Here is a 57,671-nt window from a genome sequence, read left to right as displayed (position 1 = left end):
GACCTTGAATCTCCTTTTTGATATGTTCGTCAATGAGCTCCTGATAACGGCGCAACTTAGCAGCATGGTATCCACCGATACTCTTCAGGTAGAAACTTGTCTCGTTTTCGTTGAAGGTGTCGCCTGCCAGATTGAGCACACGGAAGTCGAGTGTCTTGTCCTGTAGGATATGGTCAATGGCAGCCGACTTCTGTACAGGTTCTTCACGTACCGTCTTTGAAACAAACATTTCATCGTTGAGGTATCGTTTGTTCACTTGCCACATATCCACCAGACAGAGCACAACCAATGCTCCCACGAGCCATTCCTTGCGTATTTTCTTCATGCTGAAAAGAAGCAGTAGTGCAGTACCGATAGCAATGATGACAAATGATCGAATGCAGTCGGCAGTGAATACGGCTTTGTGCATGGCGGCCAGACTTGGCAAGATGCGCGGATATATATTCTGCTGATAGTTGGCAAGCATATCGGGATAGTTGCCCAACACATTTGTCAATTGAACGTTGAGTCCATTGATGGCATCTGCATCGTGTATGGAATTGAAGTCAAAGAATACGTCTGGCAGTATCGCAAACAATAGTGCCAGTCCACCGGTAAGTCCGAATGAAAGATAGAACCACTTCTTCTGTGTTTTCAGTATTTCGGGTTCATCCACTATTTTTTTCAGTGCCAACATGGCAAGCAGTGGAATGGTAAATTCAGCAATGACAAGAATAGATGCCACCGTTCGGAACTTAGCATACATCGGCACATAATCGAGGAAGAAATCGGTAAACGGCATGAAGTTTCTACCCCATGATAGGAGGATAGAAAGAATAGTGACTGCCAGTAATGCCCACTTCATGGGGCCTTTGACGATAAACAGTCCGAGGATAAACAGCATCAATACAAAGGCACCGACATATACAGGTCCTGCAGTCATAGGCTGTGTACCCCAGTATTCCGAGAAACTGCCGTAGATATTCATGTTGAATGTATTCTGGAAGAAGTCGCTCACCTCTGCATCTGCTTTTTTCATGGCAGTGGGATCAGAGGCAATGCTCACGCTGGCACCACCTTTAGTGTTGGGCACCAACAGGGTCCAAGTCTCGTCTATTCCGTAGCTCCATTGTGTGATATAGTCACGATCCAGTCCGCTTGATGTTTGGTTAGCGGTATTCTTCTTCACCAGTTCGCTTTGTCCACGCATCGTCTCCTTGCCATACTGCCATGTATGGTAGAGGTTCGACATGTTGATGCAAATACCGATTGTAGCACCCGCTATACATACACCAGTAGCTTTAGCCAGATGTTTCCAGTCTTTCTTCATCGCACCTTCTATGATGAAGGCAATAGCCATTGCTACTACAACAAACAGGTAATAGTAGGTCATCTGCACATGATTTGCCAATACCTCCAGTGCAGAGAAGAGTGCAGTGACCAGGAGTCCCAGCATATATTTTCGCCTATAAGCCAATACTACACCGGCAATCATCGGTGGTAGATAAGCCAGTGCAATGACTTTCCAAATGTGTCCAGCGGCAATGATGATAAAGAAGTAGCTGGAGAATGCCCATACAACAGCGCCCAGTGTAGCAAGATACCATCTGAAATCGAATGCTCTCAACAGAATATAAAATCCCAATAGATAGGCAAACACATACCATACGTTTTCCGGCAGCCATAGATGGTAGGCATTGCCCACTTGTGCAATGGTGTCGGTACTATGATATGATGGCGACGTCTGATAGGTAGGCATACCTCCGAAGAGCGAATTAGTCCATCTTGTGCGTTCTCCTGTACGTTGATAATACTCTGATGCTTCCTGTCCGGCGCCGCGTCCTGCCGATGAGTCGTGCCGGTATAGGATACGTCCTTCAATATCTGCTGGGAAGAAATAGGCAAACGATATTGCCGCAAACAAAATCACTACCAAGATGTCTGGTAGCCACTGTTTCAAACTTTTCATAACCGTTTTGTTTTTGTTTCTGAGTGCAAAGATAACCATTTTACACAAATTTTCGTAACTTTGCATGCATAAATCAATAGAAACAAAACATGAAAATAGGAATTATCGTTGCAATGGACAAAGAATTGCAACAATTACAACACCTCTTCACCGATGGCAACGTGGTTGTTGAGAAGTGTGGCATTGGTAAGGTCAATGCAGCTTTAGGTGCTGCCGAAATGATTCGCAGGCACCATCCCGATGTCATTGTGTCGAGTGGATGTGCTGGTGGCAACGGCGATGATATCCATGTTCAGGATGTTGTGGTAGGTGCAGAAGTGAGTTACCATGATGTGTATTGCGGTACTTCAATCGATCAAACCACTGTTTATGGTCAGGTGCAGGGAATGCCTGCCCGTTATAAAGCCGATGGACAATTATTGGCGAAAGCCTGTCGAGTGAAGTGTGAAGGCTTTTCTGTCCATCCCGGATTGATTGTCACTGGCGATTGGTTTGTTGATTCCAAAGACAAGATGCGTGACATCATCAGCCATTTCCCCGAAGCCAAAGCCGTTGATATGGAGTCGGCAGCCATTGCCCAAACGTGCTATAAGTATGGAGTACCCTTCATCTCGTTTCGTGTGGTGAGTGATATTCCCCTTCGCGATACCGATGCTTCCATGTATCATGACTTTTGGAATACCATTGCCGAAAACTCTTTTCAAGTAACCAAGACATTTGTAGAATCGCTATATGAATAAGATACCCAGTTTTACGATAGACCATGAGCGTTTGCTCCGTGGCATCTATGTGAGTCGCAAAGACCAAGTAGGTGGTGAGACCGTTACCACTTTTGATATCCGTATGAAGGAGCCCAACCGTGAACCCGTGCTCCACAATGGTGCCATCCATACTATCGAACATCTTGCTGCTACCTATCTGCGCAACGATGCTGAATGGAAAGATCGCATCATCTATTGGGGACCGATGGGCTGTCTGACTGGTAATTACCTTTTGATTCGTGGTGATTACGAGAGTCGTGACATCCTCGATCTCATGCGCCGCACCTTCCGTTTCGTTGCAGATTATGAAGGCGAGATACCCGGTGCTGCACCTCGCGATTGCGGCAACTGGTTGCTCCACGACCTTCCCATGGCACGTCTTGAAGCCCGCCGCTATGTAGAAGAGGTTCTCGATCATGCTACTGATGAGAACCTCCACTATCCGGAATAACCCAGACTTATTATTTATCCTCCATCGGTCTGTTTGCCGATGTGGGATATATCCGATTCATATATCCTCGGTTACGACTTATTAGCCTTTTTGCGCTGGTCGTGGTCGAGGATAATTTTACGCATACGCATTGACTTAGGAGTAACCTCTACGAGTTCGTCTTCCTTGATATACTCCAAGCACTCTTCGAGCGACATCACTGTCTTCGGTATGATGCGAGCCTTATCGTCCGAACCTGAAGCACGTACGTTGGTCAGCTGTTTGGCTTTTGTCACATTCACCACAAGGTCGTTGTCGTGAACATGTTCGCCGACTACCTCACCGTAATATACATCTTCGCCTGGATCGATGAAGAACTTACCACGGTCTTGCAACTTGTCGATAGAGTAGGCGAAAGCAGTTCCAGTTTCCATGGCAATCATAGAACCGTTGGAACGGCGCTCTATATCGCCCTTGTAAGGTTGATATTCTTTGAAGCGGTGTGCCATGATAGCCTCACCTTGCGATGCTGTCAATACATTGGTACGCAGTCCGATAATGCCTCGTGAAGGGATATTAAATTCGATATCCACACGTTCTCCGAGATTGATCATCGAGGTCATGTCGCCTTTGCGTCGTGTCACCATGTCAATCATCTTAGAGGCAAATTCCTCAGGCACATTGATGGTGAGTTCTTCGATAGGTTCGCATTTCACTCCGTCAATCTCTTTATAGATTACTTGAGGCTGTCCCACCTGCAGTTCATAGCCCTCACGACGCATGGTCTCGATGAGTACCGAGAGGTGCAGCACACCACGTCCGCTTACTATCCAGCGGTCGTTAGCGTCTTCCACTTGCCTTACGCGCAGCGCAAGGTTCTTCTCCAGTTCCTTGTTCAGTCGCTCGCTGATATGTCTTGAAGTCACAAACTTACCCTCTTTACCGAAGAATGGTGAGTCGTTGATAGTGAAGAGCATCGACATGGTGGGTTCGTCGATAGCGATAGGAGGCAGTGCTTCGGGATTTTCTGCATCGCAGATGGTATCACCGATTTCAAATTTCTCCAATCCGATTACGGCACAGATGTCGCCGCAATCTACTCGTTCTGTGCGCTGGTGGCCCATTCCATTGAACACGTGCAACTCTTTTATCTTTGTTTTCTCCTGCGAACCATCGCGGTGGCAGATGGTCACTTGCTGTCCGTCTTTCAGATGTCCACGGTGTACACGTCCCACAGCGATACGTCCGGTATAGCTGCTGTAGTCCAAACTTGTAATAAGCATCTGTGGAGTGCCCTCAATCTGTTTTGGTGCTGGAATCACCTCAACAATCTTGTCGAGCAGATAAGTGATATCGGTGGTAGGCTTGTTATAGTCTTCGCCCATCCATCCGTTTTTAGCTGAACCATATACTACAGGGAAGTCGAGTTGGTCTTCTGTAGCATCGAGAGAGAACATCAAGTCGAACACCATTTCATATACTTCCTCTGGTCGGCAGTTGGGTTTATCTACTTTGTTCACCACCACGATAGGTTTCAGACCGATTTCCAATGCCTTTTGCAGCACGAAGCGAGTCTGTGGCATAGGTCCTTCAAACGCATCGACCAGTAGCAGACAACCGTCTGCCATGTTGAGTACGCGTTCCACTTCGCCTCCGAAGTCGGAGTGTCCTGGAGTGTCTATGATGTTGATTTTTGTACCTTTCCAGTTAATACTTACGTTTTTGGAAAGAATTGTGATGCCTCTTTCGCGTTCCAAGTCATTGGAGTCCAATACTTGGCTACTCAGGTCTTGTCCCTCACGGAATAAGTTTCCTGCCAGCATCATCTTGTCCACGAGCGTAGTTTTGCCGTGGTCCACGTGTGCGATAATCGCAATGTTACGGATATCCTGCATTCTCTTAATTTTAAAATCGACTGCAAAGGTACGAATAAGTGAGTGAAAAGCAAAAGAAAACGGAAATTTTCTTTCGCTTTTCCGAACGAGAGTACCTTCGACGTGCAGCGCCTACCTCCGTCTTATAGCGTTCAAAGTTCTATCAATATGTGGTTGTTTGACGTTAAAACTTCTCAATGCTGCCTATTCTTTTCTGTTTCTTTTATCGATATTCTCCTCTTATATATCTCGCGTGTGTATGCGCACGCACACGCGCACGCGACGTCATCATTTTGTTACCATCGACCACCTTTTGTTCTAATATGCAGAGATTCAAAAGCATATGGTGTGGTCGATGTTGGGCAATTGACCACCGATTGACCACCGTTCGACCATCGTTAGAACAATTAAGCAACCGGCAGTTGGGGCATGGAGAATAACAACAAAGGGAAAGGTTGTTGACCTTTCCCTTTGTCTGTATCTGGTATGACGATGCTGTTTACTGTTCTTTATTGCTATCGATGGCTTTGATCTTTTCGCGCACCAACTGCACTTGGTCTTTCAATTTCTGTACTTTTCTGTTCATTTCGTCAATGAGTGAATTTCCTTTCTTAGATGACGCATTGAGGAAACCGAGATTGTTTTCGTAGGTCTGCACCTCGTTTTTCAACTGCTCATACTGTCTCATCAATCGTGCCCGCTCGTTGTCGAGGGCGTTTTCACCACGTCCAGCCACCTGTTTGAGGTTGTCTTTGAAATTGTTGAGTCGGCGCTTGGCAGAACTGATGTTCAGTGTCTTGTAGAGTTTATCCAGTATGGCATGATATTCTTCATAGATTTTGTCCTTCTCTTTGTAGGGTACATGACCTACGGCTTGATATTCTGCCACGAGTTTCTGCACCTTAGCCTGAAGGTCATCGCCAGCTTGTTCGGTGAGCGCTTTGAGTTGCTCCACAATTTCGCGCTTCTTGTTGAGGTTCTGGTGCTCTGCGCTTCGTGTGCCCGCTCCAGCAGCATTAGCCGCTTCGAAGAACTTGTTGCAGATGCCGTTGAACTCCTGCCACATTTGGTCGCCCATTTTCTTGGGCACAGTACCGATAGTTTTCCACTCTTTTTGCAGATTGATAAACTTATCGCTTGTCGATTTCCAATCGGTAGAATCCTGCAAGGCTTTCGCTTTTTCTATCAGTGCACGTTTCTTATCGGCATTGTTCTTATATTCTTCCTTTCTGTTTCTGAAATATTCAGCTTTGTTTTTGAAGAATTCGTCGCAGGCCTTACGGAAGCGCTCGAAGATTTTGACGTTCATCTTCTGTGGCGCAAAGCCAATGGTTTTCCACTCGGCTTGCAACTCCATAATAGCCTTGGTATGTTTATCCCAATCGTTGCTGTTTTTATTGTCTTCCTTAACGACTGCCTCTATTTTTTCACAGAGTGCAGTCTTGCGGGTGAGGTTTTCTTCCTCTTGTGCCTTTCGTTCATCGAAATACTGCTGGTGCTTCTTGTTGATAACGGTAGATGCAGCTTTGAATCGTGCCCATATTTCTTCGCGTAGCTCTTTAGCCACAGGGCCAGTTTCGCGATACTCTTGATGAAGCTGTTGTAGTTGATGGAATGCACTGATAGCATCGGGTGTTTCAGCGAGTTTCTCCGCAGCTTCGCATAGACGTGTTTTCTTTTCAAGGTTCTTCTTGAAGTCGTATTCGCGTGCTTCACTGTTGAGTTTGAGCAGATCGTAGAACTGTTCCACATAGAGCTGGTAGTTTCGCCACAGTTCGTTGGCTTTTTCTACGGGCACATTTTTTATTTCTTTCCATTCCTCTTGCAGTGCTTTGAAGTCTTTATACGACTTGTTTGCCTCTTCAGGCGATGTAATCATCGCTTTGATTTTCTCTATGATATCGAGTTTCTTCTGCAGGTTGTCTTGTTTTTCCTGCTCCTGCTCGAGGAATAGTTTCTGTCTTCTTTCCTTGATGATGCTCATCTCTGCTTTGAAGGCCTCCTCTGTTTCGTCGGGTACGATTTGGTAGGTGTCGGGGTTTCCTCCATTGGCAATATAATCTTTGAGCTTAGCTTCGCGTTCGGCAGTGTGCAGTTTGTAGAATACCGTTTTGAGGTAATCCACTTCGTCTTTCTGTGGTGCTTCATCGCTTTGTGCTATTTCGCGCACGCGTTCGAGCACTTCCTGTTTGTTCTGATACTGCTTACGCTCGTGCTGTTGCAGTGCATTTTGCTCTGTTTCAGCCGTTGGCTGCTGGATGTTGCGCTCTTGTTCGAGCGTTTGTTCTTGAGAGTCCATCATCTTAATGTTTGAGTTCATGAAAATGGGTTAGAGTACACATAATAGGCTTCAAAAGTACGCAAAATATCTGAAACAGCCTAATTTTATGTCAGAAAATTGATATTTTTTCCCTTAAATGAGTCGTTTATGTCTGAAAACTGCCCATGATGCCACTGATATAATGAGTGACAGAATGATGGCGATGGCGAAGCCTATGGGACTTGTCTCCATGCCGTTGATGAGGTTCATACCGAAGAAACTTGATATGAGTGTGGGTAGCATGAGTATGATGGTTACCGATGTGAGCGTACGCATGATGGTGTTCATGTTGTTGTTGATAATGCTCTGATAGGTATCCATTGTTGATTCGAGAATGTTGGAATAGATATTGGTAGTTTCCCGTGCCTGTGTCATCTCGATGTTTACATCTTCGATGAGGTCGGCGTCGAGTTCGTCAATCTGCAGTTTAAATTTCAGTTTGGAGAGCAGCACCTCGTTGCCACGGATAGATGTGTTGAAGTAAGTGAGTGAGTCTTGCAGTCTTGACAGTCCGATAAGACTCTCGTTGTTTACTTCGCGGTCGAGGTTTCGTTTGGCTTTGTCGATGAGCATAGAGATTTGCTTGAGTCGTTTCAGATACCAAACAGCCGACGACAGGAAGAGTCGGAAAATCATATCGACATGGTCGGTGAATCCCTCAGCTCTTTTTTGCTGGAACGAAACGAAGTCGATCATCATATTGGTTTCGTAGTAGCATACGGTGATGGTGACATCGCGCTTATGGATGATACCCAGTGGCACGGTGGTATATGGCGTACGTGAGCGTACCTCTTTGACGTAGGGGATACGCAGGATGATGAGCATCCAACCATCGTCGTACTCATAACGTGCCCGCTCATCGGTATCGCTGATGTCGGATAGGAAATAATCGGGAATGTTATACTGTTCTTCGAGCAGTTGACTGTCTTCCTCTGTTGGGCATGTAACCTGTATCCAACAGTTGGGCTGCCACTCTTTGATTTGGGTCAGTCCGTTGTTAGTGTTCCAGAATGTCTTCATTGTGCTAATCCTTTTTTGGTGCAAATGACTTTGTGGCAAGAGGATTAGCTGTCTTGCCATGCTGCTCCTCACGCCTTACGAATTGTAATTATCCGCCGGGTAGTCGTCCATTTTATGTTGTTACTTTGGTTTTATTGCTTGCAAAATTACAATAATCAGTTGAAAATGCAAAGGTTTTTTCGTTTTTTCTTTCTCTTTAGGCAACAAAAAAGTCAATGGCAAACACATCAGGTGTCTGCCATTGACGGGTATGATACGGTCTTTCGGTGCTGTTTGTTTGCATCCACCGACCGTTGGTTGTTATTTCTCAGGAATATCAGCCAGTGTTTTCTTGAGCAGTTGCCAGAAGGGTTCCACGGTGCTGATGAGTGCGCGTTCGGTCGTGGTGTGAGGTGATTCGAGCGTCGGGCCGAGGCTCACCACATCGAGGTGTGGGTATTTGCCGAGTATGACGGAGCACTCCAGTCCGGCGTGTACTACCTGTACGACACCGTCTTTTCCAAACAGCTCCTTATACTCTTTGAGCAGCAGACCGAGGATTTCTGAGTCGGGGTTGGGGTCCCAACCGGCATAATCGCCAGTAGTTTCTACCTTCATGCCAGCCATGTTGAAGCAGCTTTCGAGGGTCTTCACGAGATTCTCTTTCATGTCTTCGCGGCTTGAGCGTACGAGAATCTTCATGGCAGTCTTACCCTCCGCAATGTCGATGATGGCAAGGTTGCTCGATGTCTCTACTACGTCGAGATAGTGGGGAATCATGCGGAATACACCATTGTGGCAAGCGTAGATGACGTTGATGAGATTGTCTTGCAGTTCTACGGGCACCTGTTTGGCTGGTGTTGCCACTTCTTCTACGGTCAACTGGATGTTCTTTTCAATGGGAGCATACTCCTCTTGGAAGTCGGTGAGCCAGTCGGCAACCAGTTCTTTGAGTGCCTCTACATTCTCTTTCGGAAGGGTGAGCACCACTTCAGCCTTGAATGGAATAGCATTGCGCATGTTTCCGCCGTGCCATGAAGCCAGCCGTGCTTCGGTCTCTTCGATGGCTTCGCGCACAAAGCGCACCATCATCTTGTTGGCGTTGCCGCGTCCTTCTTGGATTTCCAGGCCGCTGTGACCGCCGCGGAGTCCCTGCAGTGTCACCTTAACGGCAGCATCTGTGGGGTCGGTATCCACTTCCTTATAGTCGAGCGTGGCAGTAACATCCACTCCACCAGCCGAACCAATGACAAATTCGCCCCATAGTTCGGTATCGAGATTGAGCAGGATATCGCCATGGAGTTCGCCACTGGGCAGGTTGTTGACACCCACCATGTGGGTCTCCTCATCGGCAGTGATGAGTGCTTCCACAGGTCCGTGCACGAGCGATTTGTCTTCCATTACCGACATGATAGCTGCTACGCCGAGTCCGTTGTCAGCTCCGAGTGTGGTGTTTGTGGCTTTCACCCATTCTCCGTCAATCCATGGTTGGATGGCATCGGTCTCGAAATTGTGTGGTGAGTCTGGTGTTTTTTGTGGCACCATGTCCATGTGAGCCTGTAGGATGACGCCTTTTCTGTTTTCCATGCCCGGTGTGGCAGGTTTGCGGAAAACGATATTTTCTGCTGGGTCCTTGAATGCTTCGACCCCAACCTGTTTGCCGAAGTCGAGTAAAAACTGCTGAATTTTCTCCAGATGTCCGCTTGGGCGTGGTACTTGTGTCAGGGCGTAGAAGTTTTTCCAGATGCACTGTGGATCCAGTTTTGTGATTTCGTTCATAGTCTTTGAAATTTTATAATTTGTTGAACAATGTTGTTTCTGATGTTTTTTCCCCGATGCTGTTGTGGCGATGGGTAAAGGCAAGCGCGATGCAGGCATAGATGCCGAGTGCCACCACGAGTAGTGTCTGTATGGTGTGTACGATAAACACGAAGCAGAGTGCCTGCGTGTCTGCCACGCCGTAGAGTATCAGCATGGTCTTTACGGCAAAGTGCCAGGGCCCGGCTCCGTTGGGTGTCGGTACGATAACTGCAATGCTTCCTACGATGAAAGTGACCATGGCACATCCTATGCCGAGGTTTGCTGTGAAGTCGAAACAGAAGAATGTGAGGTAATAGTGTAGGAAGTAGCTCAGCCAAATGGCAGCGGTAAAGACGATGAACAGTGGCACATTGGCTACGTCTTTGAGCGAGATGACTCCTTGCCAAATGCCTTTCAGCGTGGCTTTCACCTTATCGTAGAACGAGAGTTTGCGCAGCAGAAAGTGGAGCAACACCATCAGTGCCAGCAGACAGATAGCCACCACGAAGTAGCCTGTCCATGAGAAATGGTGGAGAATGGTGCTGAGGTTGGTGCCTGTCTTATGGAAAAACATGCCGAAAGTGCTCATTTCGAAGAGCAAAACCACAGCGGTTATGCCCATGACGAGTAGTGAGTCGATGGCGCGCTCGGTGACCACCGTCCCCAATGCCTTAGGAAACGAGATGTTGTCGTAGCGCTTCAACACGCCGCAGCGAGTAAACTCGCCCACGCGCGGCACGATGAGTGAGGCGGCATAGGATAGGAAAACGGCATGAATGCTGACGGAGTGGCGAGGGTGCTCGCCCATTGGTTCGAGCGTTTGACGCCATCTCCACCCTCTGAACATCTGTGCGAGTATGCCGAAAGGAAAGGAGAGAAGCATCCACGTCCAGTCCATTTCGTCGGTCATAACGTGTTGCATCTCTTGCCAGTTTTCCCCACGATACATCCAATAGAGTATCGCTCCGCCCAGCACAAGAGGCATCAGTATCTTGATGATGATGTTTGTTGTCTTCATGTTTCCGTAGGCAAAGGTACGAATAAGCGAGCAGAATAAAAAAGAAAAAAGCAATTTTCTTTTTTATTCTTGAGCGTGAGTACCTTGGGCGCGTAGCGCCAAAGTCTGTTTCTCCTCCCTCCCTACACCTTATTATACAATATACTGCCGTATGAAGCACTATGAATCCGATATTCCCCAGCTATATAGTTACATTTCCGTGAAGATGTATTGATACATGTCAAATCTTTGATATGGGTCAAAGAATAGGGTATTTTTGTGTTGTTTGCGCACACAATGCTTGCAAGGTTGATATTTAGTGCGTACCTTTGCATCGCATTAAGAGAAATGCACAGGATAACAATTACAGGATAACACAAATTAAAAAGAAAGGAAGAACATGACTTTAGTATTGTTAATTGTGGCTGTTGTAGCCATTACGATTGCTGAGGCAGTCAGAGTGAACAACAAGGTTAATCTTGGTAAGTAACTCATTTAAGAGATGAAAAAAACGAGGCGAGCCTTCGGGCAGACCTCAAAGTAATAACAAAACACAAAGAAAGGATAACTATTATGGTAGTATTTGAAATTATGGCAATTGCCACTGTTCTCTGCGCTGCAGCTGTTGCAACAGGTGTAGTAATCGATATGAAGTTGCAGAACAAAATCTAAAAACGTACGCGCGACATCTTTGTCGCAGTACAAATCGAAAATCAACAAACATGATGATAATGGGGAAGTTGCCTAAGGGCGACCTCCCCTTTTTAGTGTGTTGTGGTATCATGACGATGATAAGTGATATTTGTCAATAGATCGTGAAACGCGTGTAACTTGCAGAAATATAGCATGTTGTTGCGCTTTAGACGGAGTATGGGTGAGCAAATCAAATTGATTTGCCGAGGAAAACAAATTGATTTGCTCAGCAAAATAAATTGATTTGCTGAGGAAAACAAATTGATTTGCTGCCCCAAACAATATTGATAGGGTAGTAATGGGGTATGAATAGATTTGCTTTCGCTATCGTTTTTTGCTAATTTTGCAGTCACAATTAACTCATATCATTTAAACACACGAAGATTATGGCAGTAAAATTTATGTTGGTAAAGGGAGAAATTAAGTCTCGCAATCATTATGGCATGTACTATGCCCACACCATACGTGGTGCAGAATTGACGCTCGAACAGATAGAAGAACGGATACAAGCCAACTGCTCGGCAAAGGTTTCCGATGTGCGGATGGTCATGGCAGAACTCTTTTCCACCATTCGATTGGCATTGAGTGAAGGACAAGTGGTCAACCTTGGCGACTTGGGAAAACTCTATCTCTCAGTGACCAGTAAACCCGTGGAACGCCCGCAAGACTTCCGCGTAGATAAGCACATCACCGGAATTAAGTGCAAATACATCCCCTGTGGACACCGCATGCAGCAGGAAGGCATGAAAGGCAACATCAAAAGACTGCTGACACAAGGGTGTAAGGCGGTACACGACCGGAAAGCTACACAACGGTCGTTGGACATCTGACCGATAATCCATCATCCACAATGACATCTGCTCAGAGGCGCCCAAGGCGATAGGGTGTATGGACATGAGGGTGGGATGATGAGGCAAAATAATAGACCTATATATAATAAGTGTTCGCAAAATTTGTGAATATTGAATAATTGTTTTACCTTTGCAAAGTACCTTTAAGGCGCAAGAATGAAACAAGTAAGACCCAAGAAAAACCTCGGTCAGCACTTTCTGACCGACCTCGGCATTGCCAAACGCATAGCCGATACTGTTGATGCATGCCCAGATTTGCCCGTCCTCGAAGTGGGACCCGGCATGGGAGTGATGACTCAATATCTCGTGGAAAAACCCCGCCCACTGAAAGTGGTAGAGATAGACCGCGAGAGTGTGGCGTATCTGAACGAACATTTTCCTAAACTCAGAGAGAATATACTCGGTGAGGATTTCCTCAGAATGGATCTCACCAAGGTGTTCGATGGCAAGCAGTTTGTATTGACGGGCAATTATCCCTACGATATTTCATCGCAGATATTCTTCAAAATGCTCGACAACCGCAACCTCATTCCTTGTTGCACGGGCATGATACAACGTGAAGTGGCACTCAGAATGGCGAGTGAACCGGGTAACAAGGCATACGGCATTCTCTCGGTACTGACACAGGCGTGGTATGACGTGGACTATCTCTTCACCGTGGATGAAACCGTGTTTAACCCACCGCCAAAGGTGAAAAGTGCGGTCATACGCATGACACGCAACTCCGTGGAACACCTCGGATGCGACGAACAGCTGTTTAAGCGCGTGGTGAAAACCGTTTTCAACCAGCGCCGCAAGATGTTGCGCGTGTCGCTACGCCAGTTGCTGCCTAACCTTTCGACTATCGACAGCCCACTCACACAGCATGAAATGATGACCAAACGACCTGAGCAACTCACCATTCCACAGTTTGTCGAATTGACTAATTTAGTGGGAAAAGAGTTGTGTGCGCGAACACAATAAATTGATTAAGGTCAATTATACACCCATTTTCAAAGTTTTGTAAGCAGATTCTGTGGCAGGTTCGCAGAATCTGCTTAACTTTGCACCGTGATCAAGAGAGAACACATTCAATAGGATAACATAAGATTGTTAGTAAGAAAGGTAAATAGGTAGAATAGGTAAGAAGATAGGATAACAAAGAAAGAGCTCAAAAGGAAAAGATTAGGATAACACATCAGGAAACAGGATAACACAATAGGTAAATAGGTGAAAGAATGAGGATAATAGAGAAGGCAGTAGTAGTTTGATAGTTAGGTTAATGTTTAATTTTAGGTATTAAAAAGGTAAAGAGATGATTAACATGACATGGATTACCCTGTGTGCAGCATTAGCTGCAACAGGTTTGTGGGTGAGAAACAACGACAATCCACAAATTTAAGAGAAAGTAGGTTTTTTAGTTATTAATAGGAAAAGAAAGAAACAGCCTCGACTTGTATGAAGTCGGGGCTGTATTCTTTATACCCAGTGGCGGGTCAGGGGCGCATGCGATTTGCCCAACCGCCATGCCACAGACGGGTAAGGAATATCAAACCGCGGAACGTCAGTTCGATGGCCATGGCGGTCCAAACGCCTGGCAGACCGTGGCTCACAGCGAGCAAGGCTGCCAACGTGAGACGCACACCCCACATGGATGCCAGACTCATCATGGCAGGGCGCAGTGTGTCGCCTGCACCGATAAATACTCCGTTACACACAATGGCTGCTGCAAACATGGGTTCGGCAAAGGCTTCGATGCGTAAACATACTGTGCCGACCTCCTGAATGAGCTCGACGGGAGTCATCAACACCATGAGTTGGGGGGCAAAGAGATACATCATACCACCCATAAACGTCATCACCAAAACTCCAAGTCCTACAGACAGATAGGCAAAAGAACGGGTCAGCAGGCGCTGTCCGGCGCCGATACCTTGACCAACAAGCGTTGTGGCTGCCTCGGCAATGCCGTAGCCCGGCATGTAACACAGGCTCTCTACCGTGATGGCCAACGAGTGGGCGGCAATGGCGATAGTGCCCAAAGGCGCTACAATCATCGTACTCACAATCTGTGCGCCACCCATCAATAGGTGTTGTAAACCCATGGGGGCGCCGATGCCAAAGGCGGCCTTCACTGTGGAGATGGTGGGACGGAACGAACCGCGACGTCCTTTCAGATGCAGAATGTCGGAACGGAAGATGAGAAAATATCCCATCAGCGATGTGATGACAAGGTAGGCACAACTGGTGCCCATGGCTGCACCGACTACGCCGAAGCCTAAGATGAAGATGAAAATGCTGTTGAAAATTACATCGAGAAAACACATCATGATGTTTAGCATACTGGGCACCTTCATATTACCTGAGCATTTGAGCATCGAACCAAAAAGGTGTTCGAGTTGGAACAAAGGGGCAGCGCAGGAAAATATCAGAAAGTAAAGCGATGAATCGGAGGCAATATCGGCTGTTCCACCCAACCAATAGGGGAGGGCGCGATGGATGATAATGCCCGTAGTGGCTAAACATGCGCTGAAAATGAGGCAGCAGGTGATGCCTTGACGAAGAATGTGGCGTGCACGATCGAAGTCGTTGGCACCGATGGCGTGTGCCACTTGGACGGAAAAACCCATGGAACAAGCGGAGGCAAGTCCGCCAAAGAGCCACGAAGTGCTCTCTATCAATCCGATAGATGCGGATGCCTTGGCACCCAGATGTGCCACCATCGAGGCGTCAATGAAAAACATAACGATGGTGGAGAGCTGTGCGAGTATGGAGGGAATACTCAACTGAATAATCAGATTGAGCTTTTCCCTCCGTGTCATCGTACGGCCCTCGCGGATGTAGGCGAGCAGGTCTGTCTTTTCTTTCTTTCTTGTTGTCATCTGTTACGATGTGTGTCTTTCATTATAAATAGGTGCGCACCATGTGCGCCTGCTGACGATTATTGGGCTTCAAGGAGCAATACGCGGCTCGACCAATCAGTGCGTGCGTTCCACTCCGTATTGTTGCGGTAAGGCACGTCGAGACCGTGGTTCATCAGGTATGCACCGCTGAACAGCTTGCCCTCAATGGCGAGTGGCTCTACGTCGATGCGGTTCAACTCCTTCACGCGATACATCTTAGTGGCGTCAAGACCTGCCATGTGGACACGTGGCAAGTGCTCGTTTTGGAACGATTCGGTCTTCCACCAGTAGAACACTGCCTTATCTTTGGCTTCGGTGACATACATCATCGAGGCAAGACCCTTCTTGTCGTAGGGCGAAACAAGGCGGTAGATGTCGCCAAACTGTACGATGGGACGTATCTGCTTGTATTCGGCAATGGCTTTGCGACACAGTTCTTTCTCGGCATCGGTCATGTTTTTCGGCTGAATCTCCATGCCCAAACGACCGCTCATGGCTACGTCGATACGGTATTTCAACGACGTGGTGCGGAACACAGTATGGTTGGGTGTTGCGGAAATATGGCTTGCCATGGCGATTGCGGGGAAGAAATAGCTGGTCCCCCACTGCATGTAGATGCGCTGGAGCGCATCGGTATTGTCGGAAACCCAGAACTCATCGAAGTAGGGGAGTATGCCCCAGTTGGCACGACCGCCTCCTGAAGCGCATGCCTGGATGGTGATATCGGGATATTTGGCGCGGATGCGCTTGCATACGGCATCGAACCCACGGTGGTAGGCTATATACAGATGGCTCTGGTCTGCCATGTTGAGATACTGTGAGCCGTGGTTCATAATCGCCATGTTAGCGTCCCATTTGATATAATCAATCTCTGGATATTTCGTCAGGAGATTATCTACAATGCTGAAAATGAAGTCTTGCACCTTGGGATTAGACAGGTCGAGCACCAACTGCGTGCCGCCGCGACCCAGCACGGCGTCGCGCTTAGGGGCCTTGATGATCCAGTCGGGATGCTTTTCATAGAGTTCGCTGACGGTATTGGTCATCTCTGGTTCCAACCAAATGCCGAATTTTACTCCGTTCTTCTTTGCGTCGCGCAACAGACCTTCGATGCCATCGGGCAACTTGTTTTTATCTACGGTCCAGTCGCCAAGTGATGAGTTGTCGGTCTTGCGGGGATATTTGTCGCCAAACCAGCCATCGTCCATTACAAACAATTCACCTCCCATTGAGGCGATATCAGCCATCATCTGATCCATGCCCTGCTGGTTGATGTCGAAATAGACACCTTCCCAAGAGTTCAAAAGGATTTTGCGCTCCACATTGCCGTGCATCAGTTTGTAATTGCGACCCCATTTGTGGAAATTGCGACTGGCGCCTGAAAGACCTTCGTTGCTGAAGGTTAGGGCAAGAGCTGGCGTCACAAAGGTTTCTCCTTTCTTAAGGTGATACTCTGAATTGTCTTCGTTGATGCCTGCAAAGAAATAATGGTATTCGGTGTCGTCGGTATTGACTTTCAGACGGTAGTTGCCACTGTAGCAAAGGGCTGCACCTATCACCTGACCGCTATTCTCGCGGGCTTTGCCATCCAAGGAGAACATCACTTCGGCGTGAGAGGTATGCGAATTGCGCGTGCCGTCCTTGTTGACAATCACACGCTGACCGGCATGGAGTGGTTCTTCCACCAGGCGCCCCTCGTTTGCCCACGATCCATAGAGGTGGCTCATCCATACATCGCCACGGCGAATGGGTAGCATGGCAGAGGCAAAAGTGGTGAGGGTGACGGTCTGTTTTTCGCCGTTGGTCACCTCGCTCCATGCTTCAATCATATCTACATCGCGGTATGCTTTATATTTCAGATTGACGGTGATGGGATAAACAGGGTCTTTCAGGCGGATGGTGGTCACGTCGCCATTGCGACTTACACCATCGGCATAAAGTGCTGACGATAGGTTACCGTCTGCATGGCGCATGGCAAAAGCTGCTTCTGCCGGTGTGTTGAGACCATAGGCAGGATAGGCATCCATGCGTCCTTCCACGGGTTTTTGCAGATGGGCAAGTTCTTCGGCATTGAGTTTACTGCCGAAATACACGTATTGTGGATGCTTGCCTTGCTCTACATCGAGTACCATGGTCATGTTTTTAGTCTCCACAACCACCTGTTCGCCCCATGCCATAACGCTCATGAGGCAACCGATTACGGTCAGAATTACATTTCTCTTCATTGTATTATTGTTTTTTAAAAATATTTGTTTAGGTTATTGCTCCTGTTTCTGCGGCGTTCCCTGGCGCTTTAGGTCAGTTCCCGCTCCCGTTGCTGCTGCATCTCCAGCTGCCTTAGGTTGCTTCTCGCTCCCGTTGCTACTTCCTCTCCAGCAGCCTTAGGTTGCTTCTCGCTCCCGTTGCTGCTGCTTTTCCAGCAGATCCAAAGACAGCCGTTCCTTGTTTTCTTGTATTTGCGAGCATCCATTTTCTATTTCCGTTGCCAAAGTTACACATTTTTTTTCAAACCATCAAGCTCTGTATCTTTTTTGCATATATTCTGATAGAATAGTATCACTGAAAAAACTCTGTTTTGTATATTCTTACTCTTTTGAGTTGCTATATAAACTATCATCCTTCGTGTTACCACGTGCGTGTAATCGTGCGCACGCGCGCATTATATATAAGGTATATACGAACAGTCACGGTGTGTTTTATAGGATGTTTTAACAGCTTTGCATGTTTCAAAAAGTATTTATATTGCATACTATAGGGGTTGAATCTCTACTTTTTTGCTCTGACGCGTTTTCTTGATCGACAGAAAACTTTGTGTTGTGTAAAATATACCCTCATCCTGTGTAACAAAATTCAAAATGTAACAAGAAACAAAGTTTTTTTTGCCGATTATGAACAGATGTTAAGGAATAATAAATTATATTTGCATCGCCTTACCGCAACAAATGCGTGAGGCAACCTAAACAAACCAACAACAATATTAACCAATCAATAACTAATTTTAATCTGTTCTATTTATGTCAAATTCAACTAACTTAAGAAAGATTGAAAAGCCGTTGTTTTTACTGTTGCTGCTCTGTTTATTCCCCTTGGGGATTTCGGCACAGAGCCTTGTAAAAGGAACAGTAAGTGATGAAAGTGGCGAACCGATTATCGGTGCAACCGTTAAAGTGCTGGGCACAAACGACGGTACCGTGACTGATTTCGATGGTCGCTTCCAGTTGAACGTGAAAGCCAACGCACAGTTGAGTATCTCTTACGTGGGATATGCTACTGAAAAGGTGGCTGTCAACGGCAAAACCAATCTCAAAGTTGTCCTCAAGGGCGATGAAACAGTACTTAACGACCTCGTTGTAGTAGGTTATGGTACAATGAAGAAGTCAGACATCTCTGGTTCTGTGGCTACTATTAATAAGGAGCAAATGGAACGCAAGGTGCCTGTTAACATCGCTCAGGCCCTCCAAGGTGCAGCTGCTGGTGTGATGGTTACCAATCAGGACGGTGCTCCTGGTTCTAAATCTGCCATCCGTATCCGTGGTATCGGTACTATCAACGGTGATGCTCAGCCTCTCTATGTAGTAGATGGTGTGCAGGTTGGTACCAATGCCGACTTCGTTAACCCTGCTGATATCGAGAGTATTGAAGTCTTGAAGGACGCTTCTGCTACTGCAATTTACGGTTCTGCCGGTGCGAATGGTGTTATCATGATTACCACTAAGCACGGTCAGAAAGGCAAGATGAACATCAAGATCACTGCTGACCTTGGTATTCAGACTCTTCCTTACAAACTGAAAACCCTCACTGGTAACGATTATGCTCGTTCTATCCGCGAGTCTAAAGCTAATGACGGCGCTACGCTGAACAACCAGATCTGGGCTGAGGCTTACGATGGTAAGCGCAACCTCATCGACTGGCAGGATCAGATGTATCGCACTTCACTCCGTCAACAGTATGGTATCTCTGCTAATGGTGGTACTGAAAAGACTCAGTACAACTTCTCTCTTGGTTACTTGCAGAACAAGGGTATCATCGTTAACACCAAGTATGACCGCCTCACCTCACGCGCCAGCGTTAAGACTAAGGTCAATGACTACATTGAGTTTGGTGGTGATATGAACTACATGTACTCTACCGTTAAAGGTAACAACATCGGTTTGGGTAACAATGGTAACCTGTCATCACAGCGTGATATCGCGCAGATGGCTCCATCACTCGACTATATCGATGACGTAACTGGTCAGTTGGTTAATGTTAATGTGGTGAACCCCGATGGTACCTATGGCGCAGGTAAGGCTCCTACGCCTGACGGATGGGAAGGTATGACCGCTCAGGCTCAGAACCCCTATGCTTCACAGATGGAAATCGGTCGCGTAACTCGCAACTCACGTATTTCTATCAACCCCTACATCGACATTACACTTCTCAACCTGAAGGAGCATAAGCTCAACATCCACGCTATCGCTTCTTGGACACAGACCAACTCTGACAATGACGAGTTCTCTGGTATGTACAAGCGTTACAACAATATCGGCGGTACTATGACTGAAGTGAAGTACGAAGGTCGTAACCAGGCTTACTATGACTTCGGACTCAGCCTGAGCAAGGGTCTGAGCAAGAGCATTGAAACTTACATGACCTATAACTGGAAGACTGATTTCAATAACCTGACCTTGATGGCTGGTAACTCTGTAAGCAAGTATGAAGGTTCATGGGTTAGCGCAAGTGCGCACGGCTTCCTCTCTCCCAACAACCGTGTGATCTCTCTCACCAATGATGCTAAAAGTATCAATGGTAATGGTGGTTTCAACGCTGAAGTACGTACTATCTCATACTATGGACGTTTGATTTACAGTCTCTTCGACCGCTACGTGGTGACTGCTACCGTACGTCGCGACGGTTCTTCTAACTTCTCTGAAGGACACCGTTGGGGTACTTTCCCATCAGCTGCCATCGCTTGGCGCGTGAAGGAAGAGTCTTTCCTGAAAGACGTGAAGGCTATCAGCAATGCTAAGGTTCGTATCGGTTGGGGTCAGACTGGTAATGCCGGTGGTATCGCAGGACGTTCTACTTATGCCCTGTCTTCTGCCGATACCAAGTACAACTTCTACGCTCCTGGTCTTGGTGGTGGTACTACCGGTTCGTTCGACCGTGTTGTTGGATTCTATGCACCACTGGTTGATACCAACTTGAAATGGGAAACCAACGAACAGACTAACTTCGGTCTTGACCTCGGATTCCTCAACAATGACTTGACTGTTACCATGGACTTCTTCACTCGTAAGACTAAGGACTTGCTCCTTGAGCGTCAGATTCGTCCATCAGCAGGTAATACTTCTATCTATACCAACTACGGTCAGATTGATAATACCGGTTTCGAATTCTCTGTAAACTACAACAAGAAACTCAATAAGGACTGGGCTATCAACGTGGCATTCAACGGTTCTACCTTGAAGAATAAGATTAAGAAGATGGGTGCGGACTACACTGCAACATGTACCGGTGGCAACAGCACATATTCTGCCGACGAAATCGACGGTTCAAACCTTGGTGCTATCAGTGGTACAGGTTTCAACTGGAACAACCACTCTATCTGTCGCGAAGGCGAAGCCGTAGGTTCATACTATGGATATAAAGTTGCAGGTATCATCAAAACTCAGGAGCAACTCGACAAAGCTAAGGCTCAGGGACAGGATGCACAGATCGGTGACTTCCTCTTCGTTGATACTGATAAGAACGGCACACTCGATGATAATGACCGCGTAATCCTCGGCAATGGTCTGCCTAAGTTTAACTTCGGTTTGAACCTCAGCGCTACTTATAAGGATTGGGACTTCAGTCTTTACACATACGGTGTACTGGGTATGGACATCCTTTCTTATTCAAAGATGCGTCTTTCTATCATGAACCCGTCGGATGACTCTTGGACTCCTGCTCTGCTTAAGGATAGCTACAATAACATGTACAACGCTGAAACCAATCCTAACGGAACACTCCCACGCCTGACTCGCCTTGACAACAACAAGAACAGCCGCATTAGCGATGCATGGGTAGAGAACGGTAATTTCCTCAAGATTAGCAATATTCAGGTAGGTTACAACGTTCCTAAGAAGTTCCTCAGCTCATTCGGTCTCACTGCAGTACGTGCTTACGTAGCTGTTCAGAACCTCTGCACAATCTCTCCATACAGCAAGTATGGTGATCCTGAAGTTGGTCAGGGTAGCGTCATCTACTCAGGTCTTGACACTGGCCGTTATGCAACTCCACGTACTTACATGTGCGGTCTTAACATTACCTTCTAATTAACTATAAAGAAAGACAATTATGAAAAATATAATTAAATATTTTGCATTGGCAGGTTTAGGATGCGTCGCTTTCTCTTCATGCGACAACGATAAATTCCTTGACGTACCAAAGTATGACATTCTGGACATAGAATCTCAGTTTGAGAGTGATGATAATGCCCGCCTTGGATTGAACGGTATCTATGCCTATAACAACGTCAGCAAACAAGATGATAGCTGGGGCTTTAAACCACAGTTGTTTACTGGAAGCCACCCAACAATGGATACACAGTGTACCGGTTGGGACGTAAAATTCCTCGACCAGACATGGGATGCCAACGTTGGTGAACTGGGTCAAGGATGGTCACACGCTTATGCTGCTATCGCACGTGCTAACCTCTATCTGGCTGGACTTGAGAATGCAGAGAAAGTAACCCCAGAAGCTAAGAAGCTTTGCGAAGGTGAGGCTCGCGCACTCCGTGGATATTTCTACACTTGGTTGGCTACTACATTCGGTCGTGTTCCTATGCTCGCCACCGGTGAAGACTTCAATAATACTCCTGTCAAGGCTGCTGCAGAGACCTACGAAGAAATGTGGGACTTCATCATCGAAGACTTCTCTAAGGCTGCAGAACTGCTGGATTGGACTCCATACAACAATCAGTATGGCCGTTGCACCAAGGGTATGGCCAAGGCATACCTCGCTGATGCATACATGTGGAAAGCATTCCGTTGCCCCGATCAGGCTGCTGATTGCTATGCCAAAGCTAAGCAAGCGCTGAAAGATATTATCGACAGCAATACTTACGAACTGTCTTCTAACTTCGCTACCAACTGGGATCCTGCAGGATTCTGGAATAAGGAATGTATCTGGGCGATGTGTTCAGACGAAGGTAACGAATGGAGTAGCTGGGGTAGTGACCGTACTATCACTTTCTGTAATCCAAACATGTTTAAGTGGTTCTGCGCTTGTCCTGAGAATGGTGGATGGGGTGCTGAATACCTCTCATGGGAATGGTATGCATGCTATGAACCAGGTGACACACGTCGTGACGCTTCATGTGCTACAGGTGCTATTCCAGAAGATAAATTGGCTGAATATGGTATTCAAAAATCTAATAATGTATGGGGCTACAACCCTTATCTGAAGGACTCTCTGGGTGTTAAGGATGCCAGTGGTCATGTCGTTGCACCATTCATTAATGCTGAAGGTGTACAGTCTGGTACCAAGACTCGTCAGTTCCACTTCACCAATGGTGAGTTTGCTCCTGCTATCTGGACGACCAAGATCTGGCGTTCTGCCTATGCTGATGGTAACTCATGGGGTACTCAGATGTGGGCTCCTGTGATTATCTATGGTAAGCGTTATGCTAACGTATTGCTCGACTATGCAGAGTGCTGCTTCCGTACAGAAGGTGAAAATTCTCCTGCTGGATGGGCTGCAATCGATAAGATTCGTGACCGTGCATGGGGTAACGAAACTATCGGTAAGGACTACAGTGCATACTATGGACACTATAACAATGTGTATGCTGGCAACGGGAAGAACCTCACTATGACCAGCTATCCTGTTGGCGTGCTGACAGCAAGAGTTTCCGTTCCTGATGCTAAGGCTTACTATACAGCACTTCAGGCTAAGCCTAACCGCGTTGGCTACAAGCACACTTCTCCAGTATGGAAGGTTGCTGTCAATGAGGAGCGTCGTAAAGAGTTCAACTCAGAGTGGAGCCTCTGCCCAGATATGATCAAGTCTGGCTATATTGAGGATCACGTCAATTACAACTATCCAAAGGATGATGGTGGTGATGACTATGCTAACTATCCTTGGACAAAGCGTACATTCGACTTTGATATCAACAAGATGGATATGCCAATTCCTGCTACAGAACTCATGAAGAACCCGGCTCTGAAGCAGAATCCTGCTTACGCTGGTAAGGAAAACAAAGAATAAATAAAACATTCTTCTCATATCTCGCCACGCTCCATCATGGGGCGTGGCGATTTCTTTAATATCTATCTGACTGCTATGAGCCTTTTGTCTATCACATCCATCACCCGTGGTCTGCCGAAAGATATGGATTAAACGGTCAGGATGATGATGCGAATATTTTGCCGTAATAGTTTGGGTATGTGTGGAAAAATATGTAACTTTGTGGGTTAGAAACTATAAATGAAGAAAACCGTACTGTTGATATTGGTGCTGAACGTGGCACTTCATGTGTCGCTCTTTGCTCTGTGTGTTCCGATACTGAACTATGCAGAGGGGTGGACTACGTTCTATTGGGACAGTCACTATCTGTCGTATGCACTCTATCAATATGGAGTGGGAGAGGTGGTGCGCCAATTCTTCCTGCAATATTTTGCTCATTCTATCATCGGCATCCTTATGACAATGATTGTAGCATTGTTGGTGGCTGTATTGGCAATGGTCATTATCCGCCTATTCTGCAAAAAGTCTGGATGGCTGTACCTGTCACTTGTACCCTCATGGCTTGCGAGCATGGGCTTGTTGGCGTTGATAAGCCCCAATGGCTTGTCGGCACTAACAGCCCGTTTTACCCCAGCAGGCCAGCAGCAAACCCAATATATTGAAATGAGTAATATGGTGCGAAAGCAGGATTGGGATGGCATCATTGCCCGTTGTGATGAGGGTGGGAGAGTGACCAATCTGTTGACACAGAACTTTCTGAATATGGCACTTGCCGAGAAAGGATTGCTCGGTCAGTGTCTCTACGACGAACCATGTATTGATATCCGATCTGTTTATATCGATGCCATACAGAACGAAGACTTCGCAGTCTTGCTCAGCGACATCTATTACTCTATGGGACATATCGCCCAATCGCAGCGTTATGCCTTCGAACTGAATGAGAAAAAGAATGATTTCTCACCGCGCCTGCTGATGCGACTGGTACAGACCAACATCATCTATGGGCAATATGCTGTGGCAGAGAAATACATCCGATGGTTAGAAAAGACTGTTTATTATAAGACATGGGCTATGTCGCAAAGGCGATTCCTCTATCATGATGATGCCGTAGCGAAGGATGCGGAATATGGCGTGAAGCGCCGATGCCTGATTACCGATAATCGTTTTTCCGGTATTAAAGGCCTTGACGACGATCTGTTGCATGTGGCTCGACAGACACGTGGAACGGTGCAATGTCGCACCACGCTCCAGTATTTGGGTGCGCTCTATCTGCTTGCACACTACAATCAACAATTTGTGAGCCTTTGTGATGAATTTCCTGAATATCGGTTGACGCAACAGAAATACTTTGCCGATGCCTATAAAAAACTGAAAGGAGGAAACCGAAAATGATCAAGAAAATATTGTTTGTTATGCTGTTGGCATTTGTTCTGGCTGCTTGTACGCTCCACAGACAAGAGGCAGAACCGTTGCGTCAGTCTGCACCACTGTTCCCTGACTACGCCGATGTGCTGCTTCCGGTGAATATCTCCGCTCCAACCTTTGCTCTGAACGACAGTGCGAATGCCTTGGAGTCTGTGCAAGCCGTATTTAGTTCAGGTTCAGAAACGATAATCGTGGGCAGCGATGACACTGATGGCATCTGCATATCGGAAGCCGATTGGCATAAATTGGTGGAAGCCTCACATGTGATAACAGTGACCATTCAGGGAGAGAAAAATGGTAAATGGGTGGAGTATGATGCCTTTAAGATGAATATTTCGCCCGATTCCATCGACAACACATTGGTTTATAGACTCATCGAACCTGGTTATGAAGTATGGAATGAGATGGGCATATACCAGCGTAGTGTGGAAAACTATGACGAGGAAGCTATCATAACCAACCGCCAAACGGATAAAGGTTGCATGAACTGCCACTCGTTCTGTAATTACAATCCTGAACAACTCATGTTTCATCTGCGCCTTAACCATGCTGGAACCTATATGAAAAACGGTAAGGCACGATTGCGCAAACTCGTCACGCCGAAGTCGTTGGTCTATCCTTCATGGCATCAAAGCGGTCGCTTTATTGCTTTTTCGCAGAACGATACCAAGCAGATGTTTCATACTACTGACCGAAACAGAATAGAGGTGTTTGATTTCTCCTCCGATGTCATGGTCTATGACCTTGAAGCCGATACGTTGATCACTACACCGCTGTTGATGTCGAAAACCAAGTTTGAAACTTTCCCGTCATGGAGTGCCGATGGTAGAACCTTGTATTTTTGCAGTGCTGACAGCGTGAAAATCCCTGATGACTACGACCAGGTGCACTATTCGCTCTGTAGTATAGGGTTTGATGCAGAGAAGAAACAGTTTGCTGATAGCGTACATGTCATCTATGATGCCCGTCAGACACAGAAGAGTGTATCATTTCCCCGATGCTCTCCCGATGGTCGCCACTTGGTGTTTACACTTTCCGATTATGGCAATTTCTCTATCTGGCACAAAGAAGCACGCCTCATGATGATACCTGCCAATGCCACTACCGCATTAGAAATGGTATCGATATTGCCCGATTTTCGTGCGTCATACCATTCGTGGAGTAGTAATTCACGATGGATGGTGATGGCAAGCCGACAGGATGACGGACTCTATACCCGACCATATATCGTGCATATAGATGCTGATGGCAAGGTTTCCAAACCGTTTCTCTTGCCGCAATCCGATGCTGCCTATTATCTCCGAACCATGAAATCCTATAACATTCCGGAGTTTACGCGTGGTAAAGTAAATGTTACGCTTGACGGTATCTGATTGTCATCACCGTTTCTCCTATGATGTATAGCAGTTTGGGGTGACACGATATGCACTGTTGGTCGATGTGTGGTCGAATATTTTGATATTCTTGACCGATAAGGATGAAAAACTCGCGAAGCCGCAATATCGCATGAATCTGATACTATTTGAAAACAATATGAAACACGAGAATACATATAATGTCCGATGAAATGCCTAATTTTGCAACAGCAATAACTAAACAATTATTCTGTATGAACTGTAGAAAACTACTGCTTGGCATGGCTGTTGCAACCGCTTCCGTGGTATGTGCACAAAATCCCGTTATCAAAGGACAATTCACAGCAGACCCCACAGCCAGGGTCTTCAATGGTAGAGTGTATCTCTACCCCTCGCACGACATTCCCAGTCCAATAGAAAAACTGAAGGATTGGTTCTGTATGGCAGACTATCACGTATTCTCATCCTCCAATCTCACCGACTGGGAAGACCATGGCGTGATCGTGTCGCAAGATAAAGTGCCCTGGGTGCAGGATGGCTCTTATACCATGTGGGCGCCTGACTGTGTAGAGAAAAACGGTCGCTACTACTTCTATTTTCCCGCAGCACCCAAAGGAGAAGAACGCGGTTTCGGTATCGGTGTGGCTGTGGCAGACCATCCCACAGGTCCTTTCATGCCGATGTGGAAACCTATCAAGGGTGTGCATGGCATAGACCCCTGTGTGCTGATTGACCACGACGGACAGGCTTACATCTATTATGCAGGTGGTGCTCTGTGGATGGCACGACTCAAAGACAATATGACCGAACTGGCTTCTGACCCTGTTCGGATAGATGGACTGCCTGAAGGATTCAAGGAAGGACCCTTTGCCTTTGAACGCAATGGCAAATATTACCTCACCTTCCCTTGGGTGAGAAAGAAAAACGGCACAGAGACTTTAGCCTATGCCATGGCTGATCATCCCATGGGACCATTTACATTTAAGGGCATTATCATGGATGAATCGCCCACGGGATGCTGGACCAACCACCATTCTATCGTACAATATCAGAACCAATGGTATCTGTTCTATCACCATAACGACTATTCTCCACGCTTTGATAAAAACCGCTCGGTGCGTATCGATTCGCTCTGTTTCAATGCCGATGGTACTATCCAAAAGGTTGTTCCCACACTCCGTGGTGTAGGAATCGCCAATGCCCGCAATCGAATAGACATAGACCGCTACTCGTCTGTCAGCAGTAAAGGGGTGTCCATCGACTATCTTGACACCACAGACTGCTTCAAAGGATGGAAGACACTCTTCTCTGGAAAGCAGAATGCCCTTATATATAATAAGGTGGATTTTGCTCAAGAGAAGGTAGAACGCTTTACCGTCCGTGTGCGTTCACCTAAAGGTGGCACCATGACCGTTAGGGCTGATGGTGCCAAAGGCACTGTCATTGCCAAGATGAAACTGCCCAAGAGCAATCAATGGACACAAGCCTCTACCCCAGTAGTGACACCTCCGTTGGGCATCCACGACCTGCACTTCACCGTGCAGACCGCAGGAACAGTAGAAGTTGACTGGGTAGGATTCGACGCACTGCCGTGGACCCAAGGCGCATTCGACACCCACCAGTATCGTAACCTCTTTGCTGAACTTGGTTATCCGCAGAGCGAGATAGACCGCAAACTCAAAAGAATCTTCCATGATGTGTTTGAAGGGCCCGATAAAGTATATTTTGAAGTAGGCGACTCGATGGCATATATCAGCGATATCAAAAATCATGATGTGCGTACCGAAGGCATGTCGTATGGCTTGATGATTGCCGTGCAGTTTGATAGAAAAGACATCTTCGACCGCCTTTGGCGTTGGGGAAAGACATATATGCAACATCAGCATGGCCCGTTGGAGGGATATTTTGCATGGAGCTGTAAAACCGATGGTACGCGCAATGCCCAAGGTCCTGCTTCCGATGGCGAACTCTATTATGTCACTGCACTGATCTTTGCCTCTAACAGATGGGGCAATGATACAGGCATCAACTATCTGAAGGAGGCTCAGTACATCCTCAACTGTTCGATGCAAAAGGCTGGTATGGATCAGAGTGCACCGCTCATCAGCCTCGAACACCAACTCATCACATTCACACCCGATAAGTTTGGCGGACGCTTCACTGACCCATCCTATCATCTGCCAGCATTCTATGAGGTATGGGCAAAGTGGGCTAACGATGGTCGTTCGCAGTTCTGGAACGAATGTGCACAGAAGAGTCGCGAGTTTCTCCATAAAGCCATCCATCCAGTGACCGGACTGAATCCCGACTATTGTAACTACGATGGAACACTGATGGGCGGTCGTGGCATTATCGGCGATGCTTTCCGTTTCGACTCATGGCGTGTGCCGATGAATATAGCCTTGGATTATAGTTGGGCATGCAAGGATCGCCAGTGGCAACAGCAATATGGCAATCGTATCCAAAACTTCCTCTATTCGCAAGGCATAGACCATTATGTCGATCAGTACAACATCGATGGTACTGCGGTGAAAGACACCCTTCAGGCAGGCACCGAGTATAAGGCACTACGCCATTCCACAGGATTGGTGGCAACTGCAGCAGCAGTGTCGCTGGTATGTACCCATAATAAAAGCCGTGAATTTGTAGAACGTCTGTGGAATCTGGAAAACAAACCATATTCCGATGGATTCTTCGATGCCTACTATGATGGCTTGCTCCGCCTCTTCGCCTTTATGCATCTGAGCGGAAACTACAGAATTATAGAACCCCAAAATAGATAACAACTAATAAATGACATTATGACCCACAGAACATTACTCCTAAGCCTTGCAATACTGAGTATGCCGGTAGCATTGCAGGCACAGCAATTGCCTTATCAGAATCCGTCACTCTCTGCCCATGAGCGTGCAGTGGATTTGTGTAGTCGCCTTACTTTGGAAGAGAAAGCCCAACTGATGCTGGACGATTCTCCCGCCATACCCCGTTTGGGCATCAAGCGCTTCCAGTGGTGGAGTGAAGCCCTCCACGGCGTTGCCAATATGGGCGATGTCACCGTATTCCCAGAACCTATTGGTATGGCAGCTTCGTTCAACGATGGTTTGGTATATAAGGTGTTTGATGCCACCTCTACCGAGATGCGTGCCAAATGGAATCAACTCCAGCAACAGGGAGGCGAGGTCACGCGCTTTCACGCCCTGTCGGTATGGACTCCCAATGTTAATATCTTCCGTGATCCACGTTGGGGGCGCGGTCAGGAGACCTATGGTGAAGATCCCTATCTGACCAGTATGATGGGGTGCGCCGTGGTGCGTGGCTTGCAAGGTCCTGAAGATACTAAATACCGAAAGTTATGGGCTTGTGCCAAGCACTATGCCATCCATAGCGGTCCAGAGTGGTCTCGCCACACCGATAATATCACCGATGTGACACCCCGCGACCTATGGGAAACATATATGCCTGCCTTTAAGTCGCTCGTGCAGGATGCTAAGGTGCGCGAGGTGATGTGCGCTTATCAGCGTTGGGACGACGAACCCTGTTGTGGAAGCACTCGTTTGCTTCAAACCATTCTGCGCGATGAGTGGGGATTCAAATACCTCGTTGTGTCCGACTGTGGTGCCGTGACTGACTTCTGGAATAACCATAAGGTATCGAGCAATCCAAAGAATGCTGCCGCTAAGGGAGTATTGGCAGGTACCGATGTAGAGTGTGGCTTCCAGTATATGTACAAGTCAGTGCCAGAAGCAGTGAAATATGGCGCACTGACCGAAGCAGAAGTTGATAAACACGTTGTGCGCCTGTTGGAAGGTCGCTTCGACCTGGGTGAGATGGACGACAACAGCATCGTGTCGTGGTCAAATATTCCTGCTTCAGTATTGTGTAGCAAGGAACATCGCAACCTCTCCCTCCAAATGTCGCTCCAGACCATGACCTTGTTGCAAAACAACAACAATGTGCTCCCTCTCAGCAGACACGAGAAGAAGATAGCCGTCATCGGTCCTAATGCCAACAACGAACCCATGATGTGGGGCAACTACAATGGCACACCCCGACAGACCATAACCATCCTCGACGGTATCAAGAGCCGATTAAAGAAAAGCCAAATCATAACATTCAAGGGCTGCGACTTGGTCAACGACCAAACGCTTGAATCCTATTACAATCAGTGTAGTATGGATGGCAAAACAGGTTTCAAGGCTACCTTCTGGAACAATCGTGAGCGTGAGGGCAAACCCGTTACTGTCACCTACGAGAAGAATCCCGTACAGGTCACTACCCACGGCCAGCATACCTTTGCTCCCAATGTCAGTCTGACCGGTTTTTCTGCAGTCTATGAAACCGTATTCCGCCCGCAACAGCACGCCAAGGTATTGCTCGATGTGGATGGTTGCGGACACTATGAGGTATATCTCGACGGAGAGCTCAAAGCCCAACAATCTACATGGCGCACCACCGAGTCGCGCATTGAATTTGACGGAGAGAAAGGCAAATCTTACAAGATAGAAATCCGTTATCATGAGATGCCAACATATAATGCCGACCTCAAAATCAATATCGGCCATGAGACACCTATCGACTATCAAGACGCCATCAATCAGTTGAACGACTGCCAGACGGTAGTCTTTGTAGGAGGTATCTCTTCACAACTTGAAGGCGAGGAAATGCCCATCCATGTACCAGGATTCAAGGGCGGTGACCGTACCGATATCGAACTGCCTGCCGTACAACGCAATTTTCTGAAAGCATTGAAGGCAGCTGGAAAGAAAGTGGTATTTGTAAACTGCTCAGGTTCGGCTATTGCACTCACCCCAGAGTCACAGAGTTGTGATGCTATCCTACAGGCATGGTATCCGGGACAAGAAGGTGGTGAAGCTGTTGCACGCGTACTTTTCGGTGAATACAACCCCGGTGGCAAACTCCCCGTCACCTTCTATCGCGACACCAAGCAGTTGCCCGACTTCAAAGACTATTCTATGAAGGGTCGCACCTATCGTTATATGAACGACGCCCTCTTCCCCTTCGGCTACGGACTGAGCTATACCACCTTTTCTATAGGTGATGCACAACTTTCTGCTACCTCATTCGGAAAAGACGGAAAAGTCACGCTGACTATTCCTGTGAACAATGTGGGTAAGAAAGACGGCACCGAGACCATTCAGGTCTATATCAAGGATCCAACAGATGCAGATGGTCCGTTGAAGTCGCTCAAAGCCTATCAGCGTGTGACAGTGAAGGCTGGCCAAACCGCCAATGCTGTAATCACACTTGACAGCAAGAGCTTCGAACTTTTTGATGCAGCCACCAATACCGTTCGGACTAAGGGTGGCAAGTATGAAGTATATTATGGTAATAGCTCTGCAGATAAAGACTTGAAGAAAGTCAATGTAACTGTTAATATCTAAAAAACGGATTTGTATGAAGAAAAGCTATATGCGTAGGTGGGCGATTTGCATTTGCGCTTTCGTGCTCACCGTAAGTACTGTAACGGCACAGAAAAAGAAAGTCTTGCCAGAAGCAGCTACCCCATACTTCACGCTACCCACGGAAGCACCTTCAGCACCTACCGAAGACGGATTCCTTCAGCGGTGGATGTTGTTAGAGCCCATCAGTGCTCCAGTCCGCACTAACACTGTCTTTACGGATAGTTATCTACGCGAGAAGTTCTACAACGACTATCTTCCCACCGTCATGCTCCGTCTGCCTAAAGATGGCAGTACACAGCAGGTAGGAAAGGAAACCCTCAGATGGCATGCACTCGACAGCAAACTCTTCAATGTAAAACTCTTCCGTTTCGCCACCTCTTTTGAAAAGCAGAAATACGGTGTAGTGTTTTGGGCAGTGACAGCCATCGACAGTCCTGAAGAGATGACCGATGTGCGCCTGGCCATCGGTTCTAATGGCGCTTCCATATGGTGGCTCAATGGTGGCAAGGAGGCAGTCATGCTCTCTGGCGACCGTCGCATGGTGCGCGACGATGTCGTCTCACCGAAACTGACACTGAAGAAAGGCCGCAACTATCTGGTAGGTGCCGTCATCAATGGTCCTGGCATGAGCGATTTCTGCGTACGCTTCCTTGATGCGCAAGGCAATCCAATACGTAATATTAAACTTAATGTGAAATGACGATGAAGTCAAGAATATTCAATAAAACCATTTCTGTGGGTGCTTTGTGTGCCCTGTTGTCATGTGCTTCTCTGCAAGCGAGCGCACAAGTGGGCGAACCTTTCATTCACGACCCATCGACCATAGTCGAGTGTGATGGCAAATATTACACTTTCGGAACAGGCGAAGGCGGTCTGTGGTCGGCAGATGGTTGGGTGTGGCAAGGCGGTGCCATACGTCCTGGACGCGGTGCAGCCCCCGATGTTGTAAAAATTGGCGATCGCTATCTTGTGGCATATAGTGCTACGGGCGGAGGTCTTGGCGGCAGTCATCGTGGCGATGTGCTAACCATGTGGAACAAAACGCTGGATTTTACCTCTCCCGACTTCCAATATACCGACCCCGTCGTCGTGGCATCGTCGCTCGACGATGAAGACTGTGATGCCATTGATGCCGGACTGCTACTTGATCCCACCACGGGACGCCTCTGGCTCAGCTACGGCACCTATTTCGGTTTTATCCGTTTGGTAGAACTCGATCCGCAGACTGGCAAGCGCATGTCAGGCAACGAGCCCGTCAATATCGCCATCGACTGTGAAGCTACCGACCTCATCTATCGCGACGGATGGTATTACCTGTTGGGCACCCATGGCACCTGTTGCGACGGCCCCAACTCCACCTACAACATCGTGGTAGGACGTTCACGCAGCGTGACCGGTCCGTATCTTGACAACGTAGGACGCGACATGTTGCAGGGTGGCGGTAAGATGGTGATTGCTGCCAATAATCTCAAGACTGGCCCGGGGCATTTCGGTCGTTTCGTGATAGCCGATGGTGTAGAAAAAATGTCGTTCCACTACGAGGCCGACTTCCGTCAAGGTGGTCGTAGTGTATTAGCCATTCGCCCATTATTGTGGCGCAACGGCTGGCCCGTTGCAGGTGACGATTTGCTCGATGGAACCTATGAGATTGAATCTGAACGCCGTGGCTATGCGCTTGAGATGGCTGTAGATTTCATACGTATGGATGCCGAGCGAGTGCCTTTCTGGATTAAACCACAGCAACCATTGAAGCCACTTTCACCACAGACACTTGCTGATGTAGAAGCAAGTTGGCCCCAAACAGAAGTGCCAGTGCGCATGAACGATTATATGTTCCGTCCTCATCAGCAGTGGACCGTCAGCGTAGCCGAGGGCAAAGGCGGCAGTCTGGGAACTCCTTATTATAAGATATGTATAGCGGGTACCACTCGCTGCCTCACGGCAACCGCCGATGGCGATGTAGTGGCAACGATGGCATATACTGGCGACGACGCCCAACTCTGGCGCATCGACCAGTTGACCGACGGCACCTATCGCATCATGCCGAAAGCAGTACCGGGCACTTCCGAGCCCCTTGCCCTCGTCTCGCTTGGCGACTGCACCCCCGCTCTCGCACCCTTTGATTTCAGTAGCGATAATTCTAAATGGAATTTCAGAAAGCAATAGCCGTGTTGCTTATGGCGCTTGCCGCCCCACTGACGGTCATTGCCTTTCAACCGACAAAGGTAGCATTGCCAGTTGCTGTCAGCCGCAGATTGGAAGTGGCAAACGGACCGTCACGCCTGCGTGTAGAGTTTGTGCGTGCAGATATTGTTCGTGTGCAGTATCAGCCCGATGGACAGTTGACAGGCAATGGTACTGACGTCTGTGTGGCGCATCGGAAACGGACGTTGTCGCTGACCTCCGCTCCACAGCAATATGCCGATGAACACCCCGATGCTCCTTATATTATATAAGGTGTATCCTGGTGCGGATGCTACATTTACCATCTATGAAGATGCTGGTGACGGTTATGACTGTAAGCGCAAAGGCAATGTCACCTATACATTACATTGGGACGACAGCCATCGCCAACTATCAATATCTGCACGGAAAGGTAGTTACAAGAAAATGGTAAAGCGTCGTCAGCTGACTTTTGTAATGCCTGATGGCTATCAGCAAACGGTGGTTTATGATGGAAAGAAAGCGATAGTAACACTAACGGCAAACAATTGATAACACAACTTGAAAAGAAAGATATGAAAAAACTAACTTCTTTTATTACTTTGGTAGGTTTAGCCATGTCTCTTGAAACTATGGCGCAAGACAAACTCTACCAAGATGAATTTCCATTAGGCGATATTGTCTTGCTTGATGGACCGCTGAAACATGCACGTGATTTGAATATTGCGAATCTGCTGAAATACGACTGTGACAGAATGCTTGCTCCCTATCGTAAAGAAGCAGGACTGGCACCTCGTAAACCAACCTATCCTAACTGGGATGGTCTTGATGGGCATGTGGGAGGACATTATCTCTCTGCTCTTGCTATCAATGCCGCTACAGGTAGTGAGGAATGTAAGAAACGTATGGAGTATATGATTGGCGAGTTACAGTTGTGTTTAGATGCCAACAATCGTCGCGGTGAGGATTGGAGTCGTAACTATGTGGGTGGATTTCCCAATAGTGCGAAACTATGGTCCACTTTTCGCAAGGGTGACTTCAGTGTGTATTTCGGTTCGTGGGCACCTTTCTATAATCTTCATAAGATGTTTGCCGGACTCCGCGATGCCTGGCTTTATTGTGGAAACGAACAGGCCAAGACTCTATTCTTGAAGTTTTGTGACTGGGCTGTTGATATCACGTCAGGTTTAAGTGATGAACAGATGGAGCGTATGTTGGGCAATGAACATGGAGGAATGGATGAGGTGCTGGCTGATGCTTTTGCAATAACCCATCAACAGAAGTATTTGAACTGTGCTCGTCGTTTCGCCCATAAACAGTTGTTGACACCTATGGCGCAACATCACGACTGTCTCGATAATCTGCATGCCAATACTCAGATACCAAAGGTTGTAGGTTTTCAGCGTATTGCCGAACTGGATGGCAATTTGTCTTATCATGATGCCAGCCAGTACTTTTGGGATATTGTTACCAAGCAGCGCTCGTTAGCATTGGGTGGTAATAGCCGTCGTGAACATTTCCCCACCAAAGAAACTTGCATCGATTATGTCAACGACATTGATGGCCCTGAGTCGTGCAATACATATAATATGTTGAAGTTGACCGAGTTCTTGAACCGTGCTAACCCCAATGCTGCCTATGGTGACTTCTATGAATTGGCCATGTACAATCATATTCTTTCCACCCAGCATCCTGAGCATGGAGGTTATGTATATTTTACATCGGCTCGTCCTCGTCATTATCGCAACTATTCTGTTGCTAATATGGCCATGTGGTGTTGTGTGGGAACAGGTATGGAGAATCATGGTAAGTATGGACAATTTGCATGGACTCATACCAAAGGAGCCAAGCCTGCCGACGATGCCCTTTATGTCAATCTTTTCCTTCATTCGCGGTTGAACTGGCGTGAGCGTAGTTTCGTTATCCGACAGAAAACCGCTTTCCCTTATAGTGAAACGTCGCAAATTGTAGTAGAGAAAGGCAAAGGTGTATTCACTATGAAGATTCGCAAACCTGAATGGTGCGACCGTTTTGAGGTGAGAGGAGTAGGATTTACTATTAATAGTAAGGAGGAAAATGGTTTTGTATGTATCCAACGCAAGTGGAAAAAAGGTGACCGTATTGAGATATCCATGCCCATGCATGCTAGTATCAAGGCCATGCCAAATGTGCCACAGTATGTGGCAATCATGTATGGTCCTATTCTATTAGGAATGAAGACTGGCACAGAAGATCTTGCTTCACTACTTGCCGACGATAGCCGTTTCGGTCAGTATGCTGGTGGACGTAAGCTTCCGCTTGATAAAGCACCTATCCTTTTGCCTAAAAAAGTGGAGGATATTGTTGCTGATTTGCGTCCGGTAGCAGGCAAACCCCTACATTTCAAATTGACCACCCGTATGGAGAATGCCATTGATGGCGAATTACAACCATTCTTTGAAATTCACGATTCACGCTATATGATGTATTGGTTGGCGCTTGGAGAACACGAATATAAGGCTTATATGCAAGATCTTGCCGATAAGGAACAAGCCCGTCAGGCGCTTGAGACACGCACTGTTGACAAGGTGAGTCCTGGAGAACAGCAACCAGAAACTGATCATCGCATGGATACTGATGGCAGTGAACGTGGCAATACCGAAGGAGTGTTCTTCCGTGATGCTCGTAACGGACACTCATTCAGTTATCTGATGCAGACTGGCGGTGAGTCGTCTCTGAGTTTGCAACTCACCTTCTGGGGACAGGATGAATGGCGTACCAGCGAGTTTGATATCTATGTTGATGACCAACTTCTCTGTAGTGTAAACAACAGCCATCGTTGGCGTACTAGCCAGTTTAAGACGGTTGACTATGCCATCCCCTCTGCTATGTTGCAAGGAAAGAATGAGATTCGTATTCGCTTTGTGGCGCATAAAGACCGTCAGATTGGACAGATTTATGGTGTCCGACTGTTAAAATAATACGAGACAATAACTATAAATTGAAGAACATGATGAAACATCTTTTGTTGACAGCCTTACTGTCTGGTATGTCTGGAGTGTCTTTGTGGGCACAATCCATCAATATGCCAATCATCCAGACCAAATATACGGCAGACCCTGCACCGTATGTTCATGGTGATACCGTTTATCTATACACCACCCACGATGAAGATTATTCAGAGGGATTTATGATGAAAGACTGGTTGCTCTATACCTCTACCGATATGGTTAATTGGCAAGATCATGGTGTTGTAGCATCGTTGAAAGATTTTCCTTGGTATAAGGGGGACAATGGTGCATGGGCCGAATGTGTGGTAGAACGCAATGGCAAATGGTATATGTACTGTCCCATTCATGGACATGGTATCGGTGTACTTGTGTCCGATTCACCCTATGGACCATTTAAAGATCCATTGGGTCATCCTCTGGTTTGGCGTCAGGAACATTGGTACGACATTGATCCGTCGGTTTATATCGACGATGACGGACAGGCTTATATGTATTGGGGCAATCCCTATACCTATTGTGTGAAACTCAAAGAGGACATGATTTCCATCGATGGTGATATTATGACTATGGATCGTATTGATGATTACCAAGAAGGACCGTGGTTTTGGGCAAGAAAGAATGATAAGGGAGAGAAATGGTATTATCTCGCTTTTGCTTCTACCTGTTGCCCTGAAGGTATCGGCTATGCCATGAGTAAATCGCCCACTGGACCTTGGAAACATATGGGACATATTATGGATCATACTCCACGTACACGTGGCAATCATCCAGGTATTATCGACTATAAAGGCAAGTCGTATTGTTTTGGTCTGACGTATGACCTATTCCGCCTTGAGAGTTCTCGACATGCTGAGCGCCGTTCTGTATCGGCAGCCGAGATGACCTATAATGCCGACGGTACTATCAAGGAACTGCCTTATTTCCAAGATTGTAAGTTGAAACAGATAGGCACCTTTAATCCTTATCGTCGTGTTGAGGCTGAAACCATGGCGTGGGGCTATGGATTGAAAACTACACGTGAGAATCCTTCAGGACCATGGAATGAGACGCTTTTCGTTACCGATATCGACGATGGCGAGTATATCCTCGTGCGCGGTATTGATTTCGGCAAGAAGGGTGCCCTCAAGTTTCATGCTTCTTGCTCGTCGCAGTTGTATGGTGGCAGAATGGAAATTCGTCTCGATGCAGTAGATGGTTCATTGGCAGGAGCCATAGATATTCCCAATACCAAGTTTAAGTATCGGGAGTTTATCACTGATGTGACTCAGTGTAATGGTGTACGCGATGTCTATTTCGTATTTAAGAGCACATCCATTCAGAAGAAAAATCTCTTTAACTTTGACTGGTGGAAGTTCGATAAATAACAATTCATATCATTAAAACTAATTAAAAACAATGAAACAGTATATTTTGGGCATGATGGCATTTTCGCTCATTGCCCTTTCAGCACAAGCAGAAGAAAAGCAGTTGACCAGTCCTGATGGACGTTTGGTTGTTACCGTATCCGATAAACAAGGCTGTCCCAGTTATCAAATTAACTATGATGGCAAGGTGTTTTTACAACCATCGGCACTTGGTCTCAATACCAATGTTGGTGATTATACTCATGGTCTGACTATGACTAATGCTTCTGATGTGACAACCATCAAGGAGAGTTATTCGCTGTCTCGCATCAAAAAAAGCAAAGTCGATGTTGATGCCCATCGCCAGGTTTTTACCTTCTCAAAAAACGAAAAGGCCGTATTTGATGTAGAGTTCCATGTGGGAAACAACGATGTAGCTTTTCGCTACTTGTTGCAAAGCCATGGCGACACTCGTTGCTGTGTGATTAAACAAGAAGCTACTTCGTTTGCTATGCCACAAGGAGCTACATCGTTTCTCTGTCCGCAGATGGCTCCAATGACAGGTTTTGCGCGTACTGCTCCCAGCTATGAAACCAACTATGATCTTGATGTTCCTGTAGGCACTCGACTGAGCAAAACGGGATATACCTTTCCTTGTCTGTTTCGCAATGGCAATGACGGATGGTTGCTTATCTCAGAGACTGGCACCGATGGCGACTATTGTGCTTGTCGCTTGATGGGGCATGACGATGGCTCCTATCAGATAGGATTTCCACAGGAGGGCGAGATGAACGGTCTCGGCTCTACCTTTGCTGGTATCACCTTGCCGGGCAAAACACCTTGGCGCACCATCACTTTGGGTAGCACACTGGCTCCCATTGTCGAGACAACTATCCCCTTCGATGTTGTTGAAGAGAAATATCCCGCATCAAAAACCTATGAAGGCAGCAAGGGATCATGGTCATGGATTATCCGTATGGACAATTCTTGCAACTACGATGAGCAGAAAGAATATATCGATTTCTCTGCTGCGATGGGATGGCAGACGGTATTGGTAGATGCCCATTGGGACAGCCAGATCGGTTATGAGAAGATTGAAGATCTGGCGCGCTACGGCAAAACAAAGGGTGTCGACCTCTTCTTGTGGTACAACTCTAATGGTTATTGGAACGATGCACCACAAGGGCCTCATGGAAAAATGGCTAAATCAGGCATTCGTCGCAAGGAGATGGCATGGATGCAGAAGATTGGCATTCGTGGAATCAAAGTCGATTTCTTCGGTGGCGATAAGCAGGAGATGATGCAACTCTATGAAGATATCTTGACCGATGCCAACGATTTCGGCATTGAGTGTATCTTCCACGGCTGCACCTTGCCCCGTGGTTGGGAACGCATGTATCCTAACTTTGTGGCTGCTGAAGCGGTGTTGGCAAGTGAGAATCTCCACTTCTCGCAGTATATGTGTGACAATGAGGCTCGCAATGCGACCCTCCATCCCTTCCTCCGCAACGCGGTAGGTTCTATGGATTTTGGTGGCAGCGCCCTCAACAAGTTCTATGGCGCCGACAACAAACATGGTACGAAACGCCGTACATCTGATGTGTTTGCCCTTGCTACAGCGGTGCTCTTTCAGAGTGCGGTGCAACATTTTGCCCTTGCTCCCAACAATATGACCGATGCTCCAGCATGGGCGGTGGAGTTTATGAAGAATGTGCCTACCACATGGGACGATGTGAAATTCATAGCGGGCTACCCTGGAAAATATATCGTCGTGGCTCGGCGCTGTGGAGACAGATGGATGGTGGCTGGCATCAATGCGCAACGTGAACCGCTGAAACTCAAACTTGCCGTGCCGATGTTTGCCGCAGGATCAGCGCTTAAGGTCTATGCCGACAATGCAGCTCTTGAAGGCGCGGTGAAGACGGTGAAGCTGTCGAAGAAGCAACTGCTTGATGTTACCATTCCGTGTAATGGTGGACTGGTGGTGTGCGAATAATCATTCTACTGTAGCAAATATCCCCAACGGGATGGGCGATGACACGATGTAAGTCGCCTTTTCCCTTTGGGGATATTTTGTTGTATAAGTATTGAACTGTGTGGCAAAGCTAGTGCTCTGACACCGATTTTATACTGTGCAGATATACGCCAGACTGATGAGGCTGATACTCACCCATAGCAGTACACCCTGCAGAAGTGGACGTAGGCCGACAGCACGGAGTGTGTCTCTGGTGAGCGAGGCACCGATGAAGAAGAGCGACAGCGTAATCGCATGTTTGGCAAGCAGGTTGATGGTGGTGCCTATACGACTGCCGACGGTCGAGGCAGCATCGCCCAGGAGCGACGGGTTGGCGAGCACGTAGGTATTGAGCACAATGGCTACGATGAACCAGATGATGAAGGTGGGAATGTTGCGATACCAGGGTTTGCTGGCGGTTACCGACGCCATGGTGGAGCGGAAGAAGAAGGGGGTGACCAGCGTCAGTATGACGATCCACAGGGCGCGGGTCAGCTTTACGGTAGTTGCCACTTCGAGGGCGCTGACGCCCTGTGATGCCAGCCAGTCGGGGTGCATCTGGTCGTAGGCAGCACCTGCACCTACCACAGACGATGTGTCGTGGATGGCAATAGCTGCCCACATGCCAAACTGCTTCATCGTCATGCCCAAGGCATCGCCGAAGTAGGGGAAGATGAAGAGGGCTATGCCGTTGAGTACGAATACTACGCCGAGCGCCACCGACATGCTCTCGGCTTTGGCTTTCAGCACTGATCCTACTGCTGCGATGGCTGAACCGCCACAAATGGCTGTGCCCGAACTGATCAGATAACTTGTCTGTGCATCCACTTTCAGCAGGTGTCTGCCAAAGAGCCAACCCAATGCCAGGGTGCCGAAGACGCTGACGATGGTGAATGCCATGCCTTCTGCTCCTGAGGCTAAGGCTTGGTTGACGTTCATGCCGAAACCTAATCCTATGACGGAATACTGCAGAAGCTTCTTCGACATGGTTTTGTTGAATTCGGGGAATGCCTTGCCGAACAGCAGGGCAAAGGCGATGCCGAGTGCCAAGGCTACTGGTGACGATACCCATCGGGTGATCCATTGCATCGATGCCAACGACCATCCTGTTGCTTCGCAGATGAAGCCTATCAGCAGTGATGCGGCTATGATGCCTACTATTAGGATGTAGCAGATCTCGCTGCTATTCCATTGTGGTGTGTTATGTTTCATAATCGTGATATGTGTGTGGTATATTGATTGGATTATCCTGTTACGGGGCTATTTCTTGAGGGTGGTGTCGAAAAATGTCAAGGTGCGCTCTTGCACCGGTATGCCGCAGGAGTGGGGTATGTCCCATAGCTCGGTGACGAGATTGCTGTCAGCATGTTGGCTTTTCCAAACGCGGTGCATCTCGTCGAATGCCTGCTCTACACCCGGTAGGGGAAAGAGATGATCCTTTCTGCCGTTGATGAACAGCATGGCTTTGGGACATGCCAACGATGCGATATGCGGATAGTCGAGATATTGGCGCAGGGCGGGGATGCAGTTGGCAAAGCCGCCATATTCGCGGCGGCCGTAGCGCTTGGTGAGTTGGGCATCGGTATTGATCATCCAACAGATGGAAGCACCCGCTTTGATATGGTCGTTCAGGGCAGAGAGCATCCAGGCACGGTAGCCACCCATGGAGCATCCGACACAGCCTATGCGTTCGGCATCGACACAGGGCAGTTGCGCCAGGAAGTCTGTGGCTGCCAGGTCGTCGTAGGTCATAAAGGCTGACAGGTCGCGTCCGAGCATCATCATATTGCCGGCAATGATGTCGTAGCGGTTGCGATCCACACCTTCTCGTCTGCCGCGCTCGCCCCACATCGGTGCATCCATGGAGAATACCACATAGCCGTGGCGAGCGAGATAGTCGCCCATGTATTGACCATCGTAGAGCTGTTTTGCCCAGGTATCGGCATCGTCGGTAACCTCTCGTGTGACCATGAAGGGACGTATCATCTTCTCCTTGCCGATAAAGAGGTGGCCGCCATGGTCGTGTAGTGCATTGATGGCAGGAAACGGGCCTTTGCCATTTGGGATAAGCAGATAGGCGGTGATGCGTGAATAGGCGTTGATATTGAAAGCAATCTTCTGTGCACGATAGCCATCGCGCTGCTCTTCACCTAATACCTCCATGTTCCATGCCGTTGCCCTGCGCGGTGGAGTCATCATGCACTGGAAAACAGTTTGTCGGGCTGCCTTCTTCCACTTTTTGAAATTGCGTATGGGACTGTTGCCCCATGCCATGGGGTAGGTAAGTTCTTGTTTCAGTTGTTCTACATAGCGTGGTATGTCGTTGTCGAACTCATAGTTTTCGCGCTGTTGGATGTGGGCTTGCTGTTTTGACTGCTGAGCTGCGGCAGTCTGCCACATGGTGTTGAGTGCAGGAAACATCAGCATGATGATGCATCCGATGATTTGTTTTGTCTTGTATGTCATAGTAGTGAAGTGTGGGGCAAAGGTACTTTATTTCTGCCACACTACCAAACATTTTCTGCCAAAACCGTCGGTCGAAGCTATTTCACCACCTTGATAGCATACGCTGTGCGAAGGATATGGCCTGTTGGGTCTTTCCCCTGAACGGTCATCTGGTATAGACCTTCTGCAGATGGCATGGTAATTGTCAGGGTTTTCGCTTTGACCATAGGATACCACGTCGTCGTCTGGTATTTTGATGCTAATCCGTTCGCAGGGGTTGGATGGTCTTGAGGGAAGGCGTAAGACATGAGTTGTTCGCCATCTTTCAACTTATAATTAGCCAATCGCCCTTTGCGGGTGATAAACGAGATGACACCGCAACAGCTGCTGCTGCCGAAATGGAATGTTCGGGAGTAAATCTGAACATACTTGATGAGGTGTGCGTCGTAGTTTAACAGATCGTCTGCATCGTAGATAGGCATTCCGTCGAGTAAGATCAATGCCGGCATCTTGGCATAGCTTCTCGTTTCTGGATTGTACGTATATAGGAGACTGACACCATGCTGTTTCTCCTTTCTTATTCCTTTTATAAATTCAAGGAGCATTTCTCGCACATCTTTCATCTGGGTGTATTCGTCCAGATCATAGAAATAGTCGGGTGTGGCAGACATCAACCTGATGGAGTGAACCAACGAGGTGGCAGGGGCGTTCGCATCGCTTGATGCTTGTTGACGGGCGATAGCGGCACGCTCTCGCAATGCTTTCTCCTGACAATAGACCGTGAGTTTCGGCAGACGCTTGGGTAGCATCGATTGATAGGGAGATACCAATTCCATCGGGATGGATCGGCCTAAGCTGTCGTAGGCAGTGACCAATACGGGTTGGTTGCCACTGATGCCCGATGTAAAGTAGAGGTAAGAACCGTCTGGCTGGCGCTTGCCGTCATATAGCAGGGCGGTCTTGCCTATCAGCGACAGACGGGTTGTCATGACCTTGGCAGAAGTGCCCGATGCCACTCTCGCTCTGACAATATGTCCCTCTATTTCCGGACAATACGCTGTCATGCCTCCTTCGGTCGTAGGTTGGACCGATGGCTTGCAGACAGAGAGGTTGGCAGATATTCCTCCTTTCGTGATAGATACGCAGCAACCCGATGCATCGGTTTCCGGCAAGGGAATACATACCGTATCGCCTGCTTTGTATCGGAACAGAGCATGGGAAGTCTGACAACTGTCTGACGGGATGATGGTGATGTCGTCCAGCCGTGAGAGTCTATCTGCATTGATTACACCGATGATGGAACGGCAGATGGCATCTGAGCCGAGTAGTTGCGAGACGCGTGTGTAGGCTGACAGTTGGTAGCAACCGCTGTGCATAGTGGTGGGTAGGGGAATCTCTGCCCAACCATGTCCATCTCTTAAGGCAACCATACATTGAGCATACATGCTGAGTGTATCGGAAATCTCTACGTAAGCCACACGACTGGCAGAGGGTTTGCCGTCAATGCTGGCATCAACACGCACGCAAAGCCGTTCTCCGACCAGATAACAGTCTTTGTCGGTATAGGCAGATACTACTTCCACCTTTGACTGAGCGAAAGCAGAACATCCTATCAGTAAGGATAGTATAAGAGCTAAATGTCTAATCATAAACTATTGTTTGTTTTGCCAGAAATCGGGGCGGTCTATGGCGTCTCCACCCCAATACTTATCACGATAATCTACACACCAGGTAAAGGTCCACATGGTGTCGCCGGTGTTGGGAGTGTGGGTATAGACACTATACCCCCTGTTCACCAATGCAGAGGGCGATAGCCCATCCTGTGGAAATGTCTGAGGATTGTTTTGGCTCTTATAGCCGACATCCGAACCGTTGATATACATCTCCTTCATACTCGTGTGGCCTCTTACTCCGATATATCCGATGGCTTTCCGCTCACCGACAGACTTGATGTTGGTGGGGAGTTCGGAGGGCATGGGAGTGAACAAACCTCCCATATTGTATGTTTGATTGAGCATCAACCGGCGGTATTCATATTCCTGACGGGTGATAGCCATCTGTTTGATGCGTGTGCAACAGCGTGTTTGCAACCGATGGTCACTAATAGTGCGTGTGTAGATACTGCGCTTGGTGATGGCTCCACAGCCATAATCCTCATTGGTGGCGAAATTGGCAAGTGCTATGGCGTGACGCCAACCGTGGTTGGTATATGCTTCGGGAGAAATCTTCTCAAATGTGCCGTTTTGACCATCCGAGTCGCCTTCGTTCTGTCCCATACAATATTTCCATTGTGTGGTAAGCGGTGTGTAAATCTCATAATAGTCATCTACCTGCCATAAGAGATATACCAGTGCATGGGGATCAGCGGTTGTGACCATTACATTGATCGACTTATTGACCTCTGACTGTTCGTAACAGATATCGGTGAGCTCAGGAGCGTCAAGCGGTTGCATGGGTTCGCTGGCGAAATTTCCGTATGGGGTTGATACCTCAACGTAATACTTCTGGTCTGACGACAGCTTACCGACATTTACGATGAAGCGTCCAGTGAAATTGCCGACTCCGTGTCCTTCAAAGACCTGTCCGTCTGTGCCTTTTACAACAACTGTTGCATCGTCTATATTGGAATAAATCTCCTCCAGTTCGCCAGTAGGTCTTGCTGTGCTATGCAGTGAGAACACACACTCGCTCTCGCTCACAATCTGCCCAAAGATGACGACCATGGGTTCTGTCTCGGAGTCGGGTATCTCGTAGTCGTAGGTGCATGCCACGGTTGTCAGCAGTGTCATGCAAAAGATGAAGGCGCGTTTTATGTGATGGATATCATGTAGCATGGTTAGAACTTGATGTTGTAGTTAATATATGGAATAGGTGCACCGAATACGGACAACTTGTAACCTCGAACATTATTCCCGTCACCCTCAAAGTAGATGGAGTAGGCATTACGACGTCCAAGCAGGTTGTAAACACCAATGGTAAACCAACTGTGTGTGGATGCGGTCAGGTGATGGCTTGGCTCGATATTGAAAGACCAGTCAAGTCGGAAATAGTCTGGCATGCGCAGTTTGTTACGGTCGGAATAGACAGGCACCGAGTAATCGCCCGTTGTCTCCGAGGGCATGATGCCGATGGGAGCTGTATAGGGTCTGCCGGTGCTGTATTCTGCATTGAGCGATGTGCTATATCTGCGTGTGAATTTATAGTTGCAGACCAACTTCAGATTATGGGGACTGTCATAGTCTGCCGCAAACCATCGGCCTTGGTTGATCGGCGTTTGCCCCATAGCGTTCTTTTGCTTCAGTTCAGTGCGTGAATAGGTATAGTTCAACCATCCGTTCAGCTTGCCATAGAACTTGCGAATCTGTAGTTCGATGCCGTAGGCACGTCCGCTTGTTCCCACCACATCTTCGTATAGATGATCATTCATGACGAGGATGGCAGCATTGCGGTAGGTCAGATAGTCTTTCATCCCTTTGTAGTAGGCTTCAGCCGAAAATTCATAGCAGCCTTTGCCAAACTGCAGGTAGTAGCCGGTTGTTGCTTGCCAGCCCGACTGTGGCTTTACCTTAGCGTTGCTGAGCATCCAGATGTCTGTTGGCGACATGATGACGGTATTGGAAACCTTATGGATAAACTGGTGCAGGGTGTTGAATCCTGCTTTGACAGATGCGTTGTCGTTGAGTTTATAGTTGGCAGAAAGGCGGATGTCGGGACGCAGATAGAAGGTCTCTAATCCTTCTTTGAAAGATTTGAACAGGTTCAGCCGGACGCCTCCAACGATATTCAGCGCTGGCGACAAAGTCCAGGTGTCTTCCATCCACAAGGCGCTCTCTACGGCATGGTCGGTATTGAGTTTCCGTCCCACAATGTACGAGTTCTCTCCCCAAGGCTGATAACTGCCGGGCATAATCCGATAGTACTGTCCCTGTATGCCCATATTCAACTGGTGGTCTTTATGGAGTGCATAGTTGGCGTTGCCCTTTACAAAATAGTTGTTCAGGTTGAACGAGAGCGTTGCGGCAGATGTGGGATATTCGGAGTCTCTGTTGGCATAGTCATAATGGTCATAACCTGCGATGAGCGTCGTAGAGAGTCGGTCGCCATAGCGACTGCGCAGCTCTGCCGATAGGTTCGTGTTGCTATAGTTATATTTCTTCTCTTTGGTGAGCGAGAAGCGATCGCGGCTGTAATAACCATTGATGAGTAGTGTATGGTTGCTCGACAAGAGGGTGTTCAGTGTGCCACCCACATCCCAATAGCCGGCTTTGCCATCGCGGTATCCGTAGGTGTTGCCTCCTTCGTTCCACGAATCTGAATCGTGGTTCTTCTTGTTGATTAGTTTGAGCATCCAGTCAGAATAGGTGGCACGACCGCCTAACAGTAGCGACATGCGGTCTTTCACGATAGGTATTTCAACTGCTGCTCTTGATGTCACAAGACCGATACTGGCTGATCCATGGAAGCTGTTGCGATCGGGAGTCTTCCCTTTTATATTCATGACCGACGACAGACGACCGCCATACTGACTGGGGATGCCTCCCTTGTACAGATCGGTCTCACCCACCAAATCGGGATCTATGACCGAGAAGAGTCCGAACATGTGCATCGGGTTGAATATGGTGTTGCCGTTGTAGAGTATCTGGGTGTGCTCCGTAGCACCGCCGCGCACATTGATTCCGCTGCCAGCCTCGCCTGTTGAGGCAACTCCCGGCAACTTCAATGCTAGTTTCAAGACGTCAGTTTCTCCCATGACTAATGGGACATTGCGAAGTAGCGAGGGGTGGAACGACTCTACACCGCTATACTGTTGCGACTGCTTCTTGCGCATGCCTAACACCTCTACCTCTTTGAGCATTTCGTATTCTCGCTGGGTATTAAGAGGTGTGATGCCTGCGGTTCCCGGCTTTATCTGTTTCTCATCGCTGTAATTCAAACGGTGGGTGCTGCCCGAAGCGTATGCCTGAAAGACTGGCACCGCTGCTGCATCAGCCATACTGATGGACATGCTGTCCCATGGCGCTGTAGGATTTACCGAGACGGTATAGGTCGTATCTTCGGGGTGCGCCTTGGGTTCACGGCTTGCCATCAGGCCATCCAAAAACTCCGTACAGCTCTTCAGACTTTCCAGTCTGACGCTCTGCCAGAATCCTATATTGTGTTTGCGCTTATACTGTCGCAACTCATTGCGGTATGCCGGTACTGCCCGGCGCAGCGATTTATACCCTTTTACCTCGTGTAAGGATCCGTCTGCCAATCGCAGGTAATATCTGTCAATGGTCTTTATCTGATGATAGGAACGCCGATCGATTTCTACATCACCATAGTTTTGCTTGGTTTTGTTGAGCAATAGCGAAGCATGACTGCCCTGATACACAACCTGCATGAACCATTCATGCTCTCTTTCAAAGTGGTTGCCATCAAGTTCAAACCATTTGATTTTGTCCTGATTAGGAACTATAGAGAGTTTGCTGTCTGGTGCAACAACAGCAAGTTGGTTGTCCATGATATTGTAGCGCATAGGTACAAAGGTATAGACATTACCATCATAGCAGATGTTTCCTAGTTGAAATGAGTCACTATTCCAGTAAGGATGGGTAGTCCAGGTCGCATGTGAAATCGAAGTTTCAACCTGCCCCTGATAGAGAGCCGCGCAATCGCCAGCGGCTCCCATATAGGCAGAAATGATAAAGGTTGCCAGTGTATCACAGACCATGGTGCTGTTCTTTTATGAGTGACTATTTGTTTCTTATCGATTCCGATGGTATCTTTTCGAGTATCTTTTGCAGCTGATAGCTGGTTGAAGATCCACCGTCATAGCCATCGTAGTTATGGTCAATCTTCTTGATTATTTGTAATTTAGTGTAATAACCTTCCTCAAACGAAAAACCTTTAATACGATCTTGAGGCCACTTGTTCCAATTCTTTTTGCCTTCCTCTCTTACCCACATGCCAGGTTCCTCTTTTGTAACGATGTCGTAAAAAATAACAGGTTCTGAGTCTATTTCTACTATCATATTAACGACCTCTATCTTGTCGTCATCACTACATGACGATATGGCAAAGGTAAAGAGGGCAAGTAGAATACTTGTGATAAAATAAAAATGAGTTCTTTTCATAATTGTAATGTGTTAGTGAGTGATATGTTTTTGGTTATTGTATTTAAGTTTATTTTGTGGCTACAAATTTAAGATAATTATTGATAGGTTTGTCAAATAGACTGGAAAACTTTTGTTTTTTTACACTATTTATACTAACACTGCGATATATGGCTTAATATTATACTATTTTAACGGTTTCTCGGGGTAAACTGTTAGAAAATGGTAATAAGTCTGTAATTTTGTCTTGGATAGACAGATGAATTATGATACACAATAGATGCTGACAGCGGCCAATGATGTTGCATGACTATTGTGATAACGTTGGTGTAGAGATGAATGGTGCAGTATGATGGTGATGCATGAGACAAAGCCACACGCTGCCAGCCACACCACAGCACAGCAACGTCATGGTCCGTCAAAGTCATAGATCTACGGAGATTATTAACCATTTCTTTGGCAGTTTCAATAAGTTTGCGTATTTTTGCAAGAATAACACAGATAACCTCATGACAGATATATGACCTTTAGCTTTTCGACTATGAAAAAGATGAAGATTGGATTGCTGCCACGGATATTGATAGCCATGGCACTGGGTATTGCTGGCGGTATGGTGTCGCCAGAAATGCCAGTACGCGTTTTTGTGACTTTCAATGGCTTGTTTAGCGAGTTTTTGGGATTCCTCATTCCCCTGATCATTGTGGGACTGGTGACACCTGCCATTGCCGATATCGGACGGGAGGCTGGTCGCTTGCTGGTGGTCACGGCATTGCTCGCCTATGGCGCAACGGTATGTTCCGGACTGTTATCGTATGGCGTTAGCGAGGCGGTATTCCCTTCGCTCATCTCCGATCAGATAGAATGGACATCGATCAACGAGGCGAAACAGCAGGAACCTTATTTCACCGTGAGCATCACACCGCCGATGGCTGTGATGACCTCATTGGTCATGGCGTTTACACTCGGCTTGGGCATAGCCTATCAGGGCACGGCAACGCTGAAGAATGTTTTCACCGAATTCAGACAGATTATCACCAAGACCATACAGGTGGTGGTATTGCCGCTGCTACCTATTTATATATTCGGCATATTCTTCAACATGACCCATTCGGGCGAAGTGTTCCGGGTGCTGTCAGTCTTTGTGAAGATTATCGGCGTGATATTCGTGATGCACGTCGTATTGCTGCTCTTGCAATATGCCGTAGCAGGACTGCTGACCCATAGGAATCCGTTGCGGCTGCTGATGCGCATGATGCCTGCCTATTTTACCGCACTCGGCACACAATCGTCGGCAGCAACCATTCCTGTGACACTCCGGCAGACCATAGCCAATGGGGTGGGTGAGGGTATTGCCGGCTTTGTGGTGCCCCTTTGTGCCACGATACATTTGTCGGGTAGCACATTGAAGATTGTGGCATGTGCCATGGCGCTGATGATGATGCAGCATATAGACTACGACATGCAAGGCATGATAGGATTCATACTGATGCTGGGCATTACGATGGTTGCCGCACCGGGTGTGCCGGGTGGAGCCATTATGGCAGCATTGGGCATCCTACAGTCTATGCTGGGATTCGACCAGCAGTCGTTGGCACTGATGATAGCCCTTTATATCGCTATGGATAGTTTCGGCACTGCCTGCAATGTGACGGGCGACGGTGCCTTGGCGCTGATTATCGACCGATGGTTTGGCAGAAAAGTCGCTGTGACGGGTTGATAGCAACCGCATGACTTTAATTTGGATAACAAATACACATGATACACTACAATTTCAAACGTGACGTCAACCACCTCGTGGGACCCATTCTGCTGGAAACCCTACTGACTTTTCTCTTGGGAGGCGTCGATACTTTCATGCTCAGCCAGTATAGCGATGCGGCTGTAGCAGCAGTAGGAGTAGATAACCAGATACTCTCGTTGGTGTTTCTGCTCTTCACTATTATCAATGCCGGCACTTCTGTGCTGTGTGCACAGTATCTCGGAGCAGGACGCGAAGAGAAGTTTATCAGAGTTGGCATAGTGGCTTTGGCACTCAATCTGGTGGTGGGAATAGCTGTCAGCCTGACGCTGTTTCTCGGTGCCGACTCGATATTGACACTCATGGGACTGCGTCCCGAACTGATGGTGTATGGTCGCCCGTATATGCAGATAGTGGGCGGAATGGCTTTCACACAGGCGATTTCCACCACGGTGAGCACCATTCTGCGATCTGCCAAGATGCCCGTTCCGCCAATGATGGTGGTGGGGGTGGTCAATGTGCTCAACATCATGGGCAACTATATATTGATATTCGGTAAGTTTGGCATGCCCGAAATGGGTGCCGAGGGTGCTGCCATCTCTACAAGCATATCGCGAGTAGTGGCTATGGTGTTGTTGGTGGTCATACTGCGTTGGCGCTTGTTTACCTATGTGCCTCAAAAACTCTTTGCTCATTTCCCCACACACGAGTTGCGCAATCTGCTGAAGATTGGCATGCCATCGGCTGGCGAAAACATATCCTACAACCTGCAGCAGCTCACCTTGCTGTATTTCATCAATATGCTGGGCAATGACGAACTGACTGCCCGCACCTATATTGTCAATGTGGTGATGTTTGTCTATATGTATGCCATCTGCATTGCCCAGGCAAGCAGCATCATGGTGGGACATCTGACAGGATTGGGAAAAACACAGGCGGCATACCAAGTTGGACGCTTCTCCTGGCGTAGGGGAGCACTCGTCACACTGTCGTTCTCGGTGCTCTGTGCACTCTGCGGACCGTTTATTGCCGACTGTCTGACCGACAATCCCACTATCGCCAAACTGGTATGTACCTGCTTCTGGGTCGATGTGCTGCTCGAAGTGGGTAAGTGTGTCAACATCTGGGCGACCAATACGCTGAGGGCTACTGGCGACATCCTCTATCCCTTCTACCTCGGTCTTGTGGTGCAATGGGCTGTGGGGGTGCTGTTCGGATATCTGCTGGGCATCACGCTTGGCTTCGGACTGGTGGGCATGTGGTTTGCCTTTGTGCTCGACGAGAATATCCGCGGCATACTGTTTGTCAGACGATGGAATGCCTTTAAATGGGCAAACAAGTCGTTTGTGAATTGAAGAACTAAACGATAGAACTCTAAATCATAAAACTATGAACGAAGCATTTATCATCCGCATTTTGTTGGCAGCCCTGCTGGGTGGTGCCATCGGTATAGAACGTGAATACCGGGCAAAGGAAGCAGGATTCAGAACCCACTTCCTTGTAGGGCTTGGTGCTGCCATCTTCATGATACTGTCTAAATATGGTTACGAAGATGTGGTGGGCGGAGTGGTGCGCCTCGACCCTTCGCGCATTGCCTCACAGGTGGTCAGCGGTATCGGTTTTATAGGTGCCGGATGTATCATCTTCCAGCGCCATGTGGTGCGCGGACTGACTACAGCGGCTGGGCTGTGGGTAACCTCTGCCATCGGATTGGCTTGCGGATCGGGACTCTACCTGCTGGCAACGGTTTCTACGGTTCTCGTATTGTTGTGCTTGGAAGGTGTCAGCATCTTGCACAACCGATTCGGTGCGAAGCAAATTTCGCTGACCTTCTCTGCTCCGACACGTGAGGGAATACGCGAAGTGCTCGATTCTATCGGTCGCGAACACGCTGAGGTGTTGGCTTATGAAATGAAAACTCATCGCTCACAAGATGCTGAAACATATACCGCCACCGTTCGCTTGAAGGTGAAGCGCAACCATTATCAGTCGCGCATCATGTCGTTTATGACTGAGTTTGATGGAATCACCATCGACAATCTGGAATAGCATCAAGGCCATAGGAGGTCGGCGGTTGAGCGCATGGAAGTTTTTTTTTCGCCTTTCCGAAACCGTGACACAACGACGAGGTTTGTTTGACGCTGTCGGACAAACCTCGTTGCTCTTACGTACGCGCACGCGCGTCTTTCGCAAAAATCGACCACTCGACCACCAGGTCTGTGTAAAACTATGTGGTACAACGGTTTAGCTGGTGGTCGAATATCGTTTCATAGGGTGTTTTCGACCACCATTCGAACATCTATCGACCACCGTCAAAATTTGTCGAATTTTTACATCTCAGCCCAATATACGTATTGTCAGACATTTCCAAACCTTTGGCAAAAGTATTGCCCAACGTTTGGCAAGAGTGTTTCCCAACGTTTGGCAAGAGTGTTTCCCAACGTTTGGCAAGAGTGTTTTCAAACGTTTGATAAAGGTGTTTTCAACGTTTGATAAAAGTATTATCCAACGTTTGATAAAAGTATTATCCAACGTTTGATAAAAGGTGTTATCCAATATTTGATAAAGGTGTTATCAAGGCTTGTCAAAGTGCTGATAAACGATAGTATTTTATAAGGAAAATAGGATCACGCTTTACTTTTGTCCTTACAGGACGTAGGCTAAATAAAATCATACACCCCAGGGTGTTACCCTGGGCTATGAAGATTTTGCCCCATTCGGGGCGTTAGTAACCCAACAACTAACGACGGGCTAATACCCAACAACTAAAGATGTGTTAATAACCAAACAAGCAAAGGCGGGCTGAAAGCCCAATGGTTTCCTTAGCCCAGGGCATCGCCCTGCGGATATGAATGCACATAATCAACCACGTCTTGAAAGGACAAAAGTAACTCAGCTCTGCTCTTTTGCCGAAAACAATAGTAATTCCACATTGAAAAGCATCATTCTTTAGGCTGATTCGTGCACATCACATCGTTGCACTGGTGGTCGATGGGTGGTCGATAATCCTGAATTTCAAGCAATCGACCACCGCATATTGCGCTGAATGACAGCGCGATACACGGATTGGTGGTCGAGTGGTCGAAATTTTTCTGAAAACTGAATTTTATGTAAGCACTTCAGGTGCTCCTTTCTGTAGCACCACAGTCGCTTGTCAAATGGCAGAATAGAACTTAAAATACTGATATCTAACAGTTTCTATTTGCCGAGTTGCTGTCTGAAGTTGAGCGCAGCACCGATGGCAGTACAAAATTCAGAGTATTTCGGTATGTGGAAACGCACGTTGTAGAGCTTTTCCAGCATAGGATAAATCTCTTTGCATTGGGGGTAGAGCGTCAGATTGCCTATCAGTACAAAGTCTTTGATGCCCGTGTTGAGGGCGGAAAGAATGCTCGCAGAACCGATGCTCTGCAATACCATGGTGATAATGCCAAGGGCAATATCTTCGCGTGGCGCGTCATACTGTGCCTTGCTGAATAGCGATGCGGTGGCATTCATGGGGAGGCCGGGCAAAGGACGACTAGAGATGTCGCCGATGAGCAAGTTGATGTTGCGGATGTCGCCACGGAGTGCCAGACTCGAAATCTGTTTCGGATCGCTTGTGTTGAGCATCACACGCGATAGACCCTGTACGGTTCCACCTCCGATACCAATACCTCCGATGTGTCGGATCTCATCGCCATCACATTGCACAAAGCTGGTTCCTGTGCCCATCGATACTACAATGGCTTTCGAGAGACCGCTTTCAAAGCGTGCGCCCAAGCCATCTGCAATGAATTCGTCGGTCTTGCCTGTTGGCAATCCATAGACGGGTCCGTCGATATATGCCGATCCCACACCAGTCACCATGACTTGTTCAACGTCGCTGAGACTGATGTTGTTGTCGTGAAGATACTTTCCGAAAGCTCCGTAGAGTGATGTGACGGGATCGACCGCAGTAATGCGGATGGGTGAAAGAACATGTTGTTCGTGCAGTCCAACAATCTTGGTGGTCGATATGCCCACGTCAATGCCTATGATGATTCCCATTGGTTTTTACTTTCTTTTTTGTTTGTTAGTTCGTTTATCCGCCGACAAAGGTACGAATAAGCGAGCAGAATAAAAAAGAAATGCCCAAATTTCTTTTTTATTCTCGAGCGCGAGTACCTTGGACGCTTTAGCGCCAAAGTACGAATAAGCGAGCAGAATAAAAAAGAAATGCCCAAATTTCTTTTTTTATTCTCGAGCGCGAGTACCTTGGACGCTTTAGCGCCAAAGTACGAATAAGCGAGCAGAATAGAAAAGAAATGCCCAAATTTCTTTTTATTCTCGAGCGCGAGTACGATATGTAGAAAAGTAAAACCCCTGCCAACTAAATGTTGAACAGGGGCTTAAATGAAAGGAGGAGTGGTACCTCCAGGAATCGAACCGGGGACACACGGATTTTCAGTCCGATGCTCTACCAACTGAGCTAAGGCACCATATTCGGTTTTGCAATCCTTTCGTTTGCGGTTGCAAAGGTACTACATAATTTTGATATACCAAACAAACCGCATAAAAAAGTGCTATTTGTTAACGAATTTTAAGAACTTTCGCCCTTTTTGCCTCCATTTACCTTCGTTTTTGCGCTTATTTTGCCATTATTGCAGTGGATTCCAACCTTGCGCTTTTAGTGGAAATTCTTGGTCATCGCGTGTCACAAGCACCTGTCCGAGGCTATCCTTTGTGATGTGTCCGATGAGGCGAACATCGTCGATGGCCTGGATTTTCTCATGGTCACCAATAGGAATGGTGAACAGCAATTCATAGTCTTCGCCGCCGTTGAGTGCGCAGGTGGTCACGTTCATGTTGAGTTCTTCTGCCATTACCGCAGTCTGATAGTCGATGGGGATCTGCTTCTCGAAGATACGGCATCCCACATGGCTTTGCTTGCAGATGTGCATCAGTTCGCTCGACAGTCCATCGCTGATATCCATCATAGCTGTGGGGCGTATGCCGGCAGCACGGAGCTTTTCGATAATATCGCCGCGTGCCTCGGTGCGCAGTTGGCGCTGGAGCAGATATTCTTTGCCGGCAAAGTCGGGCTGGAACTGAGCCAGACTCTCCAATGCCTTTTTATCGCCTTTGCGCTTGGCTTCGTCAACTTGTGAATAGTAAACAGATTTCTCACGTTCTAAGAGTTGCAGTCCCATATAGGCTGCGCCGAGGTCTCCGCTGACACATATCAGGTCGGTCTCTTTGGCTCCGTTGCGATAGACGATATCCTCTTTCTTGGCTTCGCCGATACAGGTGATGGAGATGGCGAGGCCCGTATAAGATGAGGTGGTGTCGCCTCCTACGATATCCACATGCCATTTGTCGCATGCCAGGCGCAGTCCGTTGTAGAACTGTTCCATATCTTCCACGGTGAAGCGCTTGCTTACTGCCAGACTGACGGTCAGTTGGCGTGGGGTGCCGTTCATGGCGAAGATGTCGCTGATGTTGACCATGGCAGACTTGTAGCCAAGGTGCTCTAAATCTATATAGGTGAGGTCGAAGTGTACGCCTTCCATCAGCATGTCGGTGGTGACGAGTACTTCGCTGTTGGGGTAACTGAGTACGGCGCAGTCATCGCCTACGCCGTACTTTGTTGATTCATTCTGTGGTTTGATGTCTTTGGTCAGTCTGTCGATCAGTCCAAATTCACCCAGTTTTGCTATTTCCATGTATTTGTTTATGCTCTGTTAATCATTTCACGCATGATCTCGGTCATCAAAGGCTGTGCCTTGTTGGCTGCTTCCTGTACTTCTTCGTGACTTACTTCAACGGGATCGTCGAAGCCGCCAAGGTCGGTAATGACGCTCACACCGAAGGTCTTGATGCCGCAATGGTGGGCTACGATTACTTCGGGGACGGTACTCATGCCGATGGCGTCGCCGCCCATCTTGGCAAACATGCGGTATTCGGCAGGTGTTTCAAAGGTGGGACCCTGTACGCCGATATATACACCATGCTGCACTTTGATGCCTTTTTCTGCTGCCACTTTATCAGCTTCTGCCACCAGTTGCAGGTCGTATGGCTCGTGCATGTCTGGGAAGCGAGGTCCGGTGGGGAAGTTTTTTCCGCGCAAGGGGTGTTCGGGGAACAGGTTGATATGGTCGGTGATGATCATGAGGTCACCGATATTGAACTGTGGGTTCATGCCTCCGGCTGCATTTGACACGAAAAGCGTCTTGATGCCCAGTTCGTACATGACGCGTACGGGGAACGTTACTTCCTTCATCGAATAGCCTTCGTAGAAGTGGAAGCGTCCTTGCATGGCCATGATGTCCTTGTTGCCCAGTTTGCCGAAGATGAGTTTGCCAGAGTGGCCTTCTACGGTAGAAATGGGGAAATTGGGGATTTCGCTGTATGGGAATTCGTATTTATCAGTTATTTCGGAAGCTAATTGTCCGAGTCCTGTTCCCAGAATGATCGCTGTTGTGGGATTTGCGGTCATCCTTTCTTTGATCCAGGATGCTGTTTCTTGAATTTTTTCGTACATAGCTGATGATGTATTTGTTAAACATTTCGCCCTGGTCCAGCATGAAGCTGATGGTTACAGGGAGTATATACATATTGTTTTTTACTTCTCCGCTTAGTCCTTCAACGTCGTACAGACGGGCTGCGTCTTTCTCTGTCGTGATGAGCAGACGTGGTTTCGGCAGTTGTTCGAAGGTGTTGTTGATGTGCTGAATGTCTTTGCTTTTGAACTGATGGTGGTCGCTGTAGGTCAGCGGAGTCAGGTGCGTGGTGTAGGGCTTTAAGTCCTGTATCATCTGTTTGGGCGATGCAATACCGGTGAGCAACAGAATGTGTTCGTCGGCTTTGATGCTTTCGAGTGGTCGTTTGCCCTGATTCTGTTTGTCCTGTCCGCCGAACATGGGGCGTAGCGATCCGTATTTCAACGAGGTGAAATAGAG

Annotated in this window: 39 protein-coding genes and 1 tRNA gene (2 of these 40 running past the window's edge); 20 read left to right on the top strand and 20 right to left on the bottom strand. The window is 47.7% G+C overall.

Going from position 1 to position 57,671, the window contains the following annotated elements; all coding sequences use genetic code 11:
* Window positions 1-1,948, bottom strand: the 5' portion of a protein-coding gene (locus tag CIK89_RS04155; protein ID WP_094390197.1) for a YfhO family protein. The gene continues 626 nt to the left of window position 1, outside the view; 1,948 of the gene's 2,574 nt are visible here — the first part of the coding sequence; its start codon is at window positions 1,946-1,948; the stop codon falls past the left edge of the window.
* A gap of 89 nt (window positions 1,949-2,037) precedes the next feature.
* Between CIK89_RS04155 and mtnN the strand changes: the two genes are divergently transcribed.
* Both mtnN and CIK89_RS04145 read left to right on the top strand, forming a co-directional pair.
* A complete protein-coding gene (gene mtnN, locus CIK89_RS04150) occupies window positions 2,038-2,688 on the top strand; it encodes a 5'-methylthioadenosine/S-adenosylhomocysteine nucleosidase (protein ID WP_094390172.1) in 651 nt (216 codons plus the stop codon).
* Window positions 2,681-3,160, top strand: coding sequence for an S-ribosylhomocysteine lyase (locus tag CIK89_RS04145; protein ID WP_094390171.1), 480 nt, complete (start codon window positions 2,681-2,683; stop codon window positions 3,158-3,160). The genes mtnN and CIK89_RS04145 overlap by 8 nt, the downstream gene beginning before the upstream one ends.
* A gap of 71 nt (window positions 3,161-3,231) precedes the next feature.
* Here CIK89_RS04145 and typA read toward each other — a convergent pair whose 3' ends face one another.
* The 5 genes from typA to CIK89_RS04120 form a co-directional block, all read right to left on the bottom strand.
* Entirely contained in the window at window positions 3,232-5,034 is a 1,803-nt protein-coding gene (gene typA, locus CIK89_RS04140) for a translational GTPase TypA (protein ID WP_094390170.1), read from the bottom strand.
* Between the two features lie 478 nt (window positions 5,035-5,512).
* A complete protein-coding gene (locus tag CIK89_RS04135) occupies window positions 5,513-7,315 on the bottom strand; it encodes a DUF349 domain-containing protein (RefSeq protein ID WP_094390196.1) in 1,803 nt (600 codons plus the stop codon).
* A 111-nt stretch (window positions 7,316-7,426) separates the two neighbouring features.
* Entirely contained in the window at window positions 7,427-8,353 is a 927-nt protein-coding gene (locus CIK89_RS04130; protein WP_094390169.1) for a magnesium transporter CorA family protein, read from the bottom strand.
* A gap of 300 nt (window positions 8,354-8,653) precedes the next feature.
* Complete coding sequence (locus CIK89_RS04125; protein ID WP_094390168.1) at window positions 8,654-10,111, bottom strand: aminoacyl-histidine dipeptidase; 1,458 nt, start codon at window positions 10,109-10,111, stop codon at window positions 8,654-8,656.
* A gap of 13 nt (window positions 10,112-10,124) precedes the next feature.
* A complete protein-coding gene (locus CIK89_RS04120) occupies window positions 10,125-11,150 on the bottom strand; it encodes a lysylphosphatidylglycerol synthase transmembrane domain-containing protein (protein ID WP_094390167.1) in 1,026 nt (341 codons plus the stop codon).
* A gap of 1,058 nt (window positions 11,151-12,208) precedes the next feature.
* Between CIK89_RS04120 and CIK89_RS04115 the strand changes: the two genes are divergently transcribed.
* Together CIK89_RS04115 and rsmA are read left to right on the top strand one after the other, a co-directional pair.
* Window positions 12,209-12,652, top strand: a complete 444-nt coding sequence (locus CIK89_RS04115) for a hypothetical protein (protein ID WP_144007340.1) — start codon at window positions 12,209-12,211, stop codon at window positions 12,650-12,652.
* 177 nt (window positions 12,653-12,829) lie between these two features.
* Window positions 12,830-13,636, top strand: coding sequence for a 16S rRNA (adenine(1518)-N(6)/adenine(1519)-N(6))-dimethyltransferase RsmA (rsmA, locus tag CIK89_RS04110; protein ID WP_094390165.1), 807 nt, complete (start codon window positions 12,830-12,832; stop codon window positions 13,634-13,636).
* Between the two features lie 512 nt (window positions 13,637-14,148).
* Here the strand turns inward: rsmA and CIK89_RS04105 are convergent.
* Together CIK89_RS04105 and CIK89_RS04100 are read right to left on the bottom strand one after the other, a co-directional pair.
* Window positions 14,149-15,531: an MATE family efflux transporter gene (locus tag CIK89_RS04105; protein ID WP_094390164.1), complete on the bottom strand. Its 1,383-nt coding sequence runs from the start codon at window positions 15,529-15,531 to the stop codon at window positions 14,149-14,151.
* Window positions 15,532-15,590: 59 nt separating this feature from the next.
* Entirely contained in the window at window positions 15,591-17,729 is a 2,139-nt protein-coding gene (locus CIK89_RS04100) for an alpha-galactosidase (RefSeq protein WP_371593240.1), read from the bottom strand.
* An 837-nt stretch (window positions 17,730-18,566) separates the two neighbouring features.
* Between CIK89_RS04100 and CIK89_RS04095 the strand changes: the two genes are divergently transcribed.
* The 13 genes from CIK89_RS04095 to CIK89_RS04035 all read left to right on the top strand — a co-directional run bounded on the left by CIK89_RS04095 (window position 18,567) and on the right by CIK89_RS04035 (window position 40,455).
* Window positions 18,567-21,848 (top strand): TonB-dependent receptor, encoded by a 3,282-nt coding sequence (locus tag CIK89_RS04095; RefSeq protein WP_094390162.1) that lies wholly within the window; start codon window positions 18,567-18,569, stop codon window positions 21,846-21,848.
* A 22-nt stretch (window positions 21,849-21,870) separates the two neighbouring features.
* Complete coding sequence (locus CIK89_RS04090; protein ID WP_094390161.1) at window positions 21,871-23,781, top strand: RagB/SusD family nutrient uptake outer membrane protein; 1,911 nt, start codon at window positions 21,871-21,873, stop codon at window positions 23,779-23,781.
* A 219-nt stretch (window positions 23,782-24,000) separates the two neighbouring features.
* A complete protein-coding gene (locus tag CIK89_RS04085; protein WP_094390160.1) occupies window positions 24,001-25,152 on the top strand; it encodes a DUF6057 family protein in 1,152 nt (383 codons plus the stop codon).
* Window positions 25,149-26,558 carry a PD40 domain-containing protein gene (locus tag CIK89_RS04080; RefSeq protein WP_094390159.1) on the top strand — a complete coding sequence of 470 codons (1,410 nt, stop codon included), beginning with the start codon at window positions 25,149-25,151 and terminating at the stop codon, window positions 26,556-26,558. Before CIK89_RS04085 ends, CIK89_RS04080 begins: the two co-directional genes overlap by 4 nt.
* A 236-nt stretch (window positions 26,559-26,794) precedes the next feature.
* Window positions 26,795-29,323 (top strand): glycosyl hydrolase family 8, encoded by a 2,529-nt coding sequence (locus CIK89_RS04075; RefSeq protein ID WP_094390158.1) that lies wholly within the window; start codon window positions 26,795-26,797, stop codon window positions 29,321-29,323.
* An 18-nt stretch (window positions 29,324-29,341) separates the two neighbouring features.
* Window positions 29,342-31,942: a xylan 1,4-beta-xylosidase gene (xyl3A, locus tag CIK89_RS04070; RefSeq protein ID WP_094390157.1), complete on the top strand. Its 2,601-nt coding sequence runs from the start codon at window positions 29,342-29,344 to the stop codon at window positions 31,940-31,942.
* A gap of 13 nt (window positions 31,943-31,955) precedes the next feature.
* Window positions 31,956-32,663, top strand: a complete 708-nt coding sequence (locus CIK89_RS04065; RefSeq protein ID WP_094390156.1) for an acetylxylan esterase — start codon at window positions 31,956-31,958, stop codon at window positions 32,661-32,663.
* Window positions 32,660-34,129 (top strand): family 43 glycosylhydrolase, encoded by a 1,470-nt coding sequence (locus CIK89_RS04060; RefSeq protein ID WP_371593231.1) that lies wholly within the window; start codon window positions 32,660-32,662, stop codon window positions 34,127-34,129. The genes CIK89_RS04065 and CIK89_RS04060 overlap by 4 nt, the downstream gene beginning before the upstream one ends.
* Window positions 34,108-34,419, top strand: a complete 312-nt coding sequence (locus tag CIK89_RS04055; RefSeq protein ID WP_094390154.1) for a hypothetical protein — start codon at window positions 34,108-34,110, stop codon at window positions 34,417-34,419. Before CIK89_RS04060 ends, CIK89_RS04055 begins: the two co-directional genes overlap by 22 nt.
* Window positions 34,400-34,678, top strand: a complete 279-nt coding sequence (locus CIK89_RS04050; RefSeq protein WP_158214968.1) for a DUF5110 domain-containing protein — start codon at window positions 34,400-34,402, stop codon at window positions 34,676-34,678. Before CIK89_RS04055 ends, CIK89_RS04050 begins: the two co-directional genes overlap by 20 nt.
* A 23-nt stretch (window positions 34,679-34,701) precedes the next feature.
* Window positions 34,702-37,086, top strand: a complete 2,385-nt coding sequence (locus CIK89_RS04045) for a beta-L-arabinofuranosidase domain-containing protein (protein ID WP_094390195.1) — start codon at window positions 34,702-34,704, stop codon at window positions 37,084-37,086.
* 32 nt (window positions 37,087-37,118) lie between these two features.
* On the top strand, window positions 37,119-38,480 hold the full coding sequence (locus tag CIK89_RS04040) for a glycoside hydrolase family 43 protein (protein WP_094390194.1): 1,362 nt from the start codon (window positions 37,119-37,121) through the stop codon (window positions 38,478-38,480).
* Window positions 38,481-38,511: 31 nt separating this feature from the next.
* Complete coding sequence (locus CIK89_RS04035; protein ID WP_094390152.1) at window positions 38,512-40,455, top strand: glycoside hydrolase family 97 protein; 1,944 nt, start codon at window positions 38,512-38,514, stop codon at window positions 40,453-40,455.
* A gap of 129 nt (window positions 40,456-40,584) precedes the next feature.
* Here the strand turns inward: CIK89_RS04035 and CIK89_RS04030 are convergent, their stop codons facing one another.
* The 7 genes from CIK89_RS04030 to CIK89_RS13295 all read right to left on the bottom strand — a co-directional run bounded on the left by CIK89_RS04030 (window position 40,585) and on the right by CIK89_RS13295 (window position 49,441).
* Window positions 40,585-41,685: a YeiH family protein gene (locus CIK89_RS04030; RefSeq protein WP_094390151.1), complete on the bottom strand. Its 1,101-nt coding sequence runs from the start codon at window positions 41,683-41,685 to the stop codon at window positions 40,585-40,587.
* Between the two features lie 48 nt (window positions 41,686-41,733).
* Complete coding sequence (locus CIK89_RS04025) at window positions 41,734-42,873, bottom strand: S9 family peptidase (protein WP_094390193.1); 1,140 nt, start codon at window positions 42,871-42,873, stop codon at window positions 41,734-41,736.
* Between the two features lie 143 nt (window positions 42,874-43,016).
* Window positions 43,017-44,567 (bottom strand): hypothetical protein, encoded by a 1,551-nt coding sequence (locus CIK89_RS04020; protein ID WP_144007339.1) that lies wholly within the window; start codon window positions 44,565-44,567, stop codon window positions 43,017-43,019.
* A 3-nt stretch (window positions 44,568-44,570) separates the two neighbouring features.
* Window positions 44,571-45,752 carry a DUF4249 family protein gene (locus CIK89_RS04015; RefSeq protein ID WP_094390149.1) on the bottom strand — a complete coding sequence of 394 codons (1,182 nt, stop codon included), beginning with the start codon at window positions 45,750-45,752 and terminating at the stop codon, window positions 44,571-44,573.
* Window positions 45,753-45,754: 2 nt separating this feature from the next.
* Window positions 45,755-48,631, bottom strand: coding sequence for a TonB-dependent siderophore receptor (locus CIK89_RS04010; RefSeq protein WP_094390148.1), 2,877 nt, complete (start codon window positions 48,629-48,631; stop codon window positions 45,755-45,757).
* 22 nt (window positions 48,632-48,653) lie between these two features.
* The gene (locus tag CIK89_RS04005) at window positions 48,654-49,034 is read right to left on the bottom strand and encodes a DUF4377 domain-containing protein (RefSeq protein WP_094390147.1); all 381 of its coding nucleotides are present in this window, start codon (window positions 49,032-49,034) and stop codon (window positions 48,654-48,656) included.
* A gap of 194 nt (window positions 49,035-49,228) precedes the next feature.
* Entirely contained in the window at window positions 49,229-49,441 is a 213-nt protein-coding gene (locus CIK89_RS13295; protein WP_144007338.1) for a hypothetical protein, read from the bottom strand.
* A 113-nt stretch (window positions 49,442-49,554) separates the two neighbouring features.
* Between CIK89_RS13295 and CIK89_RS04000 the strand changes: the two genes are divergently transcribed.
* From CIK89_RS04000 to CIK89_RS03990, 3 genes are read left to right on the top strand one after another with little or no spacing between them, the layout of a single operon-like run.
* Window positions 49,555-50,730 carry a dicarboxylate/amino acid:cation symporter gene (locus CIK89_RS04000; RefSeq protein WP_094390192.1) on the top strand — a complete coding sequence of 392 codons (1,176 nt, stop codon included), beginning with the start codon at window positions 49,555-49,557 and terminating at the stop codon, window positions 50,728-50,730.
* 38 nt (window positions 50,731-50,768) lie between these two features.
* Window positions 50,769-52,106, top strand: a complete 1,338-nt coding sequence (locus CIK89_RS03995; RefSeq protein ID WP_094390146.1) for an MATE family efflux transporter — start codon at window positions 50,769-50,771, stop codon at window positions 52,104-52,106.
* Between the two features lie 34 nt (window positions 52,107-52,140).
* Window positions 52,141-52,800: an MgtC/SapB family protein gene (locus CIK89_RS03990; protein ID WP_094390145.1), complete on the top strand. Its 660-nt coding sequence runs from the start codon at window positions 52,141-52,143 to the stop codon at window positions 52,798-52,800.
* 1,149 nt (window positions 52,801-53,949) lie between these two features.
* Here the strand turns inward: CIK89_RS03990 and coaW are convergent.
* From coaW to lpxK, 5 genes are all read right to left on the bottom strand, one after another.
* Window positions 53,950-54,780 carry a type II pantothenate kinase gene (coaW, locus tag CIK89_RS03985; protein WP_094390144.1) on the bottom strand — a complete coding sequence of 277 codons (831 nt, stop codon included), beginning with the start codon at window positions 54,778-54,780 and terminating at the stop codon, window positions 53,950-53,952.
* Window positions 54,781-55,138: 358 nt separating this feature from the next.
* Window positions 55,139-55,211, bottom strand: a tRNA-Phe gene (locus tag CIK89_RS03980).
* 159 nt (window positions 55,212-55,370) lie between these two features.
* The gene (gene thiL, locus CIK89_RS03975; protein WP_094390143.1) at window positions 55,371-56,435 is read right to left on the bottom strand and encodes a thiamine-phosphate kinase; all 1,065 of its coding nucleotides are present in this window, start codon (window positions 56,433-56,435) and stop codon (window positions 55,371-55,373) included.
* 8 nt (window positions 56,436-56,443) lie between these two features.
* On the bottom strand, window positions 56,444-57,208 hold the full coding sequence (locus CIK89_RS03970) for a purine-nucleoside phosphorylase (protein ID WP_254046610.1): 765 nt from the start codon (window positions 57,206-57,208) through the stop codon (window positions 56,444-56,446).
* Window positions 57,138-57,671 carry the final stretch of a tetraacyldisaccharide 4'-kinase gene (gene lpxK / locus CIK89_RS03965; RefSeq protein ID WP_094390141.1) on the bottom strand. It continues 654 nt past the right edge of the window, so the window shows 534 of its 1,188 coding nt (coding positions 655-1,188); its start codon lies beyond the right edge, outside the window — the gene reads right to left on this strand; the stop codon is at window positions 57,138-57,140. The genes CIK89_RS03970 and lpxK overlap by 71 nt, the downstream gene beginning before the upstream one ends.

Source organism: Prevotella sp. P4-119 (assembly GCF_002251345.1).
Taxonomy (GTDB): domain Bacteria; phylum Bacteroidota; class Bacteroidia; order Bacteroidales; family Bacteroidaceae; genus Prevotella.
The sequence above is the reverse complement of the archived record's forward strand: the minus strand, read 5'-3'. Positions and strand labels throughout refer to the sequence as shown.

Excerpts from the sequence above, each read along its gene's own strand:
- typA (WP_094390170.1), bottom strand. The coding sequence starts at position 5,034 with ATGCAGGATATCCGTAACATTGCGATTATCGCACACGTGGACCACGGC.
- CIK89_RS04085 (WP_094390160.1), top strand. The coding sequence starts at position 24,001 with ATGAAGAAAACCGTACTGTTGATATTGGTGCTGAACGTGGCACTTCAT.
- CIK89_RS13295 (WP_144007338.1), bottom strand. The coding sequence starts at position 49,441 with ATGACTTTGACGGACCATGACGTTGCTGTGCTGTGGTGTGGCTGGCAG.
- CIK89_RS04035 (WP_094390152.1), top strand. The coding sequence starts at position 38,512 with ATGAAACAGTATATTTTGGGCATGATGGCATTTTCGCTCATTGCCCTT.
- rsmA (WP_094390165.1), top strand. The coding sequence starts at position 12,830 with ATGAAACAAGTAAGACCCAAGAAAAACCTCGGTCAGCACTTTCTGACC.
- CIK89_RS03995 (WP_094390146.1), top strand. The coding sequence starts at position 50,769 with ATGATACACTACAATTTCAAACGTGACGTCAACCACCTCGTGGGACCC.
- CIK89_RS04100 (WP_371593240.1), bottom strand. The coding sequence starts at position 17,729 with ATGGCATGGGGCGAACAGGTGGTTGTGGAGACTAAAAACATGACCATG.
- CIK89_RS04105 (WP_094390164.1), bottom strand. The coding sequence starts at position 15,531 with ATGACAACAAGAAAGAAAGAAAAGACAGACCTGCTCGCCTACATCCGC.
- thiL (WP_094390143.1), bottom strand. The coding sequence starts at position 56,435 with ATGGAAATAGCAAAACTGGGTGAATTTGGACTGATCGACAGACTGACC.
- CIK89_RS04125 (WP_094390168.1), bottom strand. The coding sequence starts at position 10,111 with ATGAACGAAATCACAAAACTGGATCCACAGTGCATCTGGAAAAACTTC.
- CIK89_RS04005 (WP_094390147.1), bottom strand. The coding sequence starts at position 49,034 with ATGAAAAGAACTCATTTTTATTTTATCACAAGTATTCTACTTGCCCTC.
- CIK89_RS04010 (WP_094390148.1), bottom strand. The coding sequence starts at position 48,631 with ATGGTCTGTGATACACTGGCAACCTTTATCATTTCTGCCTATATGGGA.
- xyl3A (WP_094390157.1), top strand. The coding sequence starts at position 29,342 with ATGACCCACAGAACATTACTCCTAAGCCTTGCAATACTGAGTATGCCG.
- CIK89_RS04050 (WP_158214968.1), top strand. The coding sequence starts at position 34,400 with ATGCTCCTTATATTATATAAGGTGTATCCTGGTGCGGATGCTACATTT.
- CIK89_RS03970 (WP_254046610.1), bottom strand. The coding sequence starts at position 57,208 with ATGACCGCAAATCCCACAACAGCGATCATTCTGGGAACAGGACTCGGA.
- CIK89_RS04065 (WP_094390156.1), top strand. The coding sequence starts at position 31,956 with ATGAAGAAAAGCTATATGCGTAGGTGGGCGATTTGCATTTGCGCTTTC.
- mtnN (WP_094390172.1), top strand. The coding sequence starts at position 2,038 with ATGAAAATAGGAATTATCGTTGCAATGGACAAAGAATTGCAACAATTA.
- CIK89_RS04135 (WP_094390196.1), bottom strand. The coding sequence starts at position 7,315 with ATGATGGACTCTCAAGAACAAACGCTCGAACAAGAGCGCAACATCCAG.
- coaW (WP_094390144.1), bottom strand. The coding sequence starts at position 54,780 with ATGGGAATCATCATAGGCATTGACGTGGGCATATCGACCACCAAGATT.
- CIK89_RS04120 (WP_094390167.1), bottom strand. The coding sequence starts at position 11,150 with ATGAAGACAACAAACATCATCATCAAGATACTGATGCCTCTTGTGCTG.
- CIK89_RS04040 (WP_094390194.1), top strand. The coding sequence starts at position 37,119 with ATGAAACATCTTTTGTTGACAGCCTTACTGTCTGGTATGTCTGGAGTG.
- CIK89_RS04015 (WP_094390149.1), bottom strand. The coding sequence starts at position 45,752 with ATGCTACATGATATCCATCACATAAAACGCGCCTTCATCTTTTGCATG.
- CIK89_RS04055 (WP_094390154.1), top strand. The coding sequence starts at position 34,108 with ATGGAATTTCAGAAAGCAATAGCCGTGTTGCTTATGGCGCTTGCCGCC.
- CIK89_RS04030 (WP_094390151.1), bottom strand. The coding sequence starts at position 41,685 with ATGAAACATAACACACCACAATGGAATAGCAGCGAGATCTGCTACATC.
- CIK89_RS04080 (WP_094390159.1), top strand. The coding sequence starts at position 25,149 with ATGATCAAGAAAATATTGTTTGTTATGCTGTTGGCATTTGTTCTGGCT.
- CIK89_RS03990 (WP_094390145.1), top strand. The coding sequence starts at position 52,141 with ATGAACGAAGCATTTATCATCCGCATTTTGTTGGCAGCCCTGCTGGGT.
- CIK89_RS04045 (WP_094390195.1), top strand. The coding sequence starts at position 34,702 with ATGAAAAAACTAACTTCTTTTATTACTTTGGTAGGTTTAGCCATGTCT.
- CIK89_RS04090 (WP_094390161.1), top strand. The coding sequence starts at position 21,871 with ATGAAAAATATAATTAAATATTTTGCATTGGCAGGTTTAGGATGCGTC.
- CIK89_RS04000 (WP_094390192.1), top strand. The coding sequence starts at position 49,555 with ATGAAAAAGATGAAGATTGGATTGCTGCCACGGATATTGATAGCCATG.
- CIK89_RS04075 (WP_094390158.1), top strand. The coding sequence starts at position 26,795 with ATGAACTGTAGAAAACTACTGCTTGGCATGGCTGTTGCAACCGCTTCC.
- CIK89_RS04020 (WP_144007339.1), bottom strand. The coding sequence starts at position 44,567 with ATGATTAGACATTTAGCTCTTATACTATCCTTACTGATAGGATGTTCT.
- CIK89_RS04130 (WP_094390169.1), bottom strand. The coding sequence starts at position 8,353 with ATGAAGACATTCTGGAACACTAACAACGGACTGACCCAAATCAAAGAG.
- CIK89_RS04025 (WP_094390193.1), bottom strand. The coding sequence starts at position 42,873 with ATGTGGCAGACTGCCGCAGCTCAGCAGTCAAAACAGCAAGCCCACATC.
- CIK89_RS04145 (WP_094390171.1), top strand. The coding sequence starts at position 2,681 with ATGAATAAGATACCCAGTTTTACGATAGACCATGAGCGTTTGCTCCGT.
- CIK89_RS04115 (WP_144007340.1), top strand. The coding sequence starts at position 12,209 with ATGGCAGTAAAATTTATGTTGGTAAAGGGAGAAATTAAGTCTCGCAAT.
- CIK89_RS04060 (WP_371593231.1), top strand. The coding sequence starts at position 32,660 with ATGACGATGAAGTCAAGAATATTCAATAAAACCATTTCTGTGGGTGCT.
- CIK89_RS04095 (WP_094390162.1), top strand. The coding sequence starts at position 18,567 with ATGTCAAATTCAACTAACTTAAGAAAGATTGAAAAGCCGTTGTTTTTA.